Source organism: Prevotella brunnea, assembly GCF_008016795.1.
Taxonomy (GTDB): Bacteria; Bacteroidota; Bacteroidia; order Bacteroidales; family Bacteroidaceae; genus Prevotella; species Prevotella brunnea.
Map to the genome: position 1 here is coordinate 1 of NZ_SDIK01000010.1, position 57413 is coordinate 57413.

General features: G+C 49.7%; 55 protein-coding genes and 1 pseudogene. 17 read left to right on the top strand and 39 right to left on the bottom strand.

Annotation, left to right across the window (positions count from 1 at the left end):
- Both ETF27_RS11400 and ETF27_RS01150 read right to left on the bottom strand, forming a co-directional pair.
- On the bottom strand, nucleotides 1–234 hold a 234-nt coding region (locus ETF27_RS11400), incomplete at its 3' end, for a helix-turn-helix domain-containing protein (protein WP_240048098.1).
- Between the two features lie 197 nt (nucleotides 235–431).
- On the bottom strand, nucleotides 432–1856 hold the full coding sequence (locus ETF27_RS01150) for a CCA tRNA nucleotidyltransferase (protein WP_130828485.1): 1425 nt from the start codon (nucleotides 1854–1856) through the stop codon (nucleotides 432–434).
- A 761-nt stretch (nucleotides 1857–2617) separates the two neighbouring features.
- Between ETF27_RS01150 and ETF27_RS01155 the strand changes: the two genes are divergently transcribed.
- From ETF27_RS01155 to ETF27_RS01185, 7 genes are all read left to right on the top strand, one after another.
- The gene (locus ETF27_RS01155) at nucleotides 2618–3172 is read left to right on the top strand and encodes a DUF1599 domain-containing protein (protein WP_147785328.1); all 555 of its coding nucleotides are present in this window, start codon (nucleotides 2618–2620) and stop codon (nucleotides 3170–3172) included.
- Nucleotides 3159–5279: a BT_3928 family protein gene (locus ETF27_RS01160; RefSeq protein ID WP_147785329.1), complete on the top strand. Its 2121-nt coding sequence runs from the start codon at nucleotides 3159–3161 to the stop codon at nucleotides 5277–5279. The genes ETF27_RS01155 and ETF27_RS01160 overlap by 14 nt, the downstream gene beginning before the upstream one ends.
- Before the next feature lie 72 nt (nucleotides 5280–5351).
- The gene (locus ETF27_RS01165; RefSeq protein ID WP_130828482.1) at nucleotides 5352–6059 is read left to right on the top strand and encodes an SPOR domain-containing protein; all 708 of its coding nucleotides are present in this window, start codon (nucleotides 5352–5354) and stop codon (nucleotides 6057–6059) included.
- Nucleotides 6060–6101: 42 nt separating this feature from the next.
- Nucleotides 6102–6695, top strand: coding sequence for a GTP cyclohydrolase I FolE (gene folE, locus ETF27_RS01170; RefSeq protein ID WP_130828481.1), 594 nt, complete (start codon nucleotides 6102–6104; stop codon nucleotides 6693–6695).
- Nucleotides 6696–6737: 42 nt separating this feature from the next.
- The gene (gene xth / locus ETF27_RS01175; RefSeq protein ID WP_130828480.1) at nucleotides 6738–7490 is read left to right on the top strand and encodes an exodeoxyribonuclease III; all 753 of its coding nucleotides are present in this window, start codon (nucleotides 6738–6740) and stop codon (nucleotides 7488–7490) included.
- Between the two features lie 5 nt (nucleotides 7491–7495).
- Nucleotides 7496–8242, top strand: a complete 747-nt coding sequence (locus ETF27_RS01180) for an SGNH/GDSL hydrolase family protein (protein WP_147785330.1) — start codon at nucleotides 7496–7498, stop codon at nucleotides 8240–8242.
- Nucleotides 8243–8246: 4 nt separating this feature from the next.
- The gene (locus tag ETF27_RS01185) at nucleotides 8247–9728 is read left to right on the top strand and encodes an MBOAT family O-acyltransferase (RefSeq protein ID WP_147785331.1); all 1482 of its coding nucleotides are present in this window, start codon (nucleotides 8247–8249) and stop codon (nucleotides 9726–9728) included.
- Nucleotides 9729–10106: 378 nt separating this feature from the next.
- Here ETF27_RS01185 and ETF27_RS01190 read toward each other — a convergent pair whose 3' ends face one another.
- The 19 genes and pseudogenes from ETF27_RS01190 to ETF27_RS01285 form a co-directional block, all read right to left on the bottom strand.
- The gene (locus ETF27_RS01190) at nucleotides 10107–10745 is read right to left on the bottom strand and encodes a thymidylate synthase (RefSeq protein WP_147785332.1); all 639 of its coding nucleotides are present in this window, start codon (nucleotides 10743–10745) and stop codon (nucleotides 10107–10109) included.
- 35 nt (nucleotides 10746–10780) lie between these two features.
- Nucleotides 10781–11614, bottom strand: a complete 834-nt coding sequence (locus tag ETF27_RS01195; protein WP_147785333.1) for a DNA adenine methylase — start codon at nucleotides 11612–11614, stop codon at nucleotides 10781–10783.
- Between the two features lie 53 nt (nucleotides 11615–11667).
- Complete coding sequence (locus tag ETF27_RS01200) at nucleotides 11668–11910, bottom strand: hypothetical protein (RefSeq protein WP_147785334.1); 243 nt, start codon at nucleotides 11908–11910, stop codon at nucleotides 11668–11670.
- A 182-nt stretch (nucleotides 11911–12092) separates the two neighbouring features.
- A complete protein-coding gene (locus ETF27_RS11615; RefSeq protein ID WP_262711912.1) occupies nucleotides 12093–12224 on the bottom strand; it encodes a hypothetical protein in 132 nt (43 codons plus the stop codon).
- Between the two features lie 145 nt (nucleotides 12225–12369).
- Complete coding sequence (locus tag ETF27_RS01205; protein WP_147785335.1) at nucleotides 12370–12867, bottom strand: DUF4376 domain-containing protein; 498 nt, start codon at nucleotides 12865–12867, stop codon at nucleotides 12370–12372.
- Nucleotides 12864–14165 carry a reverse transcriptase domain-containing protein gene (locus ETF27_RS01210; RefSeq protein ID WP_147785336.1) on the bottom strand — a complete coding sequence of 434 codons (1302 nt, stop codon included), beginning with the start codon at nucleotides 14163–14165 and terminating at the stop codon, nucleotides 12864–12866. The genes ETF27_RS01205 and ETF27_RS01210 overlap by 4 nt, the downstream gene beginning before the upstream one ends.
- A 484-nt stretch (nucleotides 14166–14649) precedes the next feature.
- Entirely contained in the window at nucleotides 14650–21534 is a 6885-nt protein-coding gene (locus tag ETF27_RS01220) for a CotH kinase family protein (protein ID WP_147785338.1), read from the bottom strand.
- 4 nt (nucleotides 21535–21538) lie between these two features.
- The gene (locus tag ETF27_RS01225) at nucleotides 21539–21859 is read right to left on the bottom strand and encodes a hypothetical protein (RefSeq protein ID WP_147785339.1); all 321 of its coding nucleotides are present in this window, start codon (nucleotides 21857–21859) and stop codon (nucleotides 21539–21541) included.
- 12 nt (nucleotides 21860–21871) lie between these two features.
- Nucleotides 21872–25960, bottom strand: coding sequence for a hypothetical protein (locus ETF27_RS01230; RefSeq protein WP_147785340.1), 4089 nt, complete (start codon nucleotides 25958–25960; stop codon nucleotides 21872–21874).
- A gap of 100 nt (nucleotides 25961–26060) precedes the next feature.
- On the bottom strand, nucleotides 26061–26525 hold the full coding sequence (locus tag ETF27_RS01235) for a hypothetical protein (RefSeq protein ID WP_147785341.1): 465 nt from the start codon (nucleotides 26523–26525) through the stop codon (nucleotides 26061–26063).
- A gap of 1 nt (nucleotide 26526) precedes the next feature.
- Entirely contained in the window at nucleotides 26527–30909 is a 4383-nt protein-coding gene (locus tag ETF27_RS01240) for an SHOCT domain-containing protein (RefSeq protein WP_147785342.1), read from the bottom strand.
- Between the two features lie 3 nt (nucleotides 30910–30912).
- Entirely contained in the window at nucleotides 30913–31107 is a 195-nt protein-coding gene (locus ETF27_RS01245) for a hypothetical protein (RefSeq protein WP_147785370.1), read from the bottom strand.
- A 38-nt stretch (nucleotides 31108–31145) separates the two neighbouring features.
- Nucleotides 31146–31625 carry a hypothetical protein gene (locus tag ETF27_RS01250; protein WP_147785343.1) on the bottom strand — a complete coding sequence of 160 codons (480 nt, stop codon included), beginning with the start codon at nucleotides 31623–31625 and terminating at the stop codon, nucleotides 31146–31148.
- The gene (locus ETF27_RS01255; RefSeq protein WP_147785344.1) at nucleotides 31625–32131 is read right to left on the bottom strand and encodes a hypothetical protein; all 507 of its coding nucleotides are present in this window, start codon (nucleotides 32129–32131) and stop codon (nucleotides 31625–31627) included. The genes ETF27_RS01250 and ETF27_RS01255 overlap by 1 nt, the downstream gene beginning before the upstream one ends.
- Nucleotides 32128–32574 carry a hypothetical protein gene (locus ETF27_RS11405; protein WP_240048099.1) on the bottom strand — a complete coding sequence of 149 codons (447 nt, stop codon included), beginning with the start codon at nucleotides 32572–32574 and terminating at the stop codon, nucleotides 32128–32130. Before ETF27_RS11405 ends, ETF27_RS01255 begins: the two co-directional genes overlap by 4 nt.
- Before the next feature lie 382 nt (nucleotides 32575–32956).
- Nucleotides 32957–33427 carry an N-acetylmuramoyl-L-alanine amidase gene (locus tag ETF27_RS01270; RefSeq protein WP_147785346.1) on the bottom strand — a complete coding sequence of 157 codons (471 nt, stop codon included), beginning with the start codon at nucleotides 33425–33427 and terminating at the stop codon, nucleotides 32957–32959.
- Complete coding sequence (locus ETF27_RS01275) at nucleotides 33427–33612, bottom strand: hypothetical protein (protein WP_147785347.1); 186 nt, start codon at nucleotides 33610–33612, stop codon at nucleotides 33427–33429. Before ETF27_RS01275 ends, ETF27_RS01270 begins: the two co-directional genes overlap by 1 nt.
- Before the next feature lie 62 nt (nucleotides 33613–33674).
- Nucleotides 33675–34607, bottom strand: a pseudogene (locus tag ETF27_RS01280) (hypothetical protein); the annotation flags it as partial.
- A 27-nt stretch (nucleotides 34608–34634) separates the two neighbouring features.
- Nucleotides 34635–35675, bottom strand: coding sequence for a head maturation protease, ClpP-related (locus tag ETF27_RS01285; protein ID WP_147785349.1), 1041 nt, complete (start codon nucleotides 35673–35675; stop codon nucleotides 34635–34637).
- A 263-nt stretch (nucleotides 35676–35938) separates the two neighbouring features.
- On the opposite strand from ETF27_RS01285, the gene ETF27_RS01290 reads away from it, so the two are divergent.
- The 7 genes from ETF27_RS01290 to ETF27_RS01320 all read left to right on the top strand — a co-directional run bounded on the left by ETF27_RS01290 (nucleotide 35939) and on the right by ETF27_RS01320 (nucleotide 42350).
- Nucleotides 35939–36385 (top strand): helix-turn-helix domain-containing protein, encoded by a 447-nt coding sequence (locus ETF27_RS01290; protein WP_007175455.1) that lies wholly within the window; start codon nucleotides 35939–35941, stop codon nucleotides 36383–36385.
- Between the two features lie 25 nt (nucleotides 36386–36410).
- The gene (locus ETF27_RS01295) at nucleotides 36411–37943 is read left to right on the top strand and encodes a hypothetical protein (RefSeq protein WP_147785350.1); all 1533 of its coding nucleotides are present in this window, start codon (nucleotides 36411–36413) and stop codon (nucleotides 37941–37943) included.
- A complete protein-coding gene (locus ETF27_RS01300) occupies nucleotides 37940–38365 on the top strand; it encodes a phage protein Gp36 family protein (RefSeq protein WP_147785351.1) in 426 nt (141 codons plus the stop codon). The genes ETF27_RS01295 and ETF27_RS01300 overlap by 4 nt, the downstream gene beginning before the upstream one ends.
- A gap of 1 nt (nucleotide 38366) precedes the next feature.
- The gene (locus tag ETF27_RS01305) at nucleotides 38367–39725 is read left to right on the top strand and encodes a phage portal protein family protein (protein WP_147785352.1); all 1359 of its coding nucleotides are present in this window, start codon (nucleotides 38367–38369) and stop codon (nucleotides 39723–39725) included.
- On the top strand, nucleotides 39719–41194 hold the full coding sequence (locus ETF27_RS01310) for a phage minor head protein (RefSeq protein ID WP_193557205.1): 1476 nt from the start codon (nucleotides 39719–39721) through the stop codon (nucleotides 41192–41194). The genes ETF27_RS01305 and ETF27_RS01310 overlap by 7 nt, the downstream gene beginning before the upstream one ends.
- A gap of 107 nt (nucleotides 41195–41301) precedes the next feature.
- Nucleotides 41302–41904 (top strand): phage virion morphogenesis protein, encoded by a 603-nt coding sequence (locus ETF27_RS01315; protein WP_147785354.1) that lies wholly within the window; start codon nucleotides 41302–41304, stop codon nucleotides 41902–41904.
- A 2-nt stretch (nucleotides 41905–41906) separates the two neighbouring features.
- Nucleotides 41907–42350, top strand: coding sequence for a hypothetical protein (locus ETF27_RS01320; RefSeq protein WP_147785355.1), 444 nt, complete (start codon nucleotides 41907–41909; stop codon nucleotides 42348–42350).
- On the opposite strand, the gene ETF27_RS01325 is transcribed toward ETF27_RS01320, so the two are convergent.
- The 14 genes from ETF27_RS01325 to ETF27_RS01385 all read right to left on the bottom strand — a co-directional run bounded on the left by ETF27_RS01325 (nucleotide 42347) and on the right by ETF27_RS01385 (nucleotide 50076).
- Nucleotides 42347–42622 carry a transposase gene (locus ETF27_RS01325; protein WP_147785356.1) on the bottom strand — a complete coding sequence of 92 codons (276 nt, stop codon included), beginning with the start codon at nucleotides 42620–42622 and terminating at the stop codon, nucleotides 42347–42349. The genes ETF27_RS01320 and ETF27_RS01325 overlap by 4 nt on opposite strands.
- 116 nt (nucleotides 42623–42738) lie before the next feature.
- Nucleotides 42739–43392, bottom strand: a complete 654-nt coding sequence (locus ETF27_RS01330) for a DUF3164 family protein (protein WP_147785357.1) — start codon at nucleotides 43390–43392, stop codon at nucleotides 42739–42741.
- A gap of 11 nt (nucleotides 43393–43403) precedes the next feature.
- Nucleotides 43404–43802, bottom strand: coding sequence for a hypothetical protein (locus ETF27_RS01335; protein ID WP_147785358.1), 399 nt, complete (start codon nucleotides 43800–43802; stop codon nucleotides 43404–43406).
- Nucleotides 43796–44059 (bottom strand): Atg14 domain-containing protein, encoded by a 264-nt coding sequence (locus ETF27_RS01340; RefSeq protein WP_147785359.1) that lies wholly within the window; start codon nucleotides 44057–44059, stop codon nucleotides 43796–43798. Before ETF27_RS01340 ends, ETF27_RS01335 begins: the two co-directional genes overlap by 7 nt.
- 11 nt (nucleotides 44060–44070) lie before the next feature.
- Entirely contained in the window at nucleotides 44071–44664 is a 594-nt protein-coding gene (locus tag ETF27_RS01345; RefSeq protein WP_147785360.1) for an RpiR family transcriptional regulator, read from the bottom strand.
- A gap of 2 nt (nucleotides 44665–44666) precedes the next feature.
- The gene (locus ETF27_RS01350) at nucleotides 44667–44897 is read right to left on the bottom strand and encodes a hypothetical protein (protein WP_147785361.1); all 231 of its coding nucleotides are present in this window, start codon (nucleotides 44895–44897) and stop codon (nucleotides 44667–44669) included.
- Complete coding sequence (locus ETF27_RS01355; protein ID WP_147785362.1) at nucleotides 44872–45342, bottom strand: DUF4406 domain-containing protein; 471 nt, start codon at nucleotides 45340–45342, stop codon at nucleotides 44872–44874. Before ETF27_RS01355 ends, ETF27_RS01350 begins: the two co-directional genes overlap by 26 nt.
- A complete protein-coding gene (locus ETF27_RS01360; RefSeq protein WP_007175469.1) occupies nucleotides 45335–45583 on the bottom strand; it encodes a hypothetical protein in 249 nt (82 codons plus the stop codon). Before ETF27_RS01360 ends, ETF27_RS01355 begins: the two co-directional genes overlap by 8 nt.
- 10 nt (nucleotides 45584–45593) lie before the next feature.
- The gene (locus tag ETF27_RS11300; RefSeq protein WP_193557203.1) at nucleotides 45594–45761 is read right to left on the bottom strand and encodes a hypothetical protein; all 168 of its coding nucleotides are present in this window, start codon (nucleotides 45759–45761) and stop codon (nucleotides 45594–45596) included.
- A 12-nt stretch (nucleotides 45762–45773) separates the two neighbouring features.
- Nucleotides 45774–46394, bottom strand: a complete 621-nt coding sequence (locus tag ETF27_RS01365) for an ATP-binding protein (RefSeq protein ID WP_147785363.1) — start codon at nucleotides 46392–46394, stop codon at nucleotides 45774–45776.
- Nucleotides 46394–47305: an AAA family ATPase gene (locus tag ETF27_RS01370; protein WP_147785364.1), complete on the bottom strand. Its 912-nt coding sequence runs from the start codon at nucleotides 47303–47305 to the stop codon at nucleotides 46394–46396. Before ETF27_RS01370 ends, ETF27_RS01365 begins: the two co-directional genes overlap by 1 nt.
- Before the next feature lie 27 nt (nucleotides 47306–47332).
- Nucleotides 47333–49387: a DDE-type integrase/transposase/recombinase gene (locus ETF27_RS01375; protein ID WP_147785365.1), complete on the bottom strand. Its 2055-nt coding sequence runs from the start codon at nucleotides 49385–49387 to the stop codon at nucleotides 47333–47335.
- A gap of 10 nt (nucleotides 49388–49397) precedes the next feature.
- The gene (locus tag ETF27_RS01380) at nucleotides 49398–49775 is read right to left on the bottom strand and encodes a hypothetical protein (RefSeq protein ID WP_147785366.1); all 378 of its coding nucleotides are present in this window, start codon (nucleotides 49773–49775) and stop codon (nucleotides 49398–49400) included.
- Between the two features lie 94 nt (nucleotides 49776–49869).
- Complete coding sequence (locus tag ETF27_RS01385; protein WP_147785367.1) at nucleotides 49870–50076, bottom strand: S-adenosylmethionine synthetase; 207 nt, start codon at nucleotides 50074–50076, stop codon at nucleotides 49870–49872.
- Nucleotides 50077–50402: 326 nt separating this feature from the next.
- Between ETF27_RS01385 and ETF27_RS01390 the strand changes: the two genes are divergently transcribed.
- Both ETF27_RS01390 and ETF27_RS01395 read left to right on the top strand, forming a co-directional pair.
- Nucleotides 50403–50906 (top strand): S24 family peptidase, encoded by a 504-nt coding sequence (locus ETF27_RS01390; RefSeq protein WP_240048101.1) that lies wholly within the window; start codon nucleotides 50403–50405, stop codon nucleotides 50904–50906.
- A 23-nt stretch (nucleotides 50907–50929) separates the two neighbouring features.
- A complete protein-coding gene (locus ETF27_RS01395; RefSeq protein WP_147785369.1) occupies nucleotides 50930–51490 on the top strand; it encodes a hypothetical protein in 561 nt (186 codons plus the stop codon).
- Between the two features lie 474 nt (nucleotides 51491–51964).
- On the opposite strand, the gene ETF27_RS01400 is transcribed toward ETF27_RS01395, so the two are convergent.
- Both ETF27_RS01400 and mltG read right to left on the bottom strand, forming a co-directional pair.
- Nucleotides 51965–52183: a hypothetical protein gene (locus ETF27_RS01400; protein ID WP_007175477.1), complete on the bottom strand. Its 219-nt coding sequence runs from the start codon at nucleotides 52181–52183 to the stop codon at nucleotides 51965–51967.
- A gap of 949 nt (nucleotides 52184–53132) precedes the next feature.
- Complete coding sequence (gene mltG, locus ETF27_RS01405) at nucleotides 53133–54167, bottom strand: endolytic transglycosylase MltG (RefSeq protein WP_130828476.1); 1035 nt, start codon at nucleotides 54165–54167, stop codon at nucleotides 53133–53135.
- Nucleotides 54168–54373: 206 nt separating this feature from the next.
- On the opposite strand from mltG, the gene ETF27_RS01410 reads away from it, so the two are divergent.
- Nucleotides 54374–55018 carry an HAD family hydrolase gene (locus tag ETF27_RS01410; protein WP_130828475.1) on the top strand — a complete coding sequence of 215 codons (645 nt, stop codon included), beginning with the start codon at nucleotides 54374–54376 and terminating at the stop codon, nucleotides 55016–55018.
- Nucleotides 55019–55082: 64 nt separating this feature from the next.
- Here ETF27_RS01410 and ETF27_RS01415 read toward each other — a convergent pair whose 3' ends face one another.
- Both ETF27_RS01415 and lpdA read right to left on the bottom strand, forming a co-directional pair.
- Nucleotides 55083–55688, bottom strand: a complete 606-nt coding sequence (locus tag ETF27_RS01415) for a riboflavin synthase (protein WP_130828474.1) — start codon at nucleotides 55686–55688, stop codon at nucleotides 55083–55085.
- 355 nt (nucleotides 55689–56043) lie between these two features.
- Nucleotides 56044–57402 carry a dihydrolipoyl dehydrogenase gene (lpdA, locus tag ETF27_RS01420; RefSeq protein WP_130828473.1) on the bottom strand — a complete coding sequence of 453 codons (1359 nt, stop codon included), beginning with the start codon at nucleotides 57400–57402 and terminating at the stop codon, nucleotides 56044–56046.
- Nucleotides 57403–57413 lie beyond the last annotated feature (11 nt).

The window sequence follows — 57413 nt, forward strand, 5'->3', positions numbered from 1 at the left end:
GCGGACATAAGGCTTGACAGAACGGTTGCCAGGGTTGTTCGACTTGCGACGGCGAGCTCTGAGTATTGCCAAATGACAGCTGTAGATACCCTTCTCATTTGAATTACGATTAATTTCGCGAGAGACGGTACTTACAGACACGCCAATTGTCTCGGCTATAAAACTAAGTGAGAATTTCTTTTGGAGTAACACACTTATTGTGTATCTTTGCTCCGAGGTTAATTGTTTATACATTGCAATACAAAATTAGTTAATCTCAGGGAGAGGGACGAAAGTCTTTCTCCTTTTTTTTGTATTGCTTAAGTTATCCGTCAATGCTCTTTGGGGGCTTCGCGCCCCCAGCCGCAAGGCAAACCTCCGCGGTGTTTTTCATAGTTATTGCACCCACAGAGATTTTGCACTTCTATTTGGAATTAGCAAAAAGTCTTGATTTACTTCAGTCCCATTTCTTGCGCTTTTTCTTTCAGTAGAGCCATCAAGGGTTCTCGTTCGTTGGGAACTCGATTGTCCAAAACAGCCTCTTTCAAGGTTCGTTTCAACAAGCCCACCTCCCTGCATGGGCGTAGTCCGAACAGTTGCATAATTTCATCGCCGTTGATGCATGGTTGCAACAACCGCTTATAATCTTTTTCCTTCAAGTCTTCTATCTTTTGGCGGACAATCCGGAAATTATCAAGAAATCTCTGCTTGCGGGCTGCATTCTTGCTTGTGATGTCTGCCTCGCATAGGGTCATGAGGTCGTCGATATCATCGCCGGCATCGTTGAGCAAACGACGAACGGCAGAGTCGGTTACCTCATCATCGGCAATGGCGATGGGACGCATATGCAAATCAACCATTTTCCTGACATATTTCATTTTCCCATCCAAGGGAAGTTTTAATCTTTTGAAGATGGAAGGTATCATCTTCGCCCCGATGATGTTGTGATTGTGGAAAGTCCATCCGGCAGACACGTCCCATCGCTTGCTTTTTGGTTTCCCTATGTCATGAAACAGAGCCGACCAGCGCAGCCACAAGTTGTCGGTTTGTTTCGCGGTGTTGTCCAACACCTCAAGGGTGTGATAGAAATTGTTTTTATGAGCCCTTCCATTGCGAGTTTCCACAATGTCAAGAGCGGTCAGTTCCGGCAAAATCAGTTCGAGAAGCCCACAACGATACAAATCAACAAATCCTTTGCTTGGGGTGCGAGTAGCCATGATTTTGTTTAGTTCGTCTATTATTCGCTCAGCACTGATAATCTTTATTCTGTCCGCATTACGCTCCAATGCGCAGAAAGTGTCGTCATCGATAAAAAAGTTCAACTGCGTGGCAAACCTGACGCATCGCATCATGCGCAAGGGATCATCAGAAAAGGTAACATCGGGGTCTAATGGGGTGCGGATAATGCCATCCCACAAGTCATCGATTCCACCAAAGGGATCGATTAATTCTCCAAATCGCTCAGCGTTCAAGCAGATCGCCATTGCGTTGATAGTGAAGTCCCTGCGATTTTGATCGTCCTCAAGGGTTCCATTTTCCACTACCGGCTTACGGCTATTGTGGCTATAGCTCTCTTTTCGTGCCCCCACAAATTCTATTTCAAGTCCACGATATTTAACCTGCGCGGTTCCGAAGTTATGGAAAACGGAGATATGGGCTTTAGGTCCCAAGTTTTTTTTCAGTTCCGATGCCACGCTTATCCCACTCCCCACCACAACAACATCAATGTCGTTGGACGAGCGTTCAAGGAACAAGTCGCGAACATAACCTCCGACAACATAACAATCAAGGCTTAAATTGTCGGCGGCTTCGGAAATTTTATGAAAAATATCCTTATCAAGGAGTTTTGCCAACTCTTTGTCTGAGAGGTCTCGCATATTTTTTATATTTAAGGTGCAAAGTTAATCAATTTCACTTATATATAGAAATCCAAGGCGGTTTTAGTTTTTCCATGCTTTTATTTTCGTGGTTTCCGAACAGACATAAGAGAACTGTTAAATATATGAATAATATTTACAAATGAAGTTCTGTCTCTCGACTATTTGCAAGCAAATAAAAACCACCGGGGAAATACGGAAATCACAGCCTTTTATGTAAAACATTGATTATGTGAGCCTTATGTTTTATTTCTGAAAACATGAAGATTTTTTTGCTAATTGACCGGTAAATATTTCTGCAATCGCTTAGCTTTTACATTTCAAAAGCTCCTTAAACACGATGCGAAAGATATGCAAATGCATTGTAAAAGCTCACCTTTCGCAAACATTTCCACCAATTTTGATGATTTTTTCCTTGATTTCTCGTTTTTATTTATTTTTTTATTCGTGTGTGTTTCTAAAACCATCATTTCCTAAGTGTTAAAAAACGGTTATAAAATTTTACAATAACGTTCTTTATTCCGCTCTCAATTATTTTGTAACAAAAGCTCCACTCTTTCCGATTTCACAAAGATGAGCAAACAACATTATAGTTAGACCATTTCTACGCATTTTCAAAATCGAGAATCTTCATAGAGGTGTCGCAACTCGGCAATCGCTGTTGAGACCGGTTGAAATCATCCCTGTTTAAATATATTAATAGCAATGATTTTGTCAGTTCGTAGTTTTTCCGTATTTTTGCATTCTAAACAAACTACATAATGTCAGCACCCTCCACGCAAACAACTCAAGAATTTAAGGACGCCCTTAGTGAGTGCAGAACACTCTTTGCCAACAAGCTTCACGACTATGGAGCATCTTGGCGCATTTTGCGTCCTTCCTCGCTTACCGATCAGCTATTTATCAAGGCTAAACGCATCCGTTCGATTGAAACGACCGGAGAAAATAAAGTCGGCGACAGCATCCGTTCAGAGTTCATAGCATTGATTAATTACGGAATTGTAGGCTTGATTCAGTTGGATTATCCATTTGTGGATAGCGTAGATTTAACGCCGGATGAGGCTTTGACCTTGTATGATAAATATGCGGAAAGTTCTTACGAACTGATGCTGAAAAAAAACCATGACTATGGTGAGGCGTGGCGCGATATGCGTGTGAGCAGTTATACGGATTTCATTCTTACAAAGATAGAAAGAATAAAGGAAATAGAAGATTTACATGGACAAACTCTCGTTAGCGAGGGGATTGGTGCCAATTACATGGACATCATCAATTACGCTGTTTTTGGGGTTATAAAATTAAATGAACAGGCTTAAGATATTTTTTGTTAATCTTTGTCGTGCGTTGCTCGCCATTACGTTCGTATTTTCCGGATTTGTCAAAGCCATTGACCCACTGGGAACACAATACAAGATAGGCGACTACCTCGAAGCGTTGGGCTTGGCGGGGCAAGTTCCCGAATGGATACAACTGATGACATCCGTGGTGTTATCGGCTGTGGAATTTTTGCTGGGCATGCTCATTCTTCTTGCCATTCAGCGCAGATTGGTTAGCAAACTGACTACCCTCTTCATGATTTTCATGACCGGGATAACACTTTGGCTTACCATTGGTAATCCCATTCAGGACTGTGGCTGCTTTGGCGACGCACTCCGCCTGACAAATGCCCAGACTTTCGGAAAAAACGTCGTGTTGCTCTTTGCCGCACTGGTTTTGATGCGTTTCCCACTGTATCAGGTGCGGTTTATCTCAAAGACAAATCAATGGATAGCATCCTATTTTACGTTGATTTTCATATTGGTGGCTTCTTTGCTGAGTCTTTATCACTTGCCCATTTTCGACTTCCGACCCTATTACATCGGGCAGAACATACGAAAAGGAATGGAGATGCCACCCGGTGCGCAGCAAACAGTCTATAAGACTACATTCATCTGTACAAAAGATGGAGTGCAAAAGGAATTTGATGAAAACAATTACCCTTACGATGATTCCACATGGGTATTCGTTGATACAAAGCAAGAAATACTGAAACAAGGCTATGAGCCTCCCATTCACGATTTTTCCATTACCAATGAGAAGACCGGAGAAGACCTCACTCAAGCAATCCTGAACAAGAAGGGATATACTTTTCTGCTTGTCTCTCCTCATTTAGAAATGGCAGATGATGGAAACTTTGGTAACATAGAGCGGATTTACGAATACGCTCGCGAGAATGGTTATGACTTCTATGGACTTACGGCCAGCACCGAGATGGGCATACGTCAATGGAGAGAGCTAACCGGGGCAAGATACCCATTCTACACCACGGATGGAACAACTCTGAAAACCATGATAAGAAGTAATCCCGGACTTCTGTTGCTGTATCAGGGAACCATCATCAACAAATGGAGTAGGAACGATTTGCCAACGGCAGAGCAACTGTCGGCGCCTCTGCCTTTGCTCGCCATGGGGCATGAGCCGGAAAACAACACGTGGACAAAGATAGTACTCATCATTCTTTGCTACATCTTGCCACTGATTTTCCTCATCGTGGCAGACCGGTTATGGGCATGGACAAAGTGGGTGAAGAAGAAAGAAGAATGGGTGAAGACCAAAGAGCAATGGATCATGGGAAAAGAACAATCGAATAAATTATATCAACTCTTAAAACATAAAAGACAAATGAGAAAGAAAATTGTAGCAGGCAACTGGAAAATGAATGAGACCCTGCAAGAAGGCATTGCCTTGGCAAAGGAAATCAATAGTGCCTTGATGGCTGACAAACCCAATTGTGATGTGATAATTTGCACACCGTTCATCCATTTGGCAAGTGTGGCTCAGGTGTTGGATAAAGAATTGGTAGGATTGGGAGCGGAAAACTGTGCCGATAAAGAGAAAGGTGCATACACCGGAGAAGTTTCTGCAGCCATGGTAAAGAGCACGGGCGCACAATACGTTATTCTCGGTCATTCGGAACGCCGCCAATATTATGGCGAAACTGCCGAAATCTTGAAAGATAAGGTACAGTTGGCACTTGCCAATGATTTGAAAGTTATTTTCTGCTGTGGAGAGACACTTGAAGAACGAGAAGCCAATAAACAAAACGAAGTGGTAAAAGCCGAACTTGAAGGTTCTGTCTTCCATCTCAATGCTGAAGATTGGAAGAATATTATTATCGCTTACGAACCCATTTGGGCAATAGGAACCGGCAAAACGGCAACTGCTGACCAAGCCGAGGAAATGCTTGCCTACATTCGCTCTGTCGTTGCAGAAAAATATGGTAAGGAAGCTGCTGAAGACACAAGCATCCTTTACGGCGGAAGCTGCAAACCAAGCAATGCGAAGGAACTTTTCTCAAAACCAAACATTGACGGTGGATTGATAGGTGGAGCGTCGCTGAAAGCAGCTGACTTCAAAGGCATCATAGACGCTTGGAAAAAATAAGCTCTTTTCCCACAAAACAAATCCGGCAGCTGCCCGGCGGGCAGCACCGGGTTTCTCAAAACAAATAGATAGATGAAGAAATCTCTAATCGCATTAAGCTTTTTGTTCCTTTGCACACTTACCATTTGTGCACAAGGCACGGTAACCGTAACTCAAAGTGCGGATATAGATGCGTTAGTGAGTGGGAAAAAGAAAGCAAAACCTGACCCAAAATCAGTGAAGGGACAGGGCAAGAAACGAAATGGCAACCAATCACAGGTAATTCCCTCTGCTCCTCGTCCAAAAGCGAGTCCAATTCCAGTCCCGAAATCTATAGATCCCAAAGTGGCTGCACCATCGCAGAGTTCCGAAAACTCTTCATATTCAAGTGTTCAACGCACTAAACTTGTAAGGAGAAAGGTGAGAAAGAGTCCTGAAGAGATAATGGATGAATCCGGAGAGACACGAAAAGTAACAAAACGTGTGGAACGGGGAGCAAAGAAGATGAGAGGCTTCAGGGTTTTAGCTTACTCCGGAGGCAACACCCGAAAAGCACGTCAAGAGGCAGAAAGGCTGGGACAGAAAGCAAAAACCATCTTCCCCGACCAACCCATCTATGTGCATTTCTATTCTCCGAGATGGATGTGCCAGATAGGTAACTTCATCAAGTATGAACAGGCACGCAAGGTAATGCGCAAATTGCGCCGAGAAGGGTTCTCACAAGCGAACGTAATACGCACAATGATAACAGTGGAGACAAGTCGTTTCGTGGACGAGAGCCTACCGGACATTTACGAATAGACAGAATAAATTATATAAGAAAAAAATAGCATACATCTAAAAATGAATCCAGAAACAGCTTTCCGCGAAGGTCTTGACGACTTAGCGGCTCATTACAAGGAAGTGCTGACACTGTTGGGTGAAGATCCAAACAGAGAAGGTTTGGAAAAAACACCTTTGCGAGTGGCAAAGGCAATGCAAATCCTTACACGCGGTTATACACAAGATCCTCACAAAGTGCTGACTGATGCTCTCTTTGAAGAGAAGTACAATCAGATGGTGATAGTAAAGGACATTGATTTCTTCTCCATGTGTGAACACCATATGCTTCCTTTCTATGGGAAGGTTCATGTGGGATATATCCCAAATGGGCACATCACAGGGCTTAGCAAAGTGGCACGCGTCATCGACATCTTCAGCCATAGACTCCAAGTGCAGGAAAGGCTAACGGAGCAGATAAAAGATTGTATCCAAGATACTTTACATCCTTTGGGTACGATGGTGATTATTGAGGCAAAGCATATGTGTATGCAGATGCGTGGAGTGGAAAAGCAAAACTCCATAACGACAACAAGTGCGTTTAGCGGAGCTTTCAATCAGGCGAAGACGCGCGAAGAGTTCATGAAGCTTCTTCGAAGCGAATCTCAAAGAATTTAATGCGTTTAATGCTATTTTTCAATATCTCATTTTTTTAGAAACATGAAGTTTATTTCTTGGAACGTCAACGGATTGAGAGCTTGTGTCGGAAAAGGTTTTAAAGACATTTTCAATAGTTTAGATGCCGACTTTTTCTGTTTGCAGGAGACAAAAATGCAAGAAGGGCAGCTTGATTTGAGTTTTCCTAATTATCGCTCTTACTGGAATTATGCCGAAAAGAAAGGCTATTCAGGTACGGCAATCTTTACCAAGCACGAGCCTTTGAACGTTGCTTATGGTTTGGGCGTTGACGAACATGATCATGAAGGAAGGGTAATTACGCTTGAAATGCAAGATTTTTACCTCGTAACGGTCTATACCCCCAATTCACAAGACGAACTACGCCGATTGGAATATAGAATGCGTTGGGAAGAAGCTTTCCAATCTTATCTCCACACATTAGATAAGAAGAAGCCCGTGATAGTTTGCGGAGACATGAATGTGGCTCATCAGGAAATTGATTTGAAGAACCCTAAAACCAATCGTAAGAACGCCGGCTTCACCGATGAAGAGAGAAGCAAGATGACCCAATTGCTTAACAATGGCTTTTTGGACAGTTTTCGCACGCTTTATCCCGAACAAATCACCTACTCGTGGTGGTCATACAGGTTTAGGGCGCGAGAAAAGAACGCCGGTTGGCGCATTGATTACTTCCTACTTTCCGACAGGTTGCGCGACCAACTTGCTGATGCCAAGATCCATACTGAAATTTATGGAAGCGACCACTGTCCCGTGGAGGTTGAAATGAAATTCTAAACACGATGTGGGAGCAAGTGAAGATATTGCTTCTAATGACTGTCGCGTTGGCAGTCATTGTGCTTTACGCCTTTCTCCCACAAAAAATTTTCTTGGGTGGTGTATCATTAAAAAAAATAAACCTTTCGGAAATAAAGAAAGCCGAGACTGCCGGTCCAAAGATAGAAAAGAGAAAAGCGAAGAAGAGGAAACATCACAAGATACTCTTTATCGGCGATTCCATGGTTGAAGGTCTCTCTCGGAGAATCGGAGACTACGCGAAAGAAAACGGACACACGGTTTATACCGTTATATGGTACAGCTCCACTACTGAGAAATGGGCGAATACGAAAACGTTAGAGCATTTTTTACAGAAATATCAACCCTCATACATCCTTTTATGTCTCGGAAGCAACGAACTGTTTGTTAAGGATTTGGAGGAAAGAAAGGAATATATACACACGATACTCAAGAAAATGGGCAATCGCCCCTATCTTTGGATTGGACCCGCGGATTGGAATGGGGATACAGGTATCGTTAATCTTATTGCTTCGCAAACCGGAAAGGGACGTTTCTTTGACAGCCGACATCTTGAACTTCGGAGAGGTGCCGACCATTATCATCCCACATGGGACGCCGCTGCAGATTGGATGGATCACGTTGCGGTCTATTTAGGCACCAACGCCACGGATATCATAAACATGAAACTCCCCAAACAGCACCATAAAGTAGAACGAACAGAGCTGTTGGCTCCTACTTTTGAGGGGTATTAGAAATATGGTTGGTACACAAGACTTTTTCATTTCGCTAACATCTTTCCTGACAACAGCCGACAAAGATTGGTCGATGTATTCTCTTCCTTTCATGGTTGCGTTCCTGTTGTTTTTTACCATTTATGTGGGGATGAGCAAATTACATCAGAAATGGAAAACAATCTATATACTTCTTTTCAGTCTTTTCTTCGCATACAAGGCAAATGGCATATTGATGTTTTTGCTACTTGCTGTTACATTGGGCTCTTGGTGTCTCACGAGGCTAATGATGAAACTCCATTGTGGCAGACCTCGCAGACTGGGACTCGCCTTTCTTATCCTGCTTGAGCTTTCCCCACTTTTCTATTACAAATACACCAACTTCGCCTCTGACATTCTCAATGCGCTGCTACAAACCAACTTCGCAGCCATTGAAATGATTTTACCGGTTGGAATTTCTTTTTATACCTTTCAGTCGATAAGTTACACCGTGGATGTATATAAGTTAAAATTTCCGGCCAACACTAACTTCACGGATTACTGTTTCTTTCTTACATTCTTTCCCCTACTCATGGCAGGCCCCATAACGCGGGCAGGGGTACTCATCCCACAAGTGCAAGAAGCACATAAGAGCACCCATAAACTCCTCCTTAATAAAGGACTTTGGCTAATCATCTGCGGACTGCTGAAGAAAGGCGTAGTTGCCGATTATCTGGCACAATATAACAATTGGATTTTTGCCGACCCGATGGCATATTCCGGTTTAGAGAATTTAATGGGGGCTTTGGGATTCTCACTGCAAATCTATTGCGATTTTTCCGGATACAGCGATATGGCTATCGGCATAGCGGCCTTGATGGGCTTTCACATTCCCAACAACTTCCGCTTTCCTTATCAAAGTTTAAATCTCACAGAATTTTGGCATAGATGGCATATTGCCTTGTCCACGTGGTTTCGCGACTATATATACATTCCGTTGGGCGGAAACCGAAAAGGAGAGTTACGAACATACGCCAATAGTTTCATAACAATGGTTCTCGCAGGTCTATGGCATGGAGCATCTGTCATGTTCGTTATTTGGGGCATGCTTCATGGCATCGGACTGATTATTCATAAGTTCTTTCACAAACATGGATCGGAAAAGCTACCTAACGTCTTACCGGTACGTGTCTGTTGTTGGGCACTCACTTTCCTCTATGTAACGTTCGCATGGATTTTCTTCCGGGCTTCGAGCCTTGATGTTGCCTTTAATCTTATCAATAATATATATAACAATTTCAATCCGGCAGATTTATATCCTTTCCTAATGGCACGTCCCGTGTGGTTATTGCTTCTGGTAGTCGGATTGGAGCTTCATTCCATACGTGAGAACGACTACCATTGGATAGAGAAAAGATTTATTCAATCTCCATGGCTTTTCAAACTTCTGATTTTTATATTTGTCCTCCAATTGGTCATCAACTTTGGGCAAGACAGCATACAACCATTTATCTATTTCCAATTCTGATATCTTTCAACTCTCTCATTTCATTTCCGTAAGCATATCCCATGAATCAAGAAAACCAATAAGCAATTTCATGAACGAACAAGCTCTTAGCTTTCGGTCTCCAAAAGCTTAGCTTTTAAAACACAAAAGCAAAGACACAAAAGAGAAAAAGTCAAACCACTTATTTTCCGCACTTTACAGACACAACAAAAAAGTGTAAAGAAATGATTGCACAGCAGTGTGAAATCACTTATCGACCACAATAAATCCGGCAAAACGAAATGTGATGCTCTGATAAAACGAAATGTGATTTTTTCAAGCAAAACGAAATGTAATAAAATAAAAACGCACAGCACAAAAGAGGTCGATTTGAAACCAATCATCAAATCGACCTTTTCTCTATACATTAAGTTCAAACTTCACATTCTCATTTCCGTCAAGTAGTTCTTGTGTTCGTTCTAAATTGTTCTCATAAATGTGTACATTAGCAAGGTTGAGCGTTATAGACTTCAAAGGAAGCTCGATTTGCCGAGACATCAAATAAAGGTGATAGATGTCAGCAGGAAGCCCTAAATTGGCATCAGAACTGCGTTGATAGGCTGAAACAACTAACTCGCCTTCGTCTATTTGGAACTGCACAAGACTCAGACACGGGGCTTGATTGCTCTCGGCATTGGTTTCTCCAAGAAACAGCACATAATTTTTGCTATTTCGTTTCTCGTTGTTTATCTTCGCAATAAGTGGTGGAAGTTTCTCGAAATAAGTTGGGTAACTATTGACGAGCACGGAACCGCAATAGTCCCACCAGTTAATGCCTGCCTCGCGGTATTTTTCTACCTGTCGCTCTCCTTGCATGAATAGTTGCAGTTCGTTCTTCAGCTTTTTTCTGGCAATGCCGTGGCTTTCAAATATATCAAGCAAGTCGGCAGGTGTAAGCGTGAGTTGCTCGTTAAGGCAGTATTTAATATTGCCTTTTTTGTTATGCTGCATCTTTCCTGTGCGCATAATCTTTTCTAAGATGTCGTGATACTTGTTCATAGTCTGATAGTGTTTAATTGGTTTTTGAACGGTGTTTAACCAGCCTTTTTATAGAGCATCATGTCTGTGTAGGTGGCATTATAGTTCATGTGGGCATTGAATTCCACTTTCGTACATTTCTCAAACGGATTACCCACGGTCTTGTTTCTGCCTATCCAATCGCACAATTCCAATATGGATGACTTGTTGCTCGTGAAATATACAAACGAGTGTCCTGCGAGCACGGTCAGCACATCAAGGTAGTCGGCAAGTCTCCAATACATCTTATAAGTACCGACTTCCGTACTCAGATATGGAGGGTCTACAAGAAACACAACACCTGGTGTATTTTTGTACTGATTGAACACTTGTTTATAGTCTGACGACACAATTGTCAACCCGTCTAGATAGTCACAGCACAAAGGATAATCTGTTGAGCGCACATTATTGTACAAAGCCTCTTTGCGCATCTCATCTATACTCAGACGATACTTCATGGAGAACATAATGGAGGAAGATATTGTAATAAAGTCCAGATACCCATAACACTCCTGATGTTCTCTCAAGCACTCAAATACCTGTTCTCGTGCTTCTCCCGTGATAGGCTTATGTTTTGGTATTTCACGCACAATCTCTCTTAGTTCCGCAAGCAGCTCGTTTGTCTGTGGTATATGTTCCAGCCTTAGCCTGTACCCGTCAAAATCGTTATACACTACCTTTGAATGGGGTTTCTCGCATTTGGTAATATGCGACAACAAGCCGCTACCGCCAAACAAATCCACGAATGTCGTTCCGTCGGGGAACTGCTCCAACACTTTTCTAAATTCCTTGGCAAACATCCGCTTTTGACCGACGAATGGAAGCGGTGCCGAATTATATTGCTTTCTCATAACGAGAGCAAAGGTCGTGAGTTTCTGCTACAAACAAGAATATCCGTAATCAATCATACTGCAAACAATTTGCAGTCGCTTTGAAAGTGCTTGATAAGGTCATACACCTTCCGTTCACTCACGGCATATTTGTCAGAGAGCACAGCCACGATGTAGGAAACTTTCTCGCCCTCATCAAGCAATTTCCGATAGTCCGCATACAAATCTATATATTCAGCATCCTCTATCCTGACACCTGCCGTATGCAGGTTTTTCAGGAGTTCCCTGTTAATTTTTACAATCTCAACTATCTTCATATCCAATAATTTTAGTATATTTGCATCGCCAATCATTTTTAACAACAATAAGAAACCCATAGGGTGTGACAGAGGGTATTGGCCCCCGGTCAGCATCCTATGGGTGTGTTGTTAAAATGATTGGCGTCGTATTAACAGGCCGGGGGCTTTTTTATATCCCTCCCCCGAGGGGACTCTCCTAACTATCCACTATACTTGAAATAGTTGCTTCCAAGCATCCGGACGCTCCAATAGTAGCACAAGGCCACCAAGGCGCACCACATCGCCTTTGCAGGTGCGAAGCCGCTCTTGGCAATCTTTCTGAAGCAGTTCACGAACAGGCGGAAATCAGCCGCCTTCCGGTCGCGCTCGCTGCCCCCGCGGTCGTAGTCATCATCGTGGATGCAGCACGCCGCGTAGAACAGTCCAGCATACGGTGGAGTGAACCAGCGGAATATCCCGGTTTGGCAGCCACAGCCCTTACTCATGGGCCGCCTCCTCTCCGTATGCCGACCAGTCGATGGCATCTTTCTCTTTCCATCCTGTAGCGAGGGTAGTCTGGATATAGGTCATCGCCTTGACATAGAAGTCCGTCAATTCGTCGAGCATTTCAAACTTGCGGTACTGCGGCTGCCCGTCCGTCCCGAACTTGAACGTTACCGGCAAGATTGCCCCTGCAGTCTGCACGGCAAGGTCGTATGCCGACTTGTAGTTGAACTGGTTCTCCGCCGAAAGCCACACGGGCATGTCCTCGTAGGTGAAGCCCGACAATATCGCCTCGTCCACCTTTGCGTTGTACCATGCAAGGATAAGGCCCTTCATCTCCTCCAGCGTAGGACGGTGCCCGAACTCTTGCTCCATATAGTCCGCCGAGCCGTCCTCATGTTTCCGCACGTCCCAGCGGACGCGCCACTTTCCTTTCACGGGGTTAGTGCATTCCAGCAACTCCACCTCCGCACTTCCTTGTACTCTCATCAGCTAAAAACATATTTGGTCCTACCTTTGCCGAAGGTTTCCGTGCGGATTGTCGTCTCGAACGGGAAGCCGTCCGGCAGTTCACTAATTTGTGCGAGGATGTTCTTCATCTCCTCGCTGTTGGTAAAGAACTTCTTTGGCTCGCCGTTCTGCTCGATACTGACGATGCAGCGGTCCTCGCCCTGCTCCGTGTGGATTCCCGTCTCGTAGTCCTTGACCACGATGGGGAGATTTACCAACTCCCTGATGCTCACCACAGCACCAGGGAAACGCTTCTTGCCGTCCTCCGGCTTGTAAGCGATTTTCAAATCCTTAAAAGATTTCATTTGTTTGCCTGTTAATTTATGAAACATATTATTACAGTCGGCATGCTTGGCCATCCCATAGAGGGAGGCTATGATTTCATGCCGTCTCTTTCTTGATTTCACTTCATTAAGTTTCGAAGCAGCCTTTTTTTTGATACGCTTACGCAAACGGATATAGTCAGGACGTATCACATAGCCGAGGAAGTCAATGCCTTCCGTTACAGGGAATACGCGCTCATTTTCCTTCACCTTCAGGCCGATGCTTTCCACCTGCCGGTGTACGATTTCGCGTATTTCCCAAAGTTCCTGCTTGGACCCTGCCAGCACCACACCATCATCGCAATAGCGGTAGAAGTGCCGCACGCCAAAACCGTCCTTCAGCACATGGTCCAAGTGAACGGACAGCAACAGATTCCCAAGCCCCTGAGAGGAGCGGAGTCCTATGCTCAGTCCTCTTGGCATCATACGCACGAAGCCGTCGAGCATAGTAATGAGGCGTCTGTCCTTGAATATCCTCCTCACGCAGTCCATAACCGTGTCCTGGTCGATGCTCTCGTAGAACTTGCTGATGTCGAACTTGTAGCAGTAGCGTGTCGTTTCAGGCTGTTCCTGCATATCCCTGTGGATATACGCCAGCAGGTCGTGCATGCCGCGCTCCTTGATACTCGCCGAGGTAGTGCGGATAAAGTGCTTCTTCAGGTGCCTGTCCACCACGGCCATGATGGCATGTACCGCTATACGGTCCTTCATCGTCAGGATCTGGATGCGGCGTATTTTGCCGTTTTCGTTGATTTCACGCTCGCGGTAGTCCCTGACGGTGTAGGTGCCGGCCTTGATACGGTCGCCGAGTTCACGGATGACCTCCTCACGGTGCGCCAGCAGCCATTGTCCCTGCCGGCTCTCCTTCCGCCTGGTACCGCGGAGTACCTGGTCGAACGAGTCCGACATATTGGAGTATTCGACTACCTCCTCGATGATGTAACCTTCCCTGCGCATCTTTTCGTTTTACTTATTTGTTGTTTATCACTTGAAGGCGAGCCTTCCTTTCTCCGGGCCTGAGTTCTTCGAGCCTTGGTGTGGCCTACCAAACTCTACCCGACACTTGATGTTTCGGCTTTCCACTTTATATGTGCTTTTGCCGTGGCTTGTCCTCCTCGGTGCGGTATCGAGGGACACGTCCCTCCTTGCCGTGGAACCGATTGATAGTTTGCCAGACGCGAGCCGACATTCGAGTTCGAATCCGATGCACCGTTATTCGCATTCGAGTTCGATACACCGCCAGCCGCATTCGCGTAGTTGTAGCCGCGATAGACCACACGGGATATGGAGAACACCGCCGTAATATCAAGTGCAAAGGTACTCATTTTCAGCGAGGCGGCGTAATTTTACAACCAACATCGACGGGCTTACGCCCGTATCCCGATGTCCTCGTTCCTCGGACATCACGCTTTGTCGCTACGCTCCCGCTTTGCGCTTTCGCCTACGCAACCTCGCTCGCCGCCTTATACGCCCCCACGCTCTGCGCCCTCACGATTCTGCCGCGGAAGGCCAGACGCGAGCCGACATTCGAGTACGAAACCGATGCACCGCTACCCGCATTCGAGTACGATACACCGCCAGCCGCATCCGCGTAGCCGCAGCCGCGATAGACCACACGGGACTGTGCACCGCTGAACCAGTATTTGTCAGAGTAATAACTCGAGGACGAGCCCACCACGTTGCCCACCGGTATCACGTCCATATACTTCCCGTGAGCCACCGCCGTTATCCAGTAGTCGCTGTTCGACGTTCCTTTCACCCAGCGCACACTGCCGTCCGGTAGCCATATCCGCCACTTGGCATAGCTCCCGCTGTCGTTCGGTACGTCCACGCTGTCCATCATATCCCACTTGTTCCCGTAGATATCCTCATAGCCCATACAGCAGATATTGTTCACCTGTGTCACTGCTGCACCGCCATACTCGTCTACGCTCCTGTACCAGGCATATTGGTGCACGCCATAGTCCACGATACTATTCGTAACGCCACTGCTGACGCCGCTCGCCTCCGTATAGCCGATAGTGTCCTGCATGCCACGCTCTGCCGTGCCACCCGTCGTGCGGTTGTTCGTGTGCTGTCCGGCTCCGCACTGTTCCTGAGCGTTCCTACGCCCGTAACAGGCGAAGAATAGGTTGGCAATGCGTGAGTGCATCAGCGCATCTATCTGTTGCATGCCACGCTGAACACTGTAATAATGGAAGTCCGTCCAAGTCATGCTTGCCGTCGTGCTGCCACCAGTAATGGCCGCACGTAGTTTGGAACCGATAACCGTAGAGCCGACTACGGCACAGAGATGCTCGTCGTTCGCCACCCATTCCGGCTCCATGTCCTCTATCCGCGTGCTGTTACTTAGGACTACGCAGTCGAACTCCGCCGTGTTCAGGATGGTGAAGTGCAGGTTCACGGCCGTCGCCGGCACGTCGGCTATCAGGTACATGCCCGCCTCGAACTTGTTGCCGATGGTCGGAACGACAACCGACTTCACGACCTTGCCCTCCGCGTCCACGAACACCGAACCGATGAGGTTCGTGCCGGGAACGCTTGGGAAGCGGACACGCTTGAAACCTTCCACACCTACCTTGCACACGCTGTAAGTTGTATCGTTCGTATAGGAGTTCTGCAGCGTCTCCTTGCCGCTCGTGATTTTCTTGCCCGGCAATACGCCGCCCTGCGTCCTCCTGATGTCCTCCAGCGTCAGCACGGTTGCCTTGGGACTGTCCGGCTTGTGTGCGGCATCGTTGCTGCTGTAGCAGCTGTAGTGCTTTCCCTTCAGATAGTCGTTGATACCCTTGCTCCAGAAAAACGGCTCGTACATCATCCAGTCGCCTTCCGTACCGTCCAGCTTCGCCTCCGTGCCGTCTGCGTACTTGTTGCTGTTGGCATCGTCAAGGGGGTAGTAGGTCATCTCGCCGTCGAGATTGTTCACCGTCGTATCCTGCCCGGCCATGTTCACGTTACGCGTGGTGGCTTTCTTGGTGACCTTTGCCAGCACGCGGTGCCGTTGTTTCAGAATGGCCGTAACATGGCCGCTGGGTATGTAGGCCGTTCCGTTTCTGTAGCCCGTGCCGTTGTCAAGGTTCGTCACGTTGGCGTCGTCGGCCACTGCGTCGTCGAACTCTATCACCGTGTAGTCCGGCTGTCTGATGTTGAGTTCCGGGAATTTTTCGTGCATGGCAGCGTATTCACCGTCTTCCATATATGCCGTAAGGTGCACGGTACCCACAAGTGCGCAGTAGTCCACGGCATTACCTTCCGCATCCACGCCCTTGAGTGCCTTGTACTTGGCGAGCAGCGTACCGTCATCTTTCATGTCAATGCCCTCGATGCGTACGCGCTCCACATTTATACACCTGCCGATGATGGTTTGCCAGTCCAGATTCGGACAGCCGGCAAAGCGCAGCGTCTTCACCGTGCGCCAGTTCTGCAGTGTCAGTCCGCTGTCCTTCAGTTCCGGCAGATACCCCAGCTGGAGCGTCTGTATGTTGCCACCCAGCTTGAGTGTCTTTGCCGGTGCGCCCGGTGCAATCAGCACAGCCTGTACGTCCACGCCCCGTGCGTCCAGCGTCTTCAGTCTTGTCTGCGGCGTGAAGTCCAATTCCTGGCTTGACAGCGTACCCGTCCTGGCGTTCGTCTGTCCGTAGAGATTGATGTCCGTCAGCTGGCGACACTGGTCAATTACCATGCACCAGCCCGTCGAGCCGCTGCCGGCCGTCTGCAGGTTGAGTTTCCTGAGAGCCTTGCACTTGTTCAGGTTCACATCGCCCGTCAGGTTGTCCGCAGCCCCGCGCATGTCCAGCTCCGCAATGCGGCTTGCGCCATAGATGCGGATAGGGTCGTTTACGGTAAAGGCATTCGCAAAGGTCAGCGTCACCTTGCCGCCTTTCTCCGCACGACGGCTTGCCTGCAGGTGCGGGGCATTGTTCGTGCCGTAGCCGAAGTAATATAGGTCGCCGGCCGTCACCGTTATGGTGTTGGCCGGAGCGTCAGCCTTACGGCTCATATACATATCGATGTTGTCAGAAAGGAAGTTGCCCGTCTCGTATTTCGCGTCGAGCAGGGAAAAACGGTTTTTGATGAACCAGTGCCGGAACGCCTGCTTGTCGCCCTTGAGCGCATAGATGTAGGGGTACTTCACCAGCTGTCCTTTCACGATCACGCCTTCCGTCTGCGGCTTGATGTACTTCAGTGCGCCGCTCTTGTTGTAGACACGGCCACACCAGTTGCCCTGCTGCTCCTTATCAAACACCTCACTCGCACGCTCCTCTGTCAGGTAGGTACGAATCTTCCCAGCCATCCTGACAATATCGTCCTTCAGGTTGGCCAGTACCAGGCACCACAGCCAGGAGTCGTATCCCTCGAAGGCATACTTCGACTTCTCCGCGTCCCAGGTCTCACGCATCACGTCATAGAGGTATGCCAGCATGGAGTCGTTGCGGTCACCCTGCTGCGTGTCGCCGTCGTAGTAGAGGATATACCACACCGACAGGTTCCATGTCGCCCATATCATGTTCTTTGCCCGCTGATCCACATTGGCGAAGAAGTCCGTGAAGAGCCACCAGCATAGCAGGAAGTCCTTGTTGATGTACTGTCCAAGCTCGCCTTTAAACTTCTGCGAGACGAAGGTGCTGATGTCATCCGGTGTCGCGCCAGACGGCACGCAGTCCCTTATCCAGCCCCACAGACGCTTGAAGGCACCCTTCTGCGCCTCCGTTGCGGTTGCCCATGTTATGTCTTTCGGGTAGTTGAACTCCAGCGCATTGTCGAACTCTGCGACCGCCTGCGCATCAAGGTCTGCCTTCCCCTGGAACAGACACAGGGGCTGCGTATTGTTCAGGAACTCGAAGGCGACCGCTTTCTTCGGGTCAAGCCCCTCAACGCCCTTCATCCCGATGATCTCCTGCCAGTCGCTCTTGTCATGATTGAGGTTGTACTGTCCGTAATAGGCAGGCTTGTCTTCCATGCTTTCCGCGGAGAACACGTCGATGGGGAAGCCGTCGATGGCCGTGCGCACGCTGCTGTCCGTCTGCTGCGCCGGCGTGAGGAAGCCCAGAGCCTTCATCATGTCGTTCCACAGCTTCGCACCGCCGGTGTTCTGCACCATCGAATTGTCAGAGTAGTCCGCCTTGGCGCACAGCACCTTTACTTTCTTCTGTCCGGGTCGCAGGGCTACCTTCAGCTCCTCCTGCTTCACGCCGTCCACATACATCTCCGGAGTCTCGCCCTTGGCACAGTAGATGCGGTAGTTTTTCGTCGGGTACTTCGTCGAACTCGTGCCCTGAATGCGGACATAGACATTCTTCAGGTAGACATACCGACCGTCGGGCAGCCATAGGTGCACATCGGAGAGGAAGTCCGCCTTCTTGTTGTTCTCGGCGTTCACAGGGTCCAGTCCTCCCTTGCGCACCACCAGCATGATGCCCTTGCCCTTTTTGCGCAGTTTCTCGAACTCGATGCTCCGGCCATCATCGCCCAGCACGTCATTCTCCTCGAAGAGTGCGGCCATCTCGTCCAGTGTCCGGCGGTCTATGATATGGTTGTCCATCTCCTCATCGTCGGTCAGTGCGCGGTCATAGACCCTGACGGTGCGTACCTCCACGTCCGCACCGGAACTGTCGATGGTGATGCCCTCCGGGCTGTCCTGCATGAAGTTGTCGCTCTCACCGTAGATGTCCGCCGCACTCCGCGTGCCGTTCACATACAGTTCCATCAGCCTGCCCTCGGAGCGTTTGCCGATGACGAAGGCTATCTTCACCCACATGTCTGATCCGTACTGTCTGCCCACGCCGACCTGCTGGTTGGTCTTCCCGCCGTCCTCGTCAGCTACTTCCTTGGTGGACCCCGTGTACATCATCGCCTTGTCGGCCGTTATCCGGAAGCCTTTCGTGCCGCTCATGCACGACACCACGCCCGCGTCCTTGTCCGTGATGTTGGACACTTTCATTTCCACCTCCACCGTGCAGCCTGCGGTGGCCGCATCGGAGGTGAACGGCATAAAGGCTATCTCAGCCTTCGCGCCATTGAGCAGCTTCAGCGCATCACCCGTCCAGCCGCTCGTGTTCCAGTCCACGCCGTCGAATGCCGTCTTCACGCTGCCGTATTCCCAGTGTGCCGGATCTGCCTCGCCGTTGCTGCGTCCCGCCGCGCTGAGCTTCAGCTTCAGCCCAAGCGTCGCTTCGCCGATGTCGATACCACTCTTCTCCACCTCGATGTCAAGGGGATATTCCGTCGCACCGCATACGAGCCTCATTTTCTGTGTGCCCTGTGCCGTGAAGCGGTTGGTGTAGGTCTGCACCGTCCTCGGAACGCTCACGTTCTGTGTGGGAGTACCGTTCATAAAAACGGTCATGCCGGCAGGTGTGCCGCCTGCATCATAGACGGCATACTCGAAAGAGAGCTGCTCGTACTGCCCGGTCTTCAGCAGCGGGGTCAGGTGGTTGTCAGTAAGGATGCGTCCGTCCCGGAAGACATGTTTCGTGCCGATCAGCGGGCGGCTGCTCCCAGCCTTGAAAATATCCATGTAGATACTCTCGCTGCGCAGCGTCAGCCCGCCCCCGGCTTCCATCTCCGCCACCAGCTGCACCGTATGGCGGCCTACCGCCAAAGGGCGCATCGGAATGGAGAAGCTGCCGTTGGTGGTACCGCTGCGCGTTACCGCGCGGTTCTCATGCTGCTTGCCGTCCACGTAGAGGAATACTGTCTTCGTGCCCGTTCCCTGCACGGTATAGGGTATCACTGCACTGTCGCCTGTATCATAGCCGCCTCCGGCTGTTCCGTCCGAGAGGGCATAGTCGCTTCTCAGCGTCAGGCTCACTGCCTTCACGTTCACATATGCCTGCTTCGCCTGAGACTTTCCCGTGTCGGGGTCTGTCGCCGTGGCTTTTACATAGATGTCGGTCGTACCCACCTGAAGGTATTTGCTAACATTTAAGGTGTAGGTACCCCGGCTTACATTCTCAATGGTCTGTCCGTACACAAGGATAGAGCCGCGCAGGACGCGTATCTCGATGGTAGCTTTCTGTCCGGTGGTCTGCCCGGCATCCTCGCCTCCCACATACCGGTGGTCGTAGCTGTAGGTCAGCACGCAGTCGCCGCCTTCCTTGATGACATTGTGGTCTACGCCGGCACCCAGCACGATCTTGGCGGAAGACGTTTCCCCACCGCCACCTCCTCCGGAAGCCAGCGTGAACTGGGTAATGGCCACGCCGCTCTTGTTCTTCAGTGTAACGGTCTGCTTCCCGTCTTCCTCGGTCACATCGCTGTCGAAGAGTGTGCCGGCTTCTATCTCGCCGATTTTGCCGGTAATGGCACGGTTCTGCACGGGGTTCGTACTGCCGGCATCGAGCGTCTCGTCCACCTCGGTCTCGTTGACCGTGAGGCTGATGTTGCCCTGGCTGTCGGGAGTGCCCTTTTGCCCGTTTAGCGTTACGCTCTTCACTGTTCCGCCACCGCCGAAGTCGTCCCAGCTGCTCTCGCTCTCCCAGGTCGCCAGGTTGGTTCCGGCAAACTGCTTGGTCTGGTATTTTCCTTGAGACACTTCAAAGGTAACGCACCGTCCCTTGGCGCGCAGCTTCTCTTCCACGGCCTTGATGGCTGTGCCCAGCGTGTAGTATCCTGTTTCGAGGGGATAGACCTCGCTCACGTTGATGGTGTTTCCGCCGCCCGTGCCGCTGGCCTCGGCAAGCGTGCCGTCCTGTTCGTTCCATGCGTAGAGCACGGAGCCAAGCAGGTAGAGTTTGTCTTTCTGTATCACCTTTCTGTCCTCGGTGAGGTAGAGGTCAGCGCCCTGCCAGTTGCCGTAATACTTCCCCTCGCGCTTTCCGGCAAACACTCCCTTGGAGGCTATGAAGTACACACCGGCTACCGCCGAGGCACTCTGCTGCTCAATGGTGGCGTCTGCCAGTATGCCGTCAAAGCGCGCCGTGGCTCCGTTCAGGGCTTGTACTGCCACATCTTCGTACCGGTCAATGACCTGCTGGGTGGAGTCTTTTACCGCAGCAAGGTCTTCAGCAGCCTTGTTCGCAACCTGCGCGGCCGCCTGTGCTTCCTGTGCCTTCGTGTCGGCATTGGTGGCAGCCTGTACTGCTTTTTCCGCCGCGGTATCTGCCGCCTTCTTGGCTGCCTGCGCCTGTGCTGCCGCATCGGTTGCAGGCTTGCCCAGCAGACTTATCGGAGCGGTCACCAGTTCCTCGCCGCGCATCGCCGGCAAGGTCTTCACCCCGTCGAGGCTCTGCACCTCCTGCAGCTCGGCTACACTCTGGCTCTCGCTCTTGATTTGCGAGAGTATGTCCTGCTTCAAATCCTGTCTTTCCTGTTCTGTCAGTGCCATATCTTTATGATTTATATTGATTAAACTTCGGTCTTGCTTTCAGGTAATCTGGCTCCGCCTGATGAGCGTATGCCTCGCGCTCAAAACTGATATGTCTGTAAGCCTCGTGCCGCTTCGGGTATCTTGGCAGCAGGCACAGCCATTCCAGCACATACAGCACATAGAACGGTACATACAGCAGCTCGCGCATCTGTGCCGTGTGGATAGCCTCGTGGTTCAGGTCAGTGTCCGTCATACGGTACCCTTTCCTGACCATCACCACGCCGAAAAGATTGATGGCCTTGAACCCCTTCGGGGGCAGCAGCCGGTTGTAAACAGTCTTCATGCTTATATCTTTTTAATTTTGCCTGTTGATGATTCTCGCCGTATATTGGGTGGTGAAACCGTCTATCTGCACAGTGCGCTCCGGATCATACACCAGCAGCAACTCCACAGTGTCTCCTTGTCCCATTGTCATATCTCCCCACTGTTCGCCATTCCAAGTGGTAAGCAGCGGATAGTCCTCTTTGTTCCAGGGTGTCTCCTGCCTGCTGTTCTTGGTCTTGTTCCGGCCGAATATCACGAAGTCTCCTGCTCCCAAGTCAGAAGAAACAGTCAGTCGGAAGGCAAACGGTGTGTTCTGGCCTATGCCCAGAGTAGAACGCATTGCAGGAAGACGAGGAAGTGCTATGCCGGAGTTGCCTGCTGTACACACCACAATCAGGCGGTTGCTGTCCTTTATCTCCACATCATAGATGGTATTGGCTTTGTCCACCTTCACCTTATCAAAGCGGAATCCGTCCACGAAACCATTCAGTGCACCGCTTCCTTTCCCTGCGAAGGCGAAGTTGCCGCTCATGGAATTCTCTATGTCGAAGATGATGCCATATTTAGGTAGAAAACCCCATTTCTTGCCGTTGCTGTCAGTATAGTCTGTTGCCGTGTCAACAAGCCTTGTGAGCATAGGCTGTCCAAGACTATGCCACGTTCCGAAAATCGCCTGTCGGTCTTTGGCGTTGAAGCCTATCATCGTGTCATACAGGAACAAACCATACCTGTCATCCACAACTTTGTAGCTACCGTCCGGCTGCAATACACGGCTTGATACACCAATATGGTTTCCACTGATGGCAAAGCCGCCAATGTATCCTGTCTCAGCATTGACCTCGCCGCCGAACTTGCCGTTCTTGGCCTCAATGCTGCCGTCGGGCAGTATCCTAAAATTCCCATTGGCCGTTACAAGTCCTTCCAACTTGATATTGTCGGCAAGCAGCTTGATGACGGTCCTCGTGTGTCCTTCGGCATCGGTCTCTTCCACCGCTACACCGATGAGCGCCAGTTTCCCGTCGGGACCTTGTGCATAGATACCGCTACCCTCAGCCTTTACCATGATGCCACTCTCGGCAAGCACACGACCGTCCTTATCGAAGTTCTGGGCGGCTATTTTTACGAGTTTCTCGCTTTGCTCGAACAGTGTCCTGTACTTGTAGGTCAGGCTCTCTATCTTGTCCGTGCTCAATATGAGCATATAGAGGTAGATGTCCCCTGTGAAACTCAGTGTGAAGTCGCCGGTACCGTTCCACAGCCCGTTGCAGGAGAACTGCTTGTACCCCTCCGTCGGCGTAAGCACTTCCTCCACTTCCATAGAGTTGAAGTTCTCAAAACCGGTCTTATCCACGTTCTCGAATCGCACCTTCAGCGTGCCTTCTTTCGCGCAGCGGTAAAAGAAGCTCAGATACACCGGCAGGGCTTCCTTCTTGCCATCGGTATTTGTGCTCATCGCCGGCACGCTCTTCAAGTTGACGTTCTTCTGCGTGATATACTTGTTTTTTATATGCACTACCACACGCCCGTCATCCTTCGTAACACTCGCGCCATCGCCTTTCTTGGTCAGCACATTCTTATTGGCCCATATCCACTTGTTACCCACCAGCCAGAACACCGTCTCATTCTCCGTGAGCCACTTGCTCAGTCCCTCGTCAAAACTGGGATTGTTCAGGTAACCCTTATCCGTGGCGAAGTCCTGACGGAGCGCACTCACGCTGCTTGCTATCTTCCCCTCGGTTATCTCGAACTTCGTCTTAATGTCCTCACCGGTAACGAGCAGGAAAGTGCCGCGCAGGTAGGCGTTGTCGCTGTACAGGCCGTTTCCATGGGGTTGGTTGTCTGACGGAAACCTGTCATCCTTGATACCGTCCAGATTGCCCAGTCTTGCACGCAGGCTGTCCTTGAAGTTCTTGCCCTTCACGCCGTCCATCACATCCACCCTCGGCTGGCCGTCCTCGGTCGCCGATATGAGTATCAGGTTTTGGCGCAGCGCGTTCTCGGTGTTGCCCATCTGCACGCACTCGTCGGCAGCCTCCGGCAAGGAAGCGTCGAACTCGCTTTCCTCCACCAGTACGGAGTTTCCTTCCACGGCAGCCACTTCCACCCAGTAGCTTTTCAGCCGCCCTCCGGTAAAGGTCGCACAGCGCATCAGGTCGTGAGCCTCGAAGGTATTCTCCTGCTCGAAGGTGATACGCCAGTAGCCGTCCGTCTTCTCCACGCTCTTTATCTTGCCGTTGGCGGCACTCACCACCAACTGTCCGCCTACGCTGCGCACGCGTTCTATCAGCATTTCAAGGACAACCATTATCTGACGCACGGTCAGCTTGTCGAGCGTCAGGTTCGCCAACCCGTCCTTGTCTATCCACATCTGCCAGCCCTCACCGGCCATACCGTCCCTGAACCTAGCACTGCGCAGCAGCTCGCGCACCACCAGTGTCAACAGCTCCGCATTACCCTTGCCGTCAAGGCGGCCGCCCTGGGTTCCGGACTCGAAGTCCCCAAGGTCCAGTCCCTCGTCAAAGATGATTTTCTTCTTGGCGCGGTCCGGGCTGTTCTTGCTCAGGAACTCCTTGTGCGTCCGCCTGGCACTGTACAGGTTGGTATCTGTCGGCTGTGTCGTATCCCAGCTGCGGATAATGTCGGGGACATTGATACCGCCGACAAGCGTTCCTGCATAGTTCTTCGCATCCGCGATGGCACTGTCCACCCTGGCCATCGTACCCGTCGAGAGGGCATCGCTGATCTCGAGGTCCATCTGCCCCGGCTCATTGACCTTCCGAATGATTTTCGTAATACGGCTCGACCGATAGCCTTTCCCGGGGAAATACTCGCTGCTCTCCAGCCGTATGCGCCGCCCTATGAAGAGTTCCGTGCCGGTCTCCTCAATCCAGACATGATCCGTCGGCGCCTTGTACCGGCTCACATCCAGGGCGTGCTTACTGTTGTACTCGTCAACCGCGGTACGGAATTCTTTCTCTGCCAATCCGTAGTACTCGTCCGGCATGCGGATGTTCCATAGGATATACTTGTCCCCTGGTTTCGGCACCAGCGTGCCGCCGGGCAGCTGCGTATCGTCGTTGTAAGGCCATATCGTGATGATTTCAAACTCCTGCGTCTTGCTGTCATAGTTCACCTCGAAGTAATGGTCATTGTCGGTGCCCAACCCAGCAAGCTCGCTGCCCTCCTGAAAGGATACATGTTTCACCAGTCCCCCAATCTCATAGTCGTTGGGGTCGAAAGTCAGGTCATTGTCCTTGAAGTAGTAAATCGTAAAGGGTTTGCCGTCCTTGTCCTTGACCTCTTTCGAGCGCACGCCGGCCACGACGCCGACACGCCGGGGATAGATGTCCGCAAAGGCTTTCTGCTCGTAGTGGTGGATAATGCCGTACCGCTCCACGTTGACATCAACGTACTTAACACCGTCGGGCAGCATCAGCCGGCTGTGTCCGTATTTCGCCGCATCAATGTTGCGCGAGCTGCCTATGGGGAACAGGCGTGTATAGAACTTCGCATTGTCGGCCTTGTCGCGGTCAAGGGCCGTCAGTCCCTTGTCATACCCGAGCGTGATTTCCTCACCGTGCTCGCAGCGGCACAGGTTTACAGTCTCTCCCTCTATCCACCATTCCACGCCTACGGCTTCCGCCAGCTCCTTCAGCCCGTCATTGCAGTACTTGCCGGTATAGTCGATGGTCACGTTGTCTGTGCCCTCCACGGTGCCGGCCTTGAAGTTGGTCGTGCCGTCCATGCCGTCATTGATGTTCTTCACGATCAGACGCACATGGTCTATGGGACGGGCAGTCAGCGTGAACACGGCCTCGTTTCCGCCATCGGTATTGTTCAGGATGAGGAAACGCTTGATAAGGCTCTCAATCCCGTACAGGCGGAGGCTGTATTCCCACTCGACGGTACTCTTCTCTGCGGGTACATACTTCTCCACCGCCCGGTAACGCTCGCCGCCATAGTCGATGTAGTCGTTCACATCGACGGGAATGAACTCGTACAGCGTGAAGGAGAGATTCAGCAGGTTATCCCCCTGTATCTCCTTTTCCTGTGTGCTGCTGCCATCGGGCTCTATGCGCCCCTTTACATTGCCGTAGCTGTCATATAGCGTCAGAATCATTTTTATATCGTTTGAATGGTGTTTGAATAATCGTGCAAATGAGCGCAAACAAGCTCGCTTGATTTGCCGAATGCAGCCGATTATCAGTTTTCTAATGATGTTATATTATCGGTTCGGGCTCACGGAACTTGACCTTGTAGCGGCCGGCCTGTACGCCCTCCTTCCACAGGTAGGTCAGCGTCCTGTATGAACTGCAGTCCAAATAGAAGACCCTGAGCGTAAGGTTCAGTTCCGTAAAGGTTATCGTCAGCCAGCCGTCCTTGCCTGTTTTCAGGAAGCTGATAAAGGCCATGTAGCTGGCCAGCCACTGCTCCCGTGTCCGGGCATACTGGGCGAAATGAAGCGTCACGTCGCGCTCGGCATTGGCGGGCAACAGTGTCCGGGAGTATTTCTTTCCGTCATGCTCCCGTATGTCCACGCCCACATGTTCCTTTGCCTTACTGGGTGTCAGAATGGCGTTCAGGTTTTCCCTGCCGCCTTTCTTCTCCTCGGTGAGGAACACGCCGTACTCCTTCCAGATATCCGTGCCGTTGATCAGTACAAGTCCGCCTAATATCTTATCCATACTATTTCACTTTTACGCCATCGCGAGTTATTTTTTTCATTTCTTCCTTTATATCTTTCAGAGATTGGGCACTGCTGCCCGTATTGTCCTCGATTTTCTTCAGGTGTCCCTGGGCGTCACTCATCCTGACGGCTATGTCCTCCACGCGGTCATCGATGCTTGCCCAGTGCATCTGACCGCTGACGAACAGTCCCTCCAGCTTTGTTCCCTGGTCCTGGCTCATTGTCATGAAGGCACCGCTCCTGCCGGACTGTGTCGTGCCTCCGGTCTTGTCAGTCTCCTTGATGATACCTTCGTTCCTCAGCTGCTCGATGTCGTTCCTGGCACTCTTCATATAATCCTCGTACTCCTGCTTCAGTGCGTCAAGCCGTTTCCGGTACTCGGCATCGGTTATCTCACCGCTTGTCCTCGCCTTGTTGAGTTTGGCAAGATTTTCGTACCATGTTTCCAGATTTTTCTGGAACTTCGCACCGACGAGGTTGTTCACTGCCATCTTGTTAACCATCTCCTGCCAATTCTCGGCAATCTCGTCAAAAACATTTTCCGAACCGTCGGCAAGAGAGTATAGAGAGTTGAGGAAGTCATCAAAGACATTGTCCTTGGTCGTGGTGGTCAGGTTCTCATAGAGGGCATCCGTAATCTCCTTCAGCTTGCCGGCCTGCTCGATATACTTGTCCAGCTTCTCGGCCACCCGACCGCCGTAGCCGCCCTTACCGGTATCCTGCAGCAGCTTCCACATATCCACATTGGAGCGCAGCATCTTCATTTCCTCCGGGCTGAGGTTCCAGATGTCCCCGTTCCACTTCCTGCCCATCTGGGCACTCAGGCGGTCTATCTGTTCCTGACTGTAACCGCGCCAGTAGTAGTTGAAACTGTGGTGCGCGGAATGGTAACCGGCCTGTGCCTGGGCAATGCCCTTGTAGTTGTCGATTGTCTCGCGTTGCAGTTTCTCCGCATCATCAGATATGCGGATGGCGATGGCTCCCCGGGCAGTCTTCATCTCATCAGTCAGGTCTTCGATGGCCTGCTCGAGCAGCTCGTTCCGCTTCGTCAGCCGATCGATGGCCTCCGCGACTTCCTTCTCGTTGGAATTGGTGAACCAGTCGCTCGGTCCCTTGGAACTCAAGGCCCCGAAGGACAGGATATTGCCGATACGACCCAGTACAGTGTCAAGCAGACCGCCAACGCCATTCACCACGATGCCCTCCAGCACCTTGAAGAGATTCTCCGGCAGGTCGAAAATGGCATCTATCAGGTTGCCAACCGCATCTAAGATGCTTACCACAAGGTCGTCTATCCACCGAAGCGAGATAAGCTCCGTAATGGCATTCAGAATCCCCGTTACAAAACTCTTGATGCTGTCCACAAGGTCCAGTATCAGTTTCGGTATCTGCGCCACGATACCGATGATGCCGCCAAGCCCGCTTGACAATACGCCCGACAGGCTTCCGCCGATACTCCCCAGCGCACTGCCCATCGTGCCCGACAGCGTGGTGCCTATCGTCTTCGCCATGCCTTCCCCCATCTGCGGAAGTATGGAATCCAGCGTTCCTTTCAGCTGGTCTATCTGCCCCACGGACTGCTGAATGCCGCCAAAGCCCTCCACACCCTGCCAGGCCTTGGCATTGCTTAATGCTGTTGTCAGTCCGCTCGTGAAATTCGCCACCTCATCGGAGGTCCGGTTCAGGGCCGCACCGAAACCCTCCATACTCTCATGTGCCTTGGCTGTGGCATCGCCCAGTTCCTGCGCCTTGGTCTCAAGTTCCCTGTACTGCTCTTCCGTAATCTCTCCTGAGGCGAGTTTCTTCTTGCCTTCGTCTCTTGTCTTCACGGCGGCTTCCTCAGCCTTCACGGCGCGGTCGTAGGCGGCCACGCTGTCCGTGAACTGCTTGATGGCCTCGTCCAGTTTCTGCCATGTCACGCTCTGGTCTGTACCGACATACCGGCGCATCTCCTGTATCAGGTCCGTCACCTTCTGCTGGGTCTCCGCATCGGCGTTCCTGTATTCGTCCGTCTCGACGTATGCGCGCAGCTGCTCCATCATCGGTGTTATCATCTCCTTGGTCAGGTTGCCCACGCCGCTGAAGAGAGCGCTCCAGTCGATGCCACGGCTGATCTCCTCGAACTTCATACTCGACTCGCGTTGCTGCTGTTCCTTGCGGAGTTGGGCTTTCTTCCACTTCTTTGTACTGTCGCTCACTTCGGAAGCGTCCACCTCGGCTATCTTCTGCGCTGTCTCCTTGGCGATGGCCAGCTTCTTCTGCTGGAACGAGCCATATTCCCTCAGGTATTCGCTCATCGCCTGAATCTCGTCCCTGCGCTGTTCCAGCTGTTTCTTCGCCTCTTCCTTGGCAATCTCTTTCTCGCCGTCCTTTTTCTTCATGGAGGCAAGGGCACGGGCTGAGGCAAGTGCTTCGGTCTGTTCACCGGTGAGATGTCCCTTTTGTGCATCGCGCCATTTCTTTTCCTGGGCGGCGAGTTCCTCCATTTCCTTCTTGTAGTTTTCCTGGATTTGTCGGCGTTTCTTTTCAGAGCCTTCCTTGAGCAGGTCTATCTCTGTCTGGCGGTTCTTCTGCTGCAGGGCAAGGAGTTCCTTTGCGTTACGCTCTTCCTCGTTCCTGGTGTCCTTCGCGGTCTTGGTCTTGCCTGTGGTTTTCTTCGGTTTGTCTGGGGCGGAGTGCCCACCGATATTTGCACTCTTGCCAATGGATGCAGCCTGTTTTTCCAAATCGGCAGCCTGTTTGAGATAGCTGTCGCGTTCCGCCTCCAGTTCCTTGGTTCGCTTGTTGTATGCTTCCTTGTTGTACCGCTCTACGGCCGCATGACCATCGTACATGCCGTTGCTCTCTGACTGCATCAAGTAATGTCCCATACGGGCAAACCAGCCCATATCGCTTTCCGCATTGCCCGGTTTGGTCGCCTTGTGCTTATTTACCTTCTCATCGGCTTCCACGGCCTTGTTCACGAGTGCCTGCGCCTTGGCCTGGAGGAAAAGCATCTGTATGTACTGCTCGGCTTTCTGGGTAAGTACATCGTACCATTGGGCAACGGTGTCATAATAGCCGAAAGCCTCGCCGTACTTGCGGTTCATCTCCTCACACTTCTTCTTCTCCTCTTCCTTGGAGCCGGTGAAGTTCTTCAGGCTCTCCCGGGTGGTGTCTATCTCAAAGCGGGTCTTGATCATCTCTGCCCGTCCCTGTGATTCAATCTCTATACGTTCCTGCGCCTTCCTTGCCGCTTCTTCCTGTGCATCGGAGTACTTGTTCCAAGCCACGATGAGTCCTGTAATGACAACGGACAGACCGAGTGTCAGCGTGGCCATGAGTGCCGTTGCCGCGGCATTGGAAATACCCAGTGAGGTGGCAAGGCGGTAGTTGGCAGCCGTCAGCAGGTTCTTGACTTTCGTGACGGTTACCAGCCGGAATGCGCTGTCCTTGTTCAGGGCATTGAACAGCTGCTGCAGCCCCATCGTGATGGCCATGACGCTCTGTACCCGTGCCTGCACCTTCATCAGGTTTTCATTCTCGGAAGCGAAAAGGGACATCACGCCCGTGGCGGTGGTGAATGCGCCCGACAAACCGTTCACGCCGGATATGAAGCCCTGAAGGTTCGCGTCGTCATTGGAGAGGATACTGGTCTGCTGGCGCAGGTCTCCGAGAGTGTCTGAAAGTAGGGCAGCTTTCTCTGCCATCTGTCGGTACTCCTCGGTATTCTGCTCACCATTCAGACGCATTTTTGCCATGTCGTTCTGCAGTTCGCGCAACTGACGCGACAGGCGTTTGTTGCTTTCCCTGTTCTGTTCCTGTGTCTCTGTCAGGCTGTTGAGGATTACCTTTTCTTCCTCAAGGGCTTTCTTGGCGGCGTTCAATTCTGCTAGGGCTGCACCCTGCGCATTGCCCGGGGCTGCGTTGTCGTAGGCTTTCTGAAGGGAACGGACATCGGCTTCGACCTGTTTAATGACCGCCTTCTGTTCCGTTATCTTCTCTGTCAGGCTTTTATTTGCCGCTGCCGCCTGTTCCTCAGAAATGGTTATCTTGCGGTATTCCTGCTCCAGTTGCGCCACGCCCTGCTTGGCCTGTTGGTGTTCTTTCTCCAATTGCTGCAGTGCCCCGGTTTCCTCGGCAAGCACTTTCTTGCATGCGCTGATTTCTGCAATCAGCTCCTGCTGACCGGTTCCAGGCTTCATGGTCTGCAGCTTACGATGCATACGGTCAAGGTCAGTATTGACACCGTCAATCACCTTACGCTGGTCGTTGATCTTCGCATTGATAACGAGCGATGCGCGGCGGGCTGCACCAAGCAGCTGCTCGACGCTCATCTTGCTCTTGTCAAGTCCCGCCGTCAGGTTGTCCCGCATCAAAAACTCTATCTCTACCGGTTTCATTCGCTATTGTTTTAAGTTGCTTTGAAAAAACGCCACTATATCGCTGGCTTCACCTTCAGGGCTTTGTGTGCTACCGTTGGCTTGCTTGCCATCTACATAGCGGGGGGCGTCGCTCAGCATCATGATTAGTGTCTGGAAGTTCACGCCGTTCAGGATATAGTCCACGCTCCACCCCGTGGCACTCGCTATCTGCCATATAAACCCAAAGGGGCTATGGGAGCCTTCCCAACGGCTCTTTAACTCCCCCTCTTTCCTTGGCTCAGTCTCAGCTTCATCGGATTCGTCATCTCTGCTGATCTGATAATAGGTATAAAAGACTGCGTGCCCATCAGCAATACGAATTGGCTGAAGGCTGCCTTCTGGTACTCCCACTTCATCGAGTGCAGCACGAGCCATGACAGCAGCCATACCGGCAGCCACCAGCGTTCCATCGTCAGGGCGATGATACGGCTCAAGGTCTTGCCATGCCGGGCAAGGAACTGCATCTGTTCCTTATGGTCCATCGCTTCCAGTTCGGCCGCCGTCGTGTCCATCGTCAGGTAGGCATGCGCTATCTTGATCTGCCGCGAAAGCGTCGGACGCTTCATCGTCAGGCGAAGTCGAAACGGCTGCTTCCTGAAGGGTATCCTCAAATCCTTGAGAGGGAGGGAAACGCCCGCATCAAGCAAGGCCTCCGCTCCCTCTCTCTGGATTTTCCTGATTACTTGCTCGTCCATCAGCCTTCACCCAGAGTGTCATTGATTTCGTAAGGAGCACCGCCATCCTCGGGCTTGTTCACCTTCAGCTGGCATTCTACCTTCGAAACTTCGGTCAGCGTCAGCTTACCGCCGAGGTTGGCCAGGATGGTTCCGTTGGGAATGGTCATCGTCTGACCGCTCACGAAGTCGATGGTCCACTTGTCCCTCAATTCCACAAGGGAGGAAGGAGCCTTCCACCCTGTAACTTTCTCATTTCCGCTGCCGCCAGTCTTCACCAGCTCACCACCGAGAATGTTCTTCAAGTTCTCGTAATCCAACTGGATAAGGTTGAAAGTCGGACTGACCTGTCCGTTCTTTTGGAGCAGGGTCAGCACAGGCGCATCGGGAACCTGTTCGGCTTCCACGTCCACGCTCTCCGGCTTAGCGCCGCCCCAGTCCCAGCTGCCTTTTTCGATGTAACCTATCAGCGTGGTTCCTTTCTTCACGGCTGCAATGCCGTAGATGAATTTCTTGTTCTTGCTCATTTTCTAAGTTTTATAAAAGTGAATACTATTCCGATTATCCCGGACAGAAGCCCGGCACAAAAATACTTGAGCCACATGAGGAAGCCGTTACCGGTACTTTCCTTCTCCTCCTCCTTATGCTCAGCCTTGCTGTCGCTCGCAATTTTGAGTTGTCGTTTCAGCGTGCTGATGGTCTTGGCATATCTGGCGCACACCAGTTCCAGGCTGTCGCATCCGGCTTCAATCACTATCCGTTCCGGCTCATCAGCCGTCGGCGCCTTGTGGCTCACCTTCACGCTCGCCTGACCTTTCCTCGCCGTGTAGCCCGCCCCTTGGGGCAACAGGCGAAGACTGTCCAGGTTCAGTGTCAGGCTTACCGTCGACATCGGCACCTTCACGGGCATCTGGCTCGTTTCGGTGATGCTCACCGCCTCGCTGTTCCTTGCCTCGAGAGTGCTTTGCACGACTTGGCTTTCCCTCGTCAGCCTCTTCGTCGAGCGACAGCTCGCCATTGACAGGACAATTAGCGCGATGAGGGCAAACCTGAATAGCCTCGATAGCGCGGGAGAGGCGGTTGAGCGCACGCCGTGTCCGGCTGTTCTCGACTCCCAGAGCCTCAATCTGTTCTTTGGTCTCTTCATATTTCTTCTGTGTTTCAACCAGCAGCGTCGAGATGTCCTCGTACATCGTCTTGTAGGTGTCGTGCACCTCCTTGGCGGTCTTGGCCTCCCGCGCCTTGCGGTTCGCAATCCACGCAATGGCGGCACCGATACCGCCAGACGGGATTGCCCATTGCAGAATCTGTAATATCGTGTCTGCCATTGCTTGTATATTGTGAATTGTAAATTATGAATTATGAACTCCTATCTCGCGCAGCCACTTGCTAACGTCAAACGAAGGGCACGCCTTGCCCGGATTCAGGTCGTGGTGCCCCACAATGCGTATCTGCGGAAAACGCTCGTGGAAGTCGCGCACATAGCGTTTCAGGGCTTCCTTCTGCGCCGCCGTCCGCGTGTCCTTTGGCTTCATGGCTTTGTCGCAGCCGCCCACATACACGATGTGCCGGCTCACGCTGTTGTAGCCCGCCGCGCCGTTGGTAACCTCCCACGGATCCACCTGAGCGTCCTCGTTGTTGTCCACCAGCCGCTCCACGCTGCCGTCAAGGTGGAAGAGGTCCGTGTAGCCCACCTGCTTCCAGCCACGCCCACCCTTGCTTACTGGGGCGGTGTGCCAGTGGCGTATCTCCTTGGAACTTACCTCACGGCCTTCAGGTGTGGCGGTGCAGTGGATGACGAGATATTGCATTGGCTTGCTCATTATCCTATGGGTTCTGAGTATTCTGCCAAGCCACGGCTAACAACATCTGCAGCACGCTCAGTCTCAAATTCCAATACGGTACCGGCTTCGTAGCGGATAGTGGTGTCAAACTTGTCAAGGAAGTCCTGGACTACCTTGATAGATACCTTTTTCTCTTCATTCTTTTCGTTCTTTTCCTTTTCCATTTTTATTCTATTTTATGGTTTATACTAAATCTCTGCTGTCCACATGGTTATCCGTGTGCAAGGAACTTTGGTGAGGAACGCTTGTCCAGCACGATGAATTCCTCACCGAAGGCAATGTTAGTGTCTGCCTTCATAAGCATCTTGAAGAAGTACAATTCACTCATATTGCTCACAGGACCAATCTTGATGACATGTTCGTCGTCTTGGAGGTTCACGGCCGCAAACAGGTTGCTCGTCATTGCGTCGGGGCTGCACAGCGTGGCCACGATAAGGTCATCAGGCCATGCCGCGAGGGTCTCAATCTTGATGTCCTTGTACATCTTCAGGTTGCGCGTGGTTTCGTCACGGTTCTTGTACTCGCGGGCCGTCAGCTCGTCATCGTACTTGTTGAAGTCCGTAGGGCTCATCAGGAAGCGGAGGTTCGGGTTTTCAATCATCGCTACAGGAATTTTTGCACGCACTGCCTTCAGGCGGCCAACCATTGTCGTTTCATTCGAACTTACGACGACAACGTCCTGGTCCTTTGCAGCCTGTGTCAGGATGCCGTTGAAGAGATGGTCATCGTCATCACCTTGTACGCCGTTGATGTAGTGGTTCCCTAACTCGAACTGTACCTGTTTTGACAGGGCGTCGAGAAGCTGGTTCTGTACGGCAGGTGGAAGCTCTGCAAAAACGAGGTCGCCCTTAGGCTGGAACTGACGCCATACGCTCTCGAATGTGCGCGGGTTGAAAACCGTGAACGCCATGAAGTCCACAGGGTTCAGGCTCTGCTCCGAATAATCGAAGCCACCCTTCGAGTCGCTTACCTGGGGATCTTCCTTCTGCTGCTGCAACATCTTGCTTGTGCGCAGACGGGGAATGGATACTTTCTTCGACACATTCGGGATAATGTGGATAAGTCCCTTGCCCACAATCTCGTTGTTGGTCGTCGCAACGGTAAGGAGCTGCTCCAGCACCTCGCCATTGTAGTTGGTGTTTTTAATATTGATTGCCATTGTTTATGAAATAATTATTTACAGGTTTTACTTTCCGTGATATTTGTCGCGGATCTCACGCTGGCGCTTCTCCCAGGGACTCTCATCACCAGGATTGCCACCCTGCAGGGTGTCCCTTACCATTTTCTTTGTTGGCAAGGCTGCCAAAGCCTTCTTGCCGTCATCGGGGTGCTCTTTCAGCAGGTTCTCATAGACGGGGCGTGTCTCCGCATTGATGCGACCGTCTTTCTCTGCGGCATCGAGCAGGGCCTTGCGCGCTGCTGCCGCCGCTGCCTCTGCCGCATCCTCAAAGTCCTTCAATTTTGCCTTCAGCGTGTCATTCTCCTTACCGATACTGTCAGCGCGCCCAGCAGTGGTTTCCAACTGGTCGAGGCGTGCCAGCACGTCGGCCTCCGTCGCGCAGTCCTTGAACTGCGGACGTTTTTTCAATTCTTCAAAGTTCATGTCCGAAATGTTTAGTGGCTCATTGAGCCGGTTATTAAATATTGCATATATCTGTTCTGGCGTACTGTCCTCCGGCACAGGGTCTGCATCGTAAATGCCGTCAATCAGCCCAAGGCTAAGGGCTTCGTCTGCCGTCAGCCAATGGTCAGTACCGTCGAAATAGGCAGCCTTTACCGCCGCCGTATCCTTGCCCAGTCGCTCGGCATACATCTGGCACAGCGTGTCTTCCAGACTCTCCATCTGCTCAAGCACCTCCTTCAGGTCTTTCTTGTTGCCGTAGCAACCGCCACTCACGCTATGAAGCATCAGCCGGGCATAGCGGCTCATATATACCGGCTTTCCGCAAAGGGCTATGACGCTCGCCATAGACGCTGCCACACCATCTACATAGAGGGTGATGTTCGCCTTGCTTGCACGCAGGGCGTTGAAAATGGCTATGCCAGTATAGACCTCGCCGCCGACACTGTTGATACGGATATCAATATTCTTGTATGCCGATTCCGCTGCCATTAGTTCACGGGTAATCTGTCCGCTCGTCACCGCTCCATAGTTGTCGCCTATGTCTCCATACAGCAGGATGCAGCAGGTGTCTTCGCCGGGGATGATGTTGAAAAATCTATTCATTTGTCGTTGTCGTATTATTGTGGGTTCGCTTTACGATGCAATGATTGTGCAAGCGAGAGCAGAGCGGAACCACTTCCAGCTTTGCCGAGCGCAGCCAATTATCGCTTTTCAATGCAAAGGTGGGGGATTTTTCACAAGTTTGCAAATCGCCTTTTTATCATACAATACTTATAATCAACTTATTACGATACAAAGTTTTATCATACGGACACGATTTGCAAACACCACAAAAACAAGCCACCTTTGCATTATATTTTTCAAATATGGCAAAGGAATTAAGCAACACACAGAAGAAGGAATGGGCAAAAACGCTCTATCTCAAGGAGAATCTCACACAGCAGGAGATAGCCGACCGCGTGGGGGTGTCCCGCGCTACCGTCAATCGTTGGATAGCCGATGGAAAATGGGAGGAACAGAAGGTCGGACTCACGCTCACCCGTGAGGAGCAAGTAGCAAATCTCTATCGGCAGGTAGCCGAGATAAACCGGAAGATAGCTGAGAAGCCGGAGGGAGCGCGCTTCGCAAGTAATGCCGAGGCGGACATCCTCGGCAAGTTGTCTGCCGCTATCCGGAAGATGGAGACCGATGTCGGCATTGCTGATGTCATCAGCGTGCAGACAAAGTTTATCGAATTCCTGCGCCCCATAGACCTCGACAAGGCAAAGGAACTCACACAATTATCAGACGCATTTATTAAGTCGCTCCTGTAAACATTAACATTCAACCCACCCATATATGAAGCAAGCTGACAGAAACGCGCTGCTCGACTGGGAGAAGTACCGCCAGGACATCATGCGTGCCACACCTGTTGATAAGGAGATGAGCGTTGCCGAGCGTGAACGCCACCGCCTTTATCTGGAGGCGCATCCCATAGAGTGGATAGAATACTTCTTCCCCAACTATGCCAAGTATGAGTTTGCCGACTTTCAGAAACGCGCTATCCGCCGTATGATTGCGAACGATGAATGGTACGAGGTTCTCTCGTGGTCACGAGAGTTGGCAAAGTCCACCATTACGATGTTCGTCGTCATGTACCTCGTTCTCACGCGACGCAAGCAGAATGTTATCCTTACCTCCAACAGCAAGGACAACGCCATCCGGCTACTGGCACCGTACAGGGGAAACCTTGAAGCCAACGGGCGCATCATTGCCTATTATGGCAGACAGCAGTCCATAGGGGCGTGGACCGAGGACGAGTTCATTACCAAGCAAGGGGGTGCATTCCGGGCAATCGGTGCCGGGCAATCGCCTCGTGGCTCCCGTAACGAGGCCATACGCCCCGATGTGCTGCTCGTTGATGACTTCGATACTGATGAGGACACTAAGAACCCCGACGTCATTCAGAAGCGGTGGGAATGGTGGGAACAGGCACTTTATCCTACACGCTCCACCTCCGAGCCTACGCTCATAGTCTTTTGTGGTAACATTATCGCAAGGGACTGCTGCATAACCCGCGCTGGGGAGATTGCCGACCATTGGGACATCATCAACATACGCGACAGGAACGGCAAGAGTACATGGCCGCAAAAGAACACGGAGGAGCACATCGACCGTACCCTCTCAAAGATTTCCACGCTGTCGCAGCAGCATGAGTATTTCAACAATCCTATCTCGGAGGGGGAGATATTCAAGCAGGTGGTATATGGCAAGGTGCCGCCGCTCTCCAAGTTCAAGTTCCTCGTCATTTACGGCGACCCTGCACCGGGAGAATCGAAAGGAAAGAAGGGCAAGTCCTTCAAGGCGGTCATGCTCCTTGGAAAGAGAGACAGTAAACTCTATGTCATCAAGGCACGCCTCGCACAGGCACTCAATGCCGAGTTTATCGACTGGTATGTGCAGCTGCTCGAATATGTGGCAGGGCGCAGTACCGTATATTGCTGGATGGAGAACAATAAACTTCAGGATCCGTTCTTCCAGCAAGTGTTCCGCCCGCTCGTCCGAAAGGTGCGTAAGGAGAAAAACATCACGCTCTATATTCAAGGTGATGAGGAGAAAAAGACAGACAAGGCAACGCGTATCGAGGCAAACCTTGAACCAATGAACCGCGAGGGAAACCTGATTCTCAACGAGACTGAACGCGACAATCCGCACATGAAGGAACTGGAGGACCAGTTCAAGCTCTTCACACTCTCACTCAAATACCCTGCCGATGGTCCTGATGCCGTTGAGGGCGGAAACCGTAAGATTGACCAGACGGCACAGCGGGCTGACCGCCCACTCACACAGTCGCGAAGAAGTGTAAGAAACAGAAACAAATATAGATTATGAGCCAGTTTGTTGATATAAAGGACTATGACGCAAGCGTACACCGCGAAATCCTCGATGCGCTTGTAAGGGACGATGAGACACTCGTTGAGATTTGCGAGGACAGGGCCATCGCCGAGATGCGGGGCTACCTCTCCAAACGTTACGACTGCAACGCCATCTTCTCAGCATCGGGCGAAGAGCGCAACCAGCTTATACTGATGATGGTCATTGACATTGCCGTGTACCACATATTCTGCATACACAACCCTCAGAAACTCTCACAGGTACGCAAGGACCGCTATGAGAGGGCGGTGGAATGGATGAAGGCTGTGGCAAACGAGGAGGTTTCCATCGACGGCGCACCGCTACTGCCGGAGGAGGACAGGGCGAGAAAATCGGCACTGATGTTCAAGAGCAATCCAAAACGAATAAACAGATTATAATATGAGCAGAAAGAATAAAGAACAAAATGCAAAAGGGCGTATCACCGTCAGTGGAAACGTGCCACGTCCGGGACAGCGGCAGCCTGCCATCATCCGTATCACGCAGCCCAAGCGGTTCAATATCGACACGGGCGACTTTATGAGCGCGGTCAAGGCTGCCGAGAATGTTGATTACGCACAGCGCTCAAAACTCTATGACCTCTACACGGACATTCTGCTCGACACCCACCTGTCGAGCGTCATGGAAAAACGCAAGAACGCCGTGCTGTGCTCTCCCATAGAGTTTCAGCGAAACGGAAAGCCCGATGACCATATCAATGAACAAATACTATCACCATGGTTTTATCGTTGCGTGGCCGACATTCTCGACGCGCGCTTCTGGGGCTTCTCGCTGATGCAGTTCTTCAAGAATGGGGAATGGATAGACTACGACCTCATTCCAAGAAAGCATGTGGAGCCGGTGCGGAAACTGATTCTAAAATACCAGACCGACATTCAGGGCACCTCATGGGACGAGTTTACCGACCTGCTCTTCGTCGGGAGAGGTACCGATCTCGGACTGCTTGCCAAGGCTGCGCCATGGGTTATCTATAAGCGTAACACCACCGCCGACTGGGCACAGTTCTCCGAGGTGTTCGGCATGCCTATTCAGGAGTACATCTATGACACCGACGACGAGGAGTCAAGAACCCGTGCATTGCAGGATGCCAACTCTATCGGCTCCCTCGCCACTTTCATTCATGGCAAGGATACCGAGCTGCAACTGCGTGAGGCCGGCAACAAGACAGGCTCTGCCGATGTGTATGAGCGGCTCGTAGAACGATGCAACAGTGAGATTTCAAAACTGATTCTCGGAAACACCCTCACCACGGAATCGTCAGAGAAGGGTACACAGGCGCTTGGCACGGTGCACAAGAAGGTGGAGGACAATGTGGCGAAGGCTGACCGCGAATATGTCCTCAGCGTGCTCAACTATGATATGACCGACATCTTCTTCCACATGGGCATTGACACCTCAGGGGGCAAGTTCTGCTTCCCTGAAAAGAAAGACATTGATCCCAATACCGAGATGAGCGTCCTTACACAGCTGCATACGACATTCTCGCTCCCTATCGATGACGATTACCTCTATGAGAAATTCAGCATAGAAAAACCAAAGGACTACGACCGGCAGAAACAGCGTCAGGAGGAAGATAGAAAAGTCAGGCAACAGGCAATGATGCAGCCAAATAAAGAAGATGAGGGGGACACGGATGAGAGTCAAAGTTCAAATCACAAATCTCAAAGTTCAAAGTTAAAGGACCGCCTCCGCTCTTTTTTCGCGAAAGCCCCGCAGGACGGGGCTCGTTTAGACTGGTAGTCAATCATATATACTTCGATGCGGACAACGCACCGGCTTCCAGTCTGCAATTCGATGAAGAATTGCTGGTAAAGGCACTCGGTAATATCTACCGCAAGAAGTTCAATATAAAGACGGAGATAGAGCCGCTGCTATATGGAGCCGTGAGCGGCATATTCCATCAGGCTGCCGATGAGGGTTTCCAGCCACGCACGGTGACCGACCCCGATCATGACTTCTACGAGCAACTGCGGCACTCCGGAGACGTGTTCTCGGCTTTCAAGGTACATCGGGCACAGAACGATATGGCGGCGCGACTGCTCGACTCAAACGGTGTTCTAAAACCGTTCAACCAGTGGCTGAAGGAGGTCATGCCCATTGCCTCGCACCAGTGTGGGGCATGGCTCAAGACAGAATACGACACGGCTGTCATAAGGGCGCATCAGGCTGCCGACTGGCAGCAGTTCTGGCGCGAGGCTGATGTGCTGCCAAACCTCAGGTGGATGCCCTCGACGAGTGTTCACCCTGGTGAGGACCATCGGCGATACTGGGGGACCGTCCGCCCCATCGACGACGATTTCTGGAACCATCACCGGCCGGGCGACCGCTGGAACTGCAAGTGCAGTCTCTCCAGCACCGATGACCCCGCTACCCCTATACCTGCCGATAGTCCAGAACATCATAGTGGTGGCAATAACCCTCAGTCAGGACTTAAAGGTAATCCAGGTACAACGGCACAGATTTTCTCCGATGATCATCCATATTTCCCAGACTCTTGTGAGCATTGTCCTTTCTATACGCCGACAATATCCGATAGGTTACGTTATACATTCCAAAACAGGAAGAAACACTGTAATACCTGCCAATATGTAAACAAACGCATTGAAAAAATAGCCAACGACAAAAAGGAACTCATCAAGAAGCGCAGGGAAGAGTATAGGAGATTACTCAAAGACGACAGTTACACATCTGTAAAATTCGACAAGAAAACTGGTGGGCTGAGCGCAAATCATATAGGGCACATTACCCACGATGGACCGAGAGCCGAGCGTTTCTTCGGAGGGCTAACATCGACCGACCTCGAAAACGAATGCCAGACTCTATTATTCAAGATGGGACATAAAGTTCTTTTCCTGGATGAACTGAAAAGAAAAAATGGGCAGCAGCTGCCAGCACTTGATATGGAGTTGGATGGTGTACTTATGGATATACGCTCTGTAACGGGAAATGGATGGTACTCAAATATCTTTGGAAAGAAGAATGACCAGTTAAGGCGTTTCAATAGCAGAGAGGACATATCTGCAAGTGCAGATTCTCTTTGTTTGTATTTTCATAACGCACACCTCTTCGACAGGGAAAAAATGGAGAGATCTATCAACTTCTTCAAATATCAAAGAGACAATAAGGGAGAGCCTGTCGAAAGGTATCTCAAGCATGTGTATTGTGTAGTTAAAGGGCAAAAAGATATTTTGATATTTGATATAGAATAAAAAAGCCGGGTTTCTCATGGAACACCCCGGCGCATTTGGAAACATACAGAAATTACTTCCTATGAATCCACTGCAAATATACAACTTATTTTTGAAAAAACAAATTTATGGACGCAAAAGATTACATAAAACTCATAGAGCAGCATAAAAAGGAACTGGGAGAACTCATGCGCAGGAAACTTCCTGTCATTGTCGGGCGTATGGCAAAGGATCATTATCAGGACAATTTCCGCAAGGGAGGTTTTGTCAATAATGGGTTGAAAAAGTGGCCCGTTACCAAACGGCAATGCTCTGGCTCCAGTTCCGCTTCGGCAGCATACGGCCCGCTTCTCTCTGGGCGTAACCACCTCTTCGGCTCTATCAAATATGTGCCAGCAGACTACCGAGTCAAGGTCGCCAACGAGGTGCCATACGCTGCCATACACAATGAGGGTGGCACCGTCAATCCGACGGTAACACCCAAGATGCGCCGCTTTGCCTGGGCGATGTATCACAAAGTTACGGGCAGGGAGAAAAACAAGAGGAAAACAAAGAAAGCCGGTACGAAGGAAAATGCTGCCGCAGGGTTCTGGAAAGCCCTTGCTCTGACCAAAAAGCAGAAGTTAAGCATCAAGATCCCCAAGCGCAGATTTCTCGGAGAAAGTGCGGAACTCACCAGAAAAATCAATGAAAAAACAGAACAAGAAATTACGAAAATTCTAAAAATATAATTATGGAGCAGATTTTTATTTCAATCCTCGAACTCATCAGTCGTGAAATGCCGGAACTGTCGCTCGTAGATGAGGACTACGGACAACTGGAAACCGATGAGGATACTTACCCCGTAACTTTCCCCTGTGCCCTCGTAGGTAATATGGAGGCGGACTGGAACGATATTGGCATGGGAACGCAGAAAGGAATAGTATCGCTTACAGCGCGCCTCGCTATTGACTGTTACGATGATACACATATAGGGTCAAGTACTACGGAAAAAGTCGCCGAGCGCCTCCGTATGGCAAACCGACTCTATGCCGTGCTTCAGGACTCCCTGCACTCACAGGATATGGGACCGATGTGCCGTACAAAGAGCCGATGCTACTCCCTGCCGGGAATGATTAAGGTTTATGAGTATGTCTTTCAGTTTGAGTTGCATGATGACTCGGCTACAGAGGATTAGACAGCAGTGTCCTGGAACAGTTCAAGCTGCTTCGCTGTCAGGTGAGGCTTGCGCACTTTCGGAACAGGCCGCACGTCTATGTCCTTCAACTCGGAGCACTTCTTCCGGATAATGGCCATAATGCGTTCCTCGCTGATGAAGAACTCCCGGGTAGAGAGCAGACGCAGCGCATCATCGAAACGGAGGCGTTGTACCTCCGTCCAATAGTAGTAACGACGGCATAAAGCCTCGTCTCGCAATGCGATTAAATTACTGTTCCGACCTTTTTTCATACTCCACACACACAACTGACAGGCAAATATAACAAATTTAATTGATATTAAACGCAAAAAGTCGCTAAACCTTTCATTTAGCGACTTTTACGTTAATCCTATAAACAGATTTCAGGCTACATACGACAGAAACTCGGCTCAATCCGGCTCCACACATTCGTTTCAGGGTTACGCTTCTGGAAGTAGTAGTTCACGGCGTTCTTCTGCACCACATTGGCCTCCTTGAACAGAGCCATAATCTCGCCGTACTCACTGTCGAACTTGTCCTCCAGTTCATAGAGCTTCGATATGCTCTTATAGTCCAGGTCGCCCGCCTTGTTGCGCTCCAGCAGCGTCATCGCCATCTGGTACATCGGGTCGTCCGCTCCCTTCTCGCTCTTTTGCATATAGCGCTTTAGATAGTCAATTAGTCGCTCCGCCGCAAGGTCGGCACGCTCGTCAAAGCCCTTCACCTTATTGCTCGCTATCTCCAGACGGAAGTTACCGTCAGTGATGGTGTAGCTGCGTTGGTCGCTCTTGCGTACCTGCCCGTAGTCCTTCATAATGGCTACGAAACCCTCGATTTCCTGCGACAGCCAATCGTGAAAGCCTCTCACATCTGTTACCACCTGCATCAGGCGCTGCTCAACGTCGTGCATCATCTCCCCACGCAGGCCCTCGTAGGTCTCGCGCCGCTCGATGCGGTTCTGCTTCTCCTCGTTCTGCAACTCGGCGAGCAGCTTTGCCCGCTCCTCCTTGCTCAAATCCTTGATGTTTACTTTTGTTTCCATTGTTCGTTGTTTTATTGGTTTGACTTCTTTCTGATTATCATTCTCAATTTTGTATTCAGGGCGTTCAGTTCCTCCGTGTCCAGTTCCCTGAACTGCTTGCCGGCTATCCGCTTATCCTGGCAGAAGGCATTCACACGATTCCAGTCAGTAGTATCAATGCCATATAACTGCATCTGATGCAGTGCTCCGCTCCGTGCCTTACGCAAGCCTTCCCGCAGACTGCGCCGACGCTCGTCATAGCCTGCAACATCTTCCAGCTGACGGCACATTGCGTCATATTCCGTGGAAGCCATCAGATGCAGGTGTTTTGTACGCCCATTTGTGAATTGCTCCACCAGCGTCGCCTTGTCCGCACCCGGAAGCTGCTTCAGCAGACAGTAGAAACGAGCGTAATTCCTCTCCGCTACCATAACTTTTCCTCCTTCCAGTCTTTATAGTTCTTCCTTGCGTTGGCAACAACCTCAGGCAAAGTTCCCTTGATGTCGCCAACACCGAATAAAGGCACACCGTTCACGCTGGCGAACAGTTCACCATTGAACTCCATAACCTGCACAACTTCCCGTGCTTCTGCGTCAAGGGCAGCCTGGCGGGCAGCCTCAATGCGTTCCGCATGCTGCTCGTGCCACACTTGAATACGTCTCTTGATTTCTTCTAAAAAATTACTCATAATCATTGCTGTTAAATTGATGTAAAACTCATACCCATTGATATTGCCCTGCGCTCCATCACTTCCGAACGATGGGTAGCCGCTGTTATGAATGCCTCATTGGAAGCACGGGCTATCTCATAGCCTTTCTTGCGCAAACCATTACGGAGGCATATTTTCTCTTTCGGTGCCTGCACTACACGGAGCTTTGTCTTTTGCTCCAGACCGAATAATACCCTGCGTTTCTCTGCCTTGATGGTATTCTTTCGCTGTTCACCGATGCGACGGTGCATGGCGTCAAAGGCTTCTGCCGACATTTTGTCCTTCTGCCGCTCGCCTTTCTTAAAACGGTAAGCCTTGCCGTAAATCAACAGGTTCTTCGTTCCAGCATTGCCACCATTGGCTTTGTTCCTTTTGGCAGCGTGTTCGGAAGCATTTCGCTGCATGGCTTTTGTAAAGTCTGGATGTTTCACCAATCCCATATCCCGTGCAATCCTCACTACTGTTCTGTGCGAGATACCAAGGTGTTCTGCCACTTCCGCGTTTTTGGTCTTACAGAAGTTATTGCGCATCCATTGCTGTTCTGCCTCAGATAGGATTATCTTGCTGTATTTATTTCTTTCCATTGCTATTCTTCTGCTTTCCACTCGACGGTTATCACGGCGTCGAGCCTGCCGCTGCCCTTGCATATCGGGCACTCCTTCTTATAGCGTTCCTGCCACTCGTCCTCCTGCCAGTGGTAGCCGTTCCCTTGACAGTAAGGACAACTGTGTCCACGGCTCTCGATGCGGTCTGTCATACGCCCACCCGGACTCATACGCCCCGGAGTGATTTCAATCATCCGTCTTTCCTTGCTCATAGCGATCTTGTTTTGATAGTCTTATTCTTTCGGGCAGTACCACGGTATAGTTGCAATATCGGCAGCACCGTCCTTCCGTTCTCACAGGATAGGGATTATTACCTATCCCCTCTATCTCTTTGCCGCAGATGCAGCAGGTTTTCCTTTCCTCTTCCTCAAAGACTGGCTGTATGCCGCAGCTCGTCGCCACGTCCAGTTCCAATTTCGCACCCTTACTCACCCACCAGTCCTTCAGCATGTAGATGTAATCGCATTGCAGCAGCAGTCCGATGTCCACTTTCATGTGCTTGCGCCAGTCGCCCGGTTGAGGCAGACCGTTGTTGAACGGGTTGATGGGGTGATAGCCCTTTGCTTTCAGGCGCTCCTCGGCTGCCTTGAAGGCTGCCTTGCGCTCGTCCATGTCATAGTGCGCTATCGCACCACTGATGTAAATTTTCTTATTCATTTTTATAGTCCTCCATTTCTTCAATTTCATATTCCCAATTACAGGCATCTCCTTCATTGATGTTGTCCCCAAGCCACTCAAACGCTGTGTCCACTTGCTCGTCCTGTCCTACAAGGTTACAATGTACGCATCCTCTATCTGCCAAGGCATTTAGAGCGTTAAAGACCTTCTCGCTGACTTCAACATCACATAAACCTACTGTATAGGTTACAGTTACTGTTAAATCCTTTATCTTTTTCATAATATGTTTTTTATATTTCTAATTGTACATTAAAATGATACTCTTTGCACAATCGCCGTATCTGTATGATTGTGAAAGGCATGCCGTCGTGCGCAAAGTATATCGTGCGTTCTCGCGTCTGTACCCTCACACCTTTCTTTCTAAGCCTGTACAGCAGGTTGTCCCTTATATTTGCCATAATTGCCTCCTTTTACATATTGCCATCGCCCCAATACGCTTTTGCCCGTTCCTCCCAAATGGTATAATACCCCTTATTGCCGAAGTACCGTCCTTTGCTGATGGCACGGTAACCTTCCACCCATATCTTCAGAGTCGCATCATACATCACGCTCACTGCCGTGCGGCCGGCCGGCTTGTTACCGTCAGCCTGGCTGATGAAGATGAGCAGTTTGTCCCTATGTCGACCTTTGAAGTCCTGGTAGTCCTTGAAACTCATCTGTGTGTATTGGAAACTGTCTATCACAACAATATCGGGGCTCTTGCGCCTGCTCAGCCGTGCGTCCAGTTCCTCCATGCCCTCACAGAGCAGTACGAACCGTCTCGCCACATCCTGCATGCCGGCTTTCACGAGGGCGTTCTTCATCGTCAGCGAGAAGCCTTCCTCCAGGCTGTCATAGGCGACCTTGCCGAACTTGGCCAGTTCCTTGCATAACTTCATCGTAAAACTCGTCTTTCCACTGCCGCTGCGCCCCCAGATAAACCATACTCCGTTCTTCTCTGGCTCACCGAAGGCTTCTGCCCATACTCCATCAAAGGGGTAGGTCTCTTTCTTCATTCTTAACATATCGGTTACACTCATCGCCCTGTTCATTATTTCACTGTTTTATCACCGTTCAAATGCTGCCTGACTGCTGCTTGGATAACCATCAGCTTCACCCTGTGTATGCTTTTTTTTACCCTGCGAAGGTCGAACTCGTATGCTTCCGAGTCTCTCACCACCTCCGAAATCCTGCCCTTATCCGTTACGCCGTTGGCCACGCAGACGGCGTGCACATCGTGTGCATCTGTCCGCTCCAGTTCAAAGAACTTGCGCCCGATACGGCTGTGTATCTCGTTGTAGCCGCACTTGTTATAACGAAGCCCCATAGTCATGCGGCGCTTGATGTAGCTCGTTGAGAGGAACACCATACCGCATTTGTCCTCCAGCCGGTTGTACAGGTCAATGAAGTAGTGGAACACCCGTTCCGGCAGTTTGTCCGCCTCGTCGAAGAGCAGCAGCGGAGCCTCCATCTGTATGAGGTCATCGATGATGCGGTCCAGCAATTCACGCACGCTGTAGCCCTCGGTCCTCTGCCCGATACGCCGGGCAATCTCACGAATGAAGTCGCTCTTCTTCATGTCCTCCGAGCAGAGAATATAAAAGACTTCACTGTGCTCCGTGGCGTAGAGTTTCGCCGTGGTGGTCTTCCCACATCCGGCTTCGCCTACCACCCATGTTACATTCTTCACCGTCTGTGCATCCTGCATTGCGAACACCATCTCCTGAAAGGCTTTGGTTTCCACCACCTGCCAGTCTGCACCTGTACCGGTACCCAGTTGCGTGCCGAGGTTGCGCCACATGTCGTCGCTGATGTTCTCCCACTTGCCCTGCAGCACGCTGCTCACCGTGGCACTGCTCGTACCCGTCAGGCTCTGCGCTGCCTTGTTCTGGCTTGGGAACTTGGCCACATACTGCCGCAGCCCTTCCTGTATCCGTTCTTTCTCATTCCTTGTCAGTTTCATAATATTGTCATTTAATCTGTTTAACTTTTACAATTTTCCAGCCGTCTGTTTGAAATCCACCACGACAGCCTCTGTATCTGCCCAGTCTTCAAGGCTCACTTTCTTAGTTTTCCTGCCCAGTTTGTACTCCTCCGGCTGCTGGCTGTAGATGCCCGTGCGCCGCTCTATCTGCCTGCGCTCGGCGGCCGTCATACCCTTTGGTTTCGGGCTGCGCAGGCCGTGCTGCTCCGGCAGTACACCGTGAGCCTGCTCGATCTTCCGTCCTGCCACAGTGCGCTCTATACGGTCTGCGGTATTGGCAGTCTGCTCCTGGCGAATGAAGGCGGCCTCGCCATCCGTCTGCTCCTGTATGGCACGGTGTACCACCAAATAAGGCTCCGCCACACGTTCAAATCGAAGACTGCCGTCAGCGTCTTTCTTGTAGAGCCGTATACTGCCGAAGTCGTAAGGGTCGTATTTCACCACGAAACGCTCGTATGTGTGCTGCCTGCGCCACTCATGGTCGGGAACACCAGGTTCACCCATCACCTCGTACTGCCGCTTCTTGCCCTTGATGGTTACAGTAATGCCCTGGTCTGTGAAGGTACTCATGCGTTTCACCGTTACCCAGAACATGTCCACCATATCGTGTGCCGTAACTTCCTGTGTTTCCTCGTTTACGTTGCCCTCATAGGCTTCTATCCGGCTCGTGCCGTAGGCAGGGTGCCGCATCTCGTTCCATTCCTTCGTGGCAAGGGTATATGCGTCCTTCAGTTCGGCAAGCGTGTAGAGGCTGTCCTTGTTTTCTTCGACGAATTCAAGGTTCGGGCGGCTGCTCATCTTCTTGGCGGTGATGTTCTGCCCGGTGAAGCGCCAGTCCTTGTGCAGCACCTGCTGCTGGAACCTGCCGAATACGGACTCAATCGTCTTCGACTCGCCGTTGTAAGGCTGTGTGGTCCTGTGTATATGGCAGAGCTTTTTGAATAGTCCGTCTGCGTTCAGTTTCTTGTGCCCGCCCTGGTTGTCGTGCACTATCTCGTAAGGCTTGTGCCCGGCCGTCTGTATCGCCATGCGGTAGGCATGGTATTGCGCCTCGTAGTCCTCCAATTCGCTGATATGCCAGCCCAGCATCACCTCACTCATGGCATCTATCACCACATACACTTGCGTAGTCCTTACCTTGCCGTCCTCGTCCCGGTAATACAGGTTCAGTTTCGTGCCGTCGCCGTACCACAGAGCGTCGCGCTTAGTCGGCAATGCCGTGCGGTGCTTGCGTCCGAACTTCTGCCTTGCAGCCTGCTCGCCATATACGGCGTCATACCACAGCGGCATGATTGCCGCGCTGTTCAGCCACCGTTTCATGCCGCTAAGACTTTTCAGCGGTTTCCAACCGTTGGCTTCCGCACGCCTGTTCGCTTCTTCAAAAATTTGCGTGTCGGTATAGACGGGCACCCGGCAACGCTTCAGCGCTATCAGCAACCGTCCAAACTCGTCGGTAATCTTCTGCGTGTTTCTGTTGCCTATCTTACCGCTGATAAGGCTCGGATAACCGCCGACCTTGAAAGCTTTGATCTTCGCCTTCAGCCTCGCGGCGTTCTGGGGCAGCGTGTGCCCGTACTCTTCACGCATAGCCTCCGAACTCTGATAGATAACCTCCCAGGCCCCTGCCATACTTCCGTTCAGGCTCTGGCGGATAGCCCTGCGCTGCGACATCATCTTCAGCAATTCCTTCAGCACGCTGGCATTGATGGTGTACTCCTCAATCAGTTTCTCTGTCAGATGTTCCTCCTGACCGTTCTTCTCGTAGGTGAACACTTCATACCACTTCCGGGCCTCGCCGTCAAGCCGTATGCGGTCTTTCGTCATTGCTTCCTTCATCTTCTCTTCCGGATCGCCGTACTTTGCCATGAACCGTTCCTTGTATTTCTGAGGGAGGGAACTCCATGCGTAGAGTGCCTGACCGCCCTCGCCACCTCCACGGTGAACGCTGGCGATATTACCACGCCAAACATTGGAAAGTAAAGTGGAAGACTTTATTACTGCCTCCGAACCTTCCGTCAGTTCCGCGTAGGTTACGCACAATATTTTGTTGAAGTACTCCATCCCACTTGGTTTACAGGCTCATTGCCATTTGTTCTACTTCGTTACTCAACGCCATAAACTCTGGAATGCCCAGTCCCGGCTCGCAGCGACGCTCTAAACCGTCCACAAGCACATGGCTGCTGCCGTCCTTGCGATCATACACCAACTGCACCCGCTTACCGAAATGCAGCGTCATTGTCCGTTCCGTTTCCTCATGCGTCGTTTCCACCTCTTCAGGCTTCCAGTTGGCTACGCCACCCAACTGCTGCAGGGCCGTGAAGCGTATCTTTCTCGCCAGTTCACTGTCGCTTTTGAAGTTCAGTGCCTTCCAGACCATCGGGTTTGTACACTTAAACACCTTCCTGAGGTGCGCCTTGGCTTTTTCGCTTACAAAAATCTTTTTTTCCATACTGTTGCTTTTTGAATTATTTTCTTCATGGTGAGGGTACAAGGAGTCGAACCCTGCAGGAGCGATCTGGCAGTCCGTGCTACCCGCTTGTGGCTTATCCCTCTTGCTGCTTGTTGATTCTTCGTTTTAAGGAGTCGAAGACCATACTGTTGAGTACCATGCAAGTGGAGTATGTTTCGTCCTGATAGCGTTTTTCCTTTTCTGGCTCGGCTCCTCTCATATCACTTATAACCTCACACAGCGCATCAAGCAACGCATCCAATTTTTCAACACTCACTTTGTCTAAAAGATTATCATTCATATTCTTTAATTATTAAAATTTGCAAATCACACCCGTTTTTCGTATCTTTGGGCGCTGTTAATATCATTAACACGTTGCAAAGATAAGGTTAAAATCTCAACCAACAAAATAAAATGGATAAAATTTCCACTATAAAAGAAAGAATTTTGTCCTTTCTTGAATATAACGGTATCAAGAAGGTAGACTTTTATCAAGCCACTGGCGTGGCAGATAGTAATTTTAAGGGCAAAAACTTATATAGTCAACCTGGAGGTGATGTACTGGTTAAAATTTTAACTTCATATCCTAACATATCAGCCGAATGGTTGCTTACTGGCGAAGGTGATATGCTAAAATCTAAGCATTCGGAGGAGCCACAGATTGAGATAAAGCCAATACATCAGCCCAGAAGTACAGAAAAGAAAGAGGAAACACAGGCTGTCTACCTGTATGACTTCGAGGCGTCAGCAGGGCTACGGGCTCTTTTCGATAATAACCGGCAGAATATAATAGACATAATAAAAATACCCAACCTGCCTAAATGTGATGGCGCAATCCATATCGTCGGAGATTCCATGTATCCGCTTCTCAAATCTGGCGACATCATTTTATATAAGCAGATGCCACTCGACATCAATAACCTGCTGTATGGCGAAATGTACCTCCTTTCGTATGATATTGACGGCGACGACTACATTGTGGTAAAGTATATCCGCAAGTCCGAAAAAGGTGAACCATTTATCACACTCGGATCAGAGAACCCCGCACATGCACCGCGCGATATAGACTTTCGGCGAATTACAGCCCTTGCACTCGTCAAAGCCTCTGTGCGCATCAATTGCATGATATAGCAAATCCTTTTAATTATACAAGTATGAAAAAACTCTTTTTCCTGTTTGCTATTATTGCAACACTGACATCTTGCCAAAAGACAAAAGATGATTTAGCAGTAGATTTTATAAAAAAAGGTCTTAGGCTTATGAACAACGCTGGAGAAGAAGCAACTATCGTTTCATACGGTCCTTTGGTACCTGCACAATTGAAATTTGAAGAAACCGAGAAGGGGATGCAGTTGAAAGATGAAATAGACAAGATAAATAAGGAAGTGAGCGAGGATCTTAAATTCTTAAAGCAGTGGGCAGGTATTGCTAATATAGAAACCGATTTAGACAAAGTGCAAAGTAAAATAAAATTAGCACACCAACTTGAGGATTCTTTACAAGCAGAAAGTTTACATTTCACTTATGATACTTCAATGGTTATGAAACCGGTTGTCATAAAAAGGAATGAAGGAGGAATACAGATTACAGATACTGCCTATTATTTCTTTGATAAAACAGTCACACAACATAAAGGAATAAAAGGAAAGAAAAATGGCACATACCAATATTTCGATTTCAAAACAACATATCAAAGATTGACAGCACCTAAATGAGCAAATAACAATAGACGAATCACCCTTATAATAGCATGATATGCCCTTAAAACAGACCGCACGCACACTTTTTATGGAAGGACTTAGCTAAACACCCCCCGAAAGCCTTGTAAATACAAGATTTACCTAATTATTCGTGCGTTCCAATACTGGTATTATACCCCCTGTAATGTGGAATAGATGGGGGGGGCAAACGGCAAAAATCGGTGTCAATCCGTTTTTTCTCGTCATTATTAGGGGGGGTAATGTGGGCAAAACTATATAAAAAGTGCAAACCCAAATGCAAACCCTATCGACACATTTCGTTTTACACTGCAAACCCTATCGCAAACCCAAGTGTAAACCCAAAGCCATTTTTACTCATAAAATCACCCTATATTCAACCTCTTGAAACATAAAAACGGTTTCCGACTGTTCAAATACCAGTCGGAAACCGTTCAACTATTGTTCTATCAGCGTTTTAGCCGTTCAAACTTATCTCTTTTTTATCGCTTTTGACCGTATAAGTTCACCCGCCATAATACACGCCTTTTTATTCAAGACAACGCCGCCTTTGCTCAGTCCGGCACGCTCCAGAGAGCACTGCTTTATCCCTATCTCATCTGCTGTCAGAACACTGTATATGGCCGGAATTGAGCCGAAGTAATAGTTCTTCCGCCCCTGTATCAAATGCACGTGTATAACCTTTGTCATTTTTCTATCCTTTAAGTATTGTTTTCGGCTGTAAATATACAAAATAATTACTATATACGATATTTTAAGCATATAAAAATAAAATCCACTCACAAAAAAGAGGCTTCCGCCCCCATGTCTTTTTAGGTTACCGTTATCATTTTCCCGACGTCAGGAAGATGATAGTACCCCATTTCAGCCCTCTTTTTTGCGCTCTGTGCCCTTGCAAACTCGCTGTGCCATATCTATCCTTTTATGCTCGAAAAAGCCCTCAAATCGCCCTCTTTTGTGTTCCGTGTAACATTATCCCTTCAAACACTGTTCAAACATCCCCCGAATGTAACGCAAATGTAAAGCCGATGTAACATTTCGTTTTGTCGCCGTACATCATCATCTATCAACCTAACCATCTGATTTACAAAGTATATCACGCATTTACGCTTCATCTCGTTTTCTCACATTTCGTTTTACCCCCCTTAACAAGGACAAATCATGTGTTTGCCCGCACGCCAAAGAAACAAGAAATGGCTTCTTGCCAACACATGGGAAGTTTCATCGGACAAGAAATCCCATTCTATCCAATAGTGTCCTAAATATTTTTTTCGAAAACTCACGAAACATCTCATAATTCATAAGACTTGACGTGTTTTCTCTCTCATCATATATGGCGTATGTCTCCAATTCGTATTCAGGTGGTGTATGGCAGACGCTTGATAGCGAACATTCGACCTGCCCGGAACCATGAAATTATATTACAAAAACCATATTGAGGACATACTTTGTAATCTACTGATAATCAGGATGATATTAATTATGAATTAAAAGCTTAGCTTTTGCATTCCAATTCATGACCTTTTGCACTGCAAAAGGTAAGCTTTTGGAAAGTGAAAGCTAAGCTTTGGGTGGATGAATGAAGAATATTTAGGACATTATTGCATTCCATCAGGGCTTAACCTGCGCCACACTCTCCCTATTCTATTCCTCTTTCGGTCAATGCTTTCGCATATTTCCGCGCATTATCGAGATGCTCTTGATAAGTTTTCGCGAAGTTATGCGTACCACTGAAATCTTCTTTTGCACACATGTAAAGATAGTCGTGATGCACAAAGTTCAATACGGCATCAATGGCAGCCACGGATGGAATGCGAATAGGACCTGGAGGAAGTCCGTGATATTTATAGGTATTGTACGGACTGTCATAACTCAACCATTTATGATAGATGCGATGGGCTTCAAATTTTTGAAGCGCGAACTTTACAGTCGGGTCAGCTTGCAACGGCATATCTGCTCGCAGACGGTTGATATACATTCCGGCTATCTTCGGCATTTCCCCTTCATTGTCCGTTTCTTCGTCAACAATGCTGGCAAGTGTCATTACCTCCTCTTTGCTGAAACCGATGACGTTGGCTTTCTGTGTTCGTTCAAACGACCAAAACTTCTTGTTCTCCTCCTGCATCTTCTCAAGAAACATTCCCACCGTTGTGTTCCAATAGAGTTCGTAGGTATTCGGAATGAACATGGCTACAACAGTATTCGGCGTATAACCATATTTCTTGCAAAAGTCGGATGAGTTTAGACTGTCAAGGAATTCACCTTTCGTAAACATGAGCTTCGCGCATACGTTTTTCGCCAAATCCTCCTTGGTTCTTACCGATTGTAAAGTCAGAGAAACAGGTGCCTGACTTCCATTCCTGAGATGCCGGAAGGTTTGCAATGCTCCGGAGGAACCGATGAGATAGCGTCCGGTACGCACATGATCACCATAGGATGTGAACTTTGCCAACTGCTTAAAAGTCCACAAACCATGTCGGGTGGAGAGTGGTTCAAGCTTTTTATAGACGGAGTCGATGTTGTCGTTTTCGTCAATGAGCAAATATTGCTTATCTCCCGTCTTCGACATAGAGGAGAAAAACAAGAAGTAGATAACCAATAAAAGAACGAATGTAACGCCACTCACAATCTTGAGCAACTTGCGATTTTTGGTTTTGCGTTTCGACTTTGCCATGTTGATAGATTTAATGAGTGCAAAGGTACGCAATTTGTATCGAACGCCTTTAGAACATTGACGAAAAAGATTTGCGTTTTTTGATTTTTAATATTGAGGGTGGCATTATTTATCATATACTTTGTAAATTTGCACTCGTAAGAAATGACAGTCTGCCTGCATTACAAGTAATATGCCGGCTTAACGATGATAAAAATACAATTAGAATGAGAGATTTTGAAACCTATGTTTTTGATTTGGACGGAACTTTGCTGGAAACTCTTAACGACTTGGCAGCAAGTACAAATTACGCATTAAGGACCTGTCAGATGCCGGAACATTCGGTAGAAGAGGTTAGAATGTTTGTGGGCAACGGTGTGAAAAAGCTCATGGAGAGAGCCGTTCCCGATGGAAAGGAGAACCCGATGTTTGAGAAAGTGCTCAGCTTGTTTCGAAGTCATTATCTTGAACATAATTTGGACACAACTCAACCTTACAACGGCATACCGGAACTGCTGAGCGAACTGAATAAAAGAGGAAAGAAACTTGCCATAGTCAGCAATAAGTTTGATGCCGCCACAAAAGATCTCGCGAAGCATTTCTTTGCAGACACAATAGAAGTGGCAATAGGCGAACGAGAAAACATAAGAAAGAAACCGGCTCCAGACACGGTACTTGAAGCATTGCGACAACTTGGCGCATCGAAATCCGGTGCTGTATATATAGGGGATAGTGATGTTGATATTATGACTGCCAAGAATAGTGGATTACCCTGTGCCAGTGTGCTTTGGGGGTTTCGTGATAAAGACTTCCTTATACGCCATGGGGCAACATTTTTCGCAGAGAAGCCTGAAGATTTACTGCCCGATTGACCATAAGAAAACGAGTTGTCAGGGAATTATTCCCAACAACTCGTTTTCAATTGTTTGTTTTATGTTACTTCGCAAGACTGTTGAGCCGTGCTATGTATTTCCCGAGAATATCAAATTCGATATTAACCATCGTTCCCAACTCAATATCCGCGAAATTGGTGTTTTCCAATGTATAAGGAATGATTGCTACTTTGAAGGTGTTCGCAGTAGGTTCACAAACCGTCAGCGAGACTCCGTTCACCGTAACCGACCCTTTATCAACCGTAAAATAGCCACGCCGCGCCATTTGCTTGTCAGCCTTGTATTCAAACGTGAAATAAGTACTGCCGTCAGCATTTTGCTTGTCGATACATTTTGCGGTTTCATCCACATGTCCTTGCACAATGTGTCCGTCGAGTCGCCCATTCATCAGCATCGACCGCTCCACATTAACCCTGTCACCTACTTTCAGAAGTCCGAGATTCGACCTCTCGAGTGTTTCTTTCATCGCGGTAACGGTGTAAGTATCATCCTTTAGCCGCACAACTGTAAGGCAAACGCCGTTGTGCGCGATGCTTTGATCGATTTTCAACTCATTTGTAAACGAGCACTTAAGGGTAAAATCAATATTTTCCTGATAACGGTCAATGGCAACTACCTGTGCCATTTCTTCCACAATACCTGAGAACATAATTAAAAATTATTTGTTTCGAGTCATAAAAGACCCATTCCTATTCAATAATGAAGGGTGGGGTTCGTTTTATGCCCCACCCTTTTGCCTCTCGAAAGAGAGAAGTTTGAAAAGTCGTATCGATGATGTGATGAAAAGTCCGAGTATCTATGATAAGAGAGTTCTCTGTCTTTGTAATCCACCGACCTTGCGGTTTAGCCGTAGAAATACGATTAATGTGGCCCGCCATCAACAAGAGAAGTCATCTCGGTTTTCTGATTTATTTGATGACTATCCCGATCAAATCGATACGACTCATACGTTGTCCTTTCAAATGCAAAGATAACACATTTTTTTTATGTGCCAAATTTTTCACTTAATTTATCGCATCTAAAAGTATCTCTCCAAGAGTTGGATGGATATGAATGATGTCGCGAAGATCATTCAGAGTGGCATCGTGATTCATCAACACTGCCACCTCTTGCGTCATGTCAGCAGAATGTGCACCAAAAACATGGCAACCGATAATCTTTCCATTCTCATCCGCGATAACTTTCAGCAGACCTTCCGTCTCTTCCATTGCCAACGCCTTTCCATTGGAGCGATAGAATCCTTTCTTTACGGTACACTTCATACCGGCTTTCTTGCAAGCATCTTCCGACATTCCCACCGATCCGGCTTCCGGATAGGTGAATACGGCTGCCGGCATGATGTCGAAACGGATTTTGTCGGTCTTGTTCAATATCTTATTGATGACACGCATACCTTGGAAACTTGCCGCATGAGCCAACATCTGCTTTCCATTTACATCACCGATGGCATAAACTCCGGGAACATTCGTCTCGTAGTTCTCATTGGTTTCGATACCTTGCTTGATGCAGTTGATGCCCGCAGTTTCCAATCCCAATCCTTCAACGTTGGCAGCTCGCCCGGTAGCGATGAGCACAACATCTGCAGTTACCTGCTTATCCTGACCTTTCTGATTGAAACTGATGACAACCTGTTTCTGATCGGCTGTAGGCTCAATGGCTGTTACACCGCTCTGAAGATTGAAAGAGATGCCTCTTTTCTCCATGTTTTTGCGAAGTCGTTTCGCGATGTCTGAGTCCATAGTTGGCAGACACTCTTTCAGGAATTCGATAACGGTAACAGAACTACCGAAAGTCTCAAACGCTGAAGCAAGTTCCAACCCGATAACGCCTGCCCCGATAATAGCCATCGAATTCGGAACATGACTTATGTCTAACAACTCGGTGGAAGTCATAATCTTGTCTTTCAGTGTGGCTCCTTCCGGAGAGTCGAGATTGGGAATAAACGGTAACATACGAGCGTGAGAGCCGGTAGCGATGATAATGTTATCGGCTGTCATTTGCGTATTATTCACCTCTATCACCTTCTTATCCACAAACTTTGCCTCACCTTCTATGTAAGTAATTCCCGGTTGGGAGAGTAACCCCTTTACACCTTCCCGAAGTTGATTAATCACCGCAGTCTTACGTTGCTGAATGCGATCGAAGTTCACGTGTCCGCCACCAACACATGAAAGCAGCGGATTACGATACAAATCGGCATCATGAGCAAAGCTCTTGGTGGGGATACACCCTTCATTGAGGCAAGTACCACCGGGATGTTTCTTTTCGATGATGGTTACTTTGAGTCCTTCTTTTGCCGCGTGAACGGCTGTATGATAACCACCGGGTCCCGCACCAATGATTATTAAATCGGTCTTTTCCATAATTGATTAGT

What these genes read in the sequence shown, in the direction of transcription:
- ETF27_RS01305 (WP_147785352.1), top strand. Translation starts at nt 38,367, where the DNA reads ATGAGCAGAAAGAATAAAGAACAAAATGCAAAAGGGCGTATCACCGTC.
- ETF27_RS01210 (WP_147785336.1), bottom strand. Translation starts at nt 14,165, where the DNA reads ATGCGCAGGGAAGGTTACATCATCGAGGAGGTAGTCGAATACTCCAAT.
- ETF27_RS01235 (WP_147785341.1), bottom strand. Translation starts at nt 26,525, where the DNA reads ATGGATAAGATATTAGGCGGACTTGTACTGATCAACGGCACGGATATC.
- ETF27_RS01240 (WP_147785342.1), bottom strand. Translation starts at nt 30,909, where the DNA reads ATGAAACCGGTAGAGATAGAGTTTTTGATGCGGGACAACCTGACGGCG.
- ETF27_RS01340 (WP_147785359.1), bottom strand. Translation starts at nt 44,059, where the DNA reads ATGAGTAATTTTTTAGAAGAAATCAAGAGACGTATTCAAGTGTGGCAC.
- ETF27_RS01180 (WP_147785330.1), top strand. Translation starts at nt 7,496, where the DNA reads ATGTGGGAGCAAGTGAAGATATTGCTTCTAATGACTGTCGCGTTGGCA.
- ETF27_RS01395 (WP_147785369.1), top strand. Translation starts at nt 50,930, where the DNA reads ATGAAAAAACTCTTTTTCCTGTTTGCTATTATTGCAACACTGACATCT.
- ETF27_RS01355 (WP_147785362.1), bottom strand. Translation starts at nt 45,342, where the DNA reads ATGAATAAGAAAATTTACATCAGTGGTGCGATAGCGCACTATGACATG.
- ETF27_RS01185 (WP_147785331.1), top strand. Translation starts at nt 8,247, where the DNA reads ATGGTTGGTACACAAGACTTTTTCATTTCGCTAACATCTTTCCTGACA.
- ETF27_RS01320 (WP_147785355.1), top strand. Translation starts at nt 41,907, where the DNA reads ATGGAGCAGATTTTTATTTCAATCCTCGAACTCATCAGTCGTGAAATG.
- ETF27_RS01350 (WP_147785361.1), bottom strand. Translation starts at nt 44,897, where the DNA reads ATGAGCAAGGAAAGACGGATGATTGAAATCACTCCGGGGCGTATGAGT.
- ETF27_RS01270 (WP_147785346.1), bottom strand. Translation starts at nt 33,427, where the DNA reads ATGAGCAAGCCAATGCAATATCTCGTCATCCACTGCACCGCCACACCT.
- ETF27_RS01385 (WP_147785367.1), bottom strand. Translation starts at nt 50,076, where the DNA reads ATGAATGATAATCTTTTAGACAAAGTGAGTGTTGAAAAATTGGATGCG.
- ETF27_RS01155 (WP_147785328.1), top strand. Translation starts at nt 2,618, where the DNA reads ATGTCAGCACCCTCCACGCAAACAACTCAAGAATTTAAGGACGCCCTT.
- ETF27_RS01195 (WP_147785333.1), bottom strand. Translation starts at nt 11,614, where the DNA reads ATGAGAAAGCAATATAATTCGGCACCGCTTCCATTCGTCGGTCAAAAG.
- ETF27_RS01200 (WP_147785334.1), bottom strand. Translation starts at nt 11,910, where the DNA reads ATGAAGATAGTTGAGATTGTAAAAATTAACAGGGAACTCCTGAAAAAC.
- ETF27_RS01315 (WP_147785354.1), top strand. Translation starts at nt 41,302, where the DNA reads ATGGACGCAAAAGATTACATAAAACTCATAGAGCAGCATAAAAAGGAA.
- ETF27_RS01290 (WP_007175455.1), top strand. Translation starts at nt 35,939, where the DNA reads ATGGCAAAGGAATTAAGCAACACACAGAAGAAGGAATGGGCAAAAACG.
- ETF27_RS01400 (WP_007175477.1), bottom strand. Translation starts at nt 52,183, where the DNA reads ATGACAAAGGTTATACACGTGCATTTGATACAGGGGCGGAAGAACTAT.
- ETF27_RS01365 (WP_147785363.1), bottom strand. Translation starts at nt 46,394, where the DNA reads ATGAACAGGGCGATGAGTGTAACCGATATGTTAAGAATGAAGAAAGAG.
- xth (WP_130828480.1), top strand. Translation starts at nt 6,738, where the DNA reads ATGAAGTTTATTTCTTGGAACGTCAACGGATTGAGAGCTTGTGTCGGA.
- ETF27_RS01295 (WP_147785350.1), top strand. Translation starts at nt 36,411, where the DNA reads ATGAAGCAAGCTGACAGAAACGCGCTGCTCGACTGGGAGAAGTACCGC.
- ETF27_RS01410 (WP_130828475.1), top strand. Translation starts at nt 54,374, where the DNA reads ATGAGAGATTTTGAAACCTATGTTTTTGATTTGGACGGAACTTTGCTG.
- ETF27_RS01330 (WP_147785357.1), bottom strand. Translation starts at nt 43,392, where the DNA reads ATGGAAACAAAAGTAAACATCAAGGATTTGAGCAAGGAGGAGCGGGCA.
- ETF27_RS01335 (WP_147785358.1), bottom strand. Translation starts at nt 43,802, where the DNA reads ATGGTAGCGGAGAGGAATTACGCTCGTTTCTACTGTCTGCTGAAGCAG.
- ETF27_RS01160 (WP_147785329.1), top strand. Translation starts at nt 3,159, where the DNA reads ATGAACAGGCTTAAGATATTTTTTGTTAATCTTTGTCGTGCGTTGCTC.
- ETF27_RS01225 (WP_147785339.1), bottom strand. Translation starts at nt 21,859, where the DNA reads ATGAAGACTGTTTACAACCGGCTGCTGCCCCCGAAGGGGTTCAAGGCC.
- mltG (WP_130828476.1), bottom strand. Translation starts at nt 54,167, where the DNA reads ATGGCAAAGTCGAAACGCAAAACCAAAAATCGCAAGTTGCTCAAGATT.
- ETF27_RS11300 (WP_193557203.1), bottom strand. Translation starts at nt 45,761, where the DNA reads ATGGCAAATATAAGGGACAACCTGCTGTACAGGCTTAGAAAGAAAGGT.
- ETF27_RS01325 (WP_147785356.1), bottom strand. Translation starts at nt 42,622, where the DNA reads ATGAAAAAAGGTCGGAACAGTAATTTAATCGCATTGCGAGACGAGGCT.
- ETF27_RS01285 (WP_147785349.1), bottom strand. Translation starts at nt 35,675, where the DNA reads ATGAATAGATTTTTCAACATCATCCCCGGCGAAGACACCTGCTGCATC.
- ETF27_RS01415 (WP_130828474.1), bottom strand. Translation starts at nt 55,688, where the DNA reads ATGTTCTCAGGTATTGTGGAAGAAATGGCACAGGTAGTTGCCATTGAC.
- ETF27_RS01300 (WP_147785351.1), top strand. Translation starts at nt 37,940, where the DNA reads ATGAGCCAGTTTGTTGATATAAAGGACTATGACGCAAGCGTACACCGC.
- ETF27_RS01190 (WP_147785332.1), bottom strand. Translation starts at nt 10,745, where the DNA reads ATGAACAAGTATCACGACATCTTAGAAAAGATTATGCGCACAGGAAAG.
- folE (WP_130828481.1), top strand. Translation starts at nt 6,102, where the DNA reads ATGAATCCAGAAACAGCTTTCCGCGAAGGTCTTGACGACTTAGCGGCT.
- ETF27_RS01375 (WP_147785365.1), bottom strand. Translation starts at nt 49,387, where the DNA reads ATGGAGTACTTCAACAAAATATTGTGCGTAACCTACGCGGAACTGACG.
- ETF27_RS01220 (WP_147785338.1), bottom strand. Translation starts at nt 21,534, where the DNA reads ATGGCACTGACAGAACAGGAAAGACAGGATTTGAAGCAGGACATACTC.
- ETF27_RS01165 (WP_130828482.1), top strand. Translation starts at nt 5,352, where the DNA reads ATGAAGAAATCTCTAATCGCATTAAGCTTTTTGTTCCTTTGCACACTT.
- ETF27_RS01390 (WP_240048101.1), top strand. Translation starts at nt 50,403, where the DNA reads ATGCTAAAATCTAAGCATTCGGAGGAGCCACAGATTGAGATAAAGCCA.
- ETF27_RS01255 (WP_147785344.1), bottom strand. Translation starts at nt 32,131, where the DNA reads ATGAGCAAGAACAAGAAATTCATCTACGGCATTGCAGCCGTGAAGAAA.
- ETF27_RS01380 (WP_147785366.1), bottom strand. Translation starts at nt 49,775, where the DNA reads ATGGAAAAAAAGATTTTTGTAAGCGAAAAAGCCAAGGCGCACCTCAGG.
- ETF27_RS01150 (WP_130828485.1), bottom strand. Translation starts at nt 1,856, where the DNA reads ATGCGAGACCTCTCAGACAAAGAGTTGGCAAAACTCCTTGATAAGGAT.
- ETF27_RS01345 (WP_147785360.1), bottom strand. Translation starts at nt 44,664, where the DNA reads ATGGAAAGAAATAAATACAGCAAGATAATCCTATCTGAGGCAGAACAG.
- ETF27_RS01360 (WP_007175469.1), bottom strand. Translation starts at nt 45,583, where the DNA reads ATGAAAAAGATAAAGGATTTAACAGTAACTGTAACCTATACAGTAGGT.
- ETF27_RS01370 (WP_147785364.1), bottom strand. Translation starts at nt 47,305, where the DNA reads ATGAAACTGACAAGGAATGAGAAAGAACGGATACAGGAAGGGCTGCGG.
- ETF27_RS01250 (WP_147785343.1), bottom strand. Translation starts at nt 31,625, where the DNA reads ATGGACGAGCAAGTAATCAGGAAAATCCAGAGAGAGGGAGCGGAGGCC.
- ETF27_RS01230 (WP_147785340.1), bottom strand. Translation starts at nt 25,960, where the DNA reads ATGATTCTGACGCTATATGACAGCTACGGCAATGTAAAGGGGCGCATA.
- lpdA (WP_130828473.1), bottom strand. Translation starts at nt 57,402, where the DNA reads ATGGAAAAGACCGATTTAATAATCATTGGTGCGGGACCCGGTGGTTAT.
- ETF27_RS01275 (WP_147785347.1), bottom strand. Translation starts at nt 33,612, where the DNA reads ATGGAAAAGGAAAAGAACGAAAAGAATGAAGAGAAAAAGGTATCTATC.